This is a genomic window from Actinospica acidithermotolerans (assembly GCF_018139625.1).
Classification (GTDB): Bacteria; Actinomycetota; Actinomycetes; order Streptomycetales; family Catenulisporaceae; genus Actinospica; species Actinospica acidithermotolerans.
The window spans coordinates 1-45,107 of record NZ_JAGSOH010000058.1; the positions used below are offsets into that span (position 1 = coordinate 1).

General features: G+C 71.0%; 39 protein-coding genes and 1 pseudogene. 18 read left to right on the forward strand and 22 right to left on the reverse strand.

Going from position 1 to position 45,107, the window contains the following annotated elements; genetic code table 11:
• The 3 genes and pseudogenes from KDK95_RS38290 to KDK95_RS19415 form a co-directional block, all read right to left on the reverse strand.
• Nucleotides 1–136: pseudogene (locus tag KDK95_RS38290) on the reverse strand (SHOCT domain-containing protein); the annotation flags it as partial.
• Nucleotides 137–194: 58 nt separating this feature from the next.
• A complete protein-coding gene (locus tag KDK95_RS19410; RefSeq protein WP_249161547.1) occupies nt 195–641 on the reverse strand; it encodes a DUF6325 family protein in 447 nt (148 codons plus the stop codon).
• Complete coding sequence (locus KDK95_RS19415) at nt 638–2,485, reverse strand: glycoside hydrolase family 15 protein (RefSeq protein WP_212519627.1); 1,848 nt, start codon at nt 2,483–2,485, stop codon at nt 638–640. Before KDK95_RS19415 ends, KDK95_RS19410 begins: the two co-directional genes overlap by 4 nt.
• 141 nt (nt 2,486–2,626) lie before the next feature.
• Between KDK95_RS19415 and KDK95_RS19420 the strand changes: the two genes are divergently transcribed.
• Together KDK95_RS19420 and KDK95_RS19425 are read left to right on the forward strand one after the other, a co-directional pair.
• The gene (locus KDK95_RS19420) at nt 2,627–4,018 is read left to right on the forward strand and encodes an MFS transporter (RefSeq protein WP_212519628.1); all 1,392 of its coding nucleotides are present in this window, start codon (nt 2,627–2,629) and stop codon (nt 4,016–4,018) included.
• Nucleotides 4,015–4,233 carry a DUF8691 family protein gene (locus KDK95_RS19425; RefSeq protein WP_212519629.1) on the forward strand — a complete coding sequence of 73 codons (219 nt, stop codon included), beginning with the start codon at nt 4,015–4,017 and terminating at the stop codon, nt 4,231–4,233. Before KDK95_RS19420 ends, KDK95_RS19425 begins: the two co-directional genes overlap by 4 nt.
• 99 nt (nt 4,234–4,332) lie before the next feature.
• On the opposite strand, the gene KDK95_RS19430 is transcribed toward KDK95_RS19425, so the two are convergent.
• Both KDK95_RS19430 and KDK95_RS19435 read right to left on the reverse strand, forming a co-directional pair.
• Entirely contained in the window at nt 4,333–6,996 is a 2,664-nt protein-coding gene (locus tag KDK95_RS19430) for a winged helix-turn-helix domain-containing protein (RefSeq protein ID WP_212519630.1), read from the reverse strand.
• Between the two features lie 136 nt (nt 6,997–7,132).
• Nucleotides 7,133–7,657, reverse strand: coding sequence for a MarR family winged helix-turn-helix transcriptional regulator (locus KDK95_RS19435; protein WP_212519631.1), 525 nt, complete (start codon nt 7,655–7,657; stop codon nt 7,133–7,135).
• 82 nt (nt 7,658–7,739) lie between these two features.
• Here KDK95_RS19435 and KDK95_RS19440 point away from each other — a divergent pair, with 82 nt between their 5' ends.
• The gene (locus KDK95_RS19440) at nt 7,740–8,384 is read left to right on the forward strand and encodes an MBL fold metallo-hydrolase (protein WP_212519632.1); all 645 of its coding nucleotides are present in this window, start codon (nt 7,740–7,742) and stop codon (nt 8,382–8,384) included.
• A gap of 34 nt (nt 8,385–8,418) precedes the next feature.
• Here KDK95_RS19440 and KDK95_RS19445 read toward each other — a convergent pair whose 3' ends face one another.
• Entirely contained in the window at nt 8,419–9,396 is a 978-nt protein-coding gene (locus KDK95_RS19445; RefSeq protein ID WP_212519633.1) for a LysR family transcriptional regulator, read from the reverse strand.
• Nucleotides 9,397–9,524: 128 nt separating this feature from the next.
• Between KDK95_RS19445 and KDK95_RS19450 the strand changes: the two genes are divergently transcribed.
• Complete coding sequence (locus tag KDK95_RS19450) at nt 9,525–12,239, forward strand: DEAD/DEAH box helicase family protein (RefSeq protein ID WP_212519634.1); 2,715 nt, start codon at nt 9,525–9,527, stop codon at nt 12,237–12,239.
• 171 nt (nt 12,240–12,410) lie between these two features.
• On the forward strand, nt 12,411–13,613 hold the full coding sequence (locus tag KDK95_RS19455) for a M20 metallopeptidase family protein (RefSeq protein ID WP_212519635.1): 1,203 nt from the start codon (nt 12,411–12,413) through the stop codon (nt 13,611–13,613).
• A 174-nt stretch (nt 13,614–13,787) separates the two neighbouring features.
• Here the strand turns inward: KDK95_RS19455 and KDK95_RS19460 are convergent, their stop codons facing one another.
• On the reverse strand, nt 13,788–14,813 hold the full coding sequence (locus tag KDK95_RS19460; protein ID WP_212519636.1) for an AsnC family transcriptional regulator: 1,026 nt from the start codon (nt 14,811–14,813) through the stop codon (nt 13,788–13,790).
• An 86-nt stretch (nt 14,814–14,899) separates the two neighbouring features.
• Between KDK95_RS19460 and KDK95_RS19465 the strand changes: the two genes are divergently transcribed.
• Both KDK95_RS19465 and KDK95_RS19470 read left to right on the forward strand, forming a co-directional pair.
• Entirely contained in the window at nt 14,900–16,294 is a 1,395-nt protein-coding gene (locus tag KDK95_RS19465; RefSeq protein ID WP_212519637.1) for an MFS transporter, read from the forward strand.
• Nucleotides 16,295–16,312: 18 nt separating this feature from the next.
• Nucleotides 16,313–17,260 (forward strand): methylenetetrahydrofolate reductase, encoded by a 948-nt coding sequence (locus KDK95_RS19470; protein WP_212519638.1) that lies wholly within the window; start codon nt 16,313–16,315, stop codon nt 17,258–17,260.
• Between the two features lie 113 nt (nt 17,261–17,373).
• Here the strand turns inward: KDK95_RS19470 and KDK95_RS19475 are convergent, their stop codons facing one another.
• The 7 genes from KDK95_RS19475 to KDK95_RS19505 form a co-directional block, all read right to left on the reverse strand.
• Nucleotides 17,374–18,867 carry a neutral/alkaline non-lysosomal ceramidase N-terminal domain-containing protein gene (locus tag KDK95_RS19475; RefSeq protein ID WP_212519639.1) on the reverse strand — a complete coding sequence of 498 codons (1,494 nt, stop codon included), beginning with the start codon at nt 18,865–18,867 and terminating at the stop codon, nt 17,374–17,376.
• Between the two features lie 260 nt (nt 18,868–19,127).
• Nucleotides 19,128–20,714, reverse strand: a complete 1,587-nt coding sequence (locus KDK95_RS19480; RefSeq protein ID WP_212519640.1) for a DUF2142 domain-containing protein — start codon at nt 20,712–20,714, stop codon at nt 19,128–19,130.
• A 72-nt stretch (nt 20,715–20,786) separates the two neighbouring features.
• Nucleotides 20,787–22,793, reverse strand: a complete 2,007-nt coding sequence (locus KDK95_RS19485) for a DUF2142 domain-containing protein (protein ID WP_212519641.1) — start codon at nt 22,791–22,793, stop codon at nt 20,787–20,789.
• A 47-nt stretch (nt 22,794–22,840) separates the two neighbouring features.
• A complete protein-coding gene (locus tag KDK95_RS19490; RefSeq protein ID WP_282971478.1) occupies nt 22,841–23,821 on the reverse strand; it encodes a Gfo/Idh/MocA family oxidoreductase in 981 nt (326 codons plus the stop codon).
• 125 nt (nt 23,822–23,946) lie between these two features.
• A complete protein-coding gene (locus KDK95_RS19495) occupies nt 23,947–25,008 on the reverse strand; it encodes a DegT/DnrJ/EryC1/StrS family aminotransferase (RefSeq protein ID WP_212519642.1) in 1,062 nt (353 codons plus the stop codon).
• Nucleotides 25,005–25,643 (reverse strand): acyltransferase, encoded by a 639-nt coding sequence (locus KDK95_RS19500; protein ID WP_307844473.1) that lies wholly within the window; start codon nt 25,641–25,643, stop codon nt 25,005–25,007. Before KDK95_RS19500 ends, KDK95_RS19495 begins: the two co-directional genes overlap by 4 nt.
• 26 nt (nt 25,644–25,669) lie before the next feature.
• Nucleotides 25,670–26,986 (reverse strand): glycosyltransferase family 2 protein, encoded by a 1,317-nt coding sequence (locus KDK95_RS19505; protein WP_212519643.1) that lies wholly within the window; start codon nt 26,984–26,986, stop codon nt 25,670–25,672.
• Between the two features lie 74 nt (nt 26,987–27,060).
• Between KDK95_RS19505 and hglS the strand changes: the two genes are divergently transcribed.
• From hglS to KDK95_RS19525, 4 genes are all read left to right on the forward strand, one after another.
• Nucleotides 27,061–28,476 (forward strand): 2-oxoadipate dioxygenase/decarboxylase, encoded by a 1,416-nt coding sequence (hglS, locus tag KDK95_RS19510; protein WP_212519644.1) that lies wholly within the window; start codon nt 27,061–27,063, stop codon nt 28,474–28,476.
• A 21-nt stretch (nt 28,477–28,497) separates the two neighbouring features.
• Complete coding sequence (locus tag KDK95_RS19515; protein WP_212519645.1) at nt 28,498–28,743, forward strand: hypothetical protein; 246 nt, start codon at nt 28,498–28,500, stop codon at nt 28,741–28,743.
• Nucleotides 28,740–30,089 (forward strand): chloride channel protein, encoded by a 1,350-nt coding sequence (locus KDK95_RS19520; RefSeq protein ID WP_212519646.1) that lies wholly within the window; start codon nt 28,740–28,742, stop codon nt 30,087–30,089. Before KDK95_RS19515 ends, KDK95_RS19520 begins: the two co-directional genes overlap by 4 nt.
• Before the next feature lie 371 nt (nt 30,090–30,460).
• On the forward strand, nt 30,461–30,700 hold the full coding sequence (locus tag KDK95_RS19525) for a hypothetical protein (protein ID WP_212519647.1): 240 nt from the start codon (nt 30,461–30,463) through the stop codon (nt 30,698–30,700).
• 29 nt (nt 30,701–30,729) lie between these two features.
• On the opposite strand, the gene KDK95_RS19530 is transcribed toward KDK95_RS19525, so the two are convergent.
• Nucleotides 30,730–31,659, reverse strand: a complete 930-nt coding sequence (locus tag KDK95_RS19530) for an NADP-dependent oxidoreductase (protein WP_212519648.1) — start codon at nt 31,657–31,659, stop codon at nt 30,730–30,732.
• Between the two features lie 243 nt (nt 31,660–31,902).
• On the opposite strand from KDK95_RS19530, the gene KDK95_RS19535 reads away from it, so the two are divergent.
• From KDK95_RS19535 to KDK95_RS19545, 3 genes are all read left to right on the forward strand, one after another.
• On the forward strand, nt 31,903–33,186 hold the full coding sequence (locus KDK95_RS19535) for an ABC transporter substrate-binding protein (protein WP_212519649.1): 1,284 nt from the start codon (nt 31,903–31,905) through the stop codon (nt 33,184–33,186).
• Nucleotides 33,183–34,073 carry a carbohydrate ABC transporter permease gene (locus KDK95_RS19540; RefSeq protein WP_307844474.1) on the forward strand — a complete coding sequence of 297 codons (891 nt, stop codon included), beginning with the start codon at nt 33,183–33,185 and terminating at the stop codon, nt 34,071–34,073. Before KDK95_RS19535 ends, KDK95_RS19540 begins: the two co-directional genes overlap by 4 nt.
• A gap of 173 nt (nt 34,074–34,246) precedes the next feature.
• Nucleotides 34,247–35,011: a carbohydrate ABC transporter permease gene (locus KDK95_RS19545; RefSeq protein WP_372463355.1), complete on the forward strand. Its 765-nt coding sequence runs from the start codon at nt 34,247–34,249 to the stop codon at nt 35,009–35,011.
• A gap of 92 nt (nt 35,012–35,103) precedes the next feature.
• Here KDK95_RS19545 and gnd read toward each other — a convergent pair whose 3' ends face one another.
• Nucleotides 35,104–36,570 (reverse strand): NADP-dependent phosphogluconate dehydrogenase, encoded by a 1,467-nt coding sequence (gnd, locus tag KDK95_RS19550; RefSeq protein ID WP_212519651.1) that lies wholly within the window; start codon nt 36,568–36,570, stop codon nt 35,104–35,106.
• A 151-nt stretch (nt 36,571–36,721) separates the two neighbouring features.
• Nucleotides 36,722–37,645 (reverse strand): NADP-dependent oxidoreductase, encoded by a 924-nt coding sequence (locus KDK95_RS19555; protein ID WP_212519652.1) that lies wholly within the window; start codon nt 37,643–37,645, stop codon nt 36,722–36,724.
• Nucleotides 37,646–37,732: 87 nt separating this feature from the next.
• On the opposite strand from KDK95_RS19555, the gene KDK95_RS19560 reads away from it, so the two are divergent.
• Complete coding sequence (locus KDK95_RS19560; protein WP_212519653.1) at nt 37,733–38,302, forward strand: TetR/AcrR family transcriptional regulator; 570 nt, start codon at nt 37,733–37,735, stop codon at nt 38,300–38,302.
• A gap of 232 nt (nt 38,303–38,534) precedes the next feature.
• Nucleotides 38,535–39,032: a VanZ family protein gene (locus tag KDK95_RS19565; protein ID WP_212519654.1), complete on the forward strand. Its 498-nt coding sequence runs from the start codon at nt 38,535–38,537 to the stop codon at nt 39,030–39,032.
• 40 nt (nt 39,033–39,072) lie between these two features.
• Here the strand turns inward: KDK95_RS19565 and KDK95_RS19570 are convergent, their stop codons facing one another.
• On the reverse strand, nt 39,073–40,224 hold the full coding sequence (locus KDK95_RS19570; RefSeq protein WP_212519655.1) for a YeiH family protein: 1,152 nt from the start codon (nt 40,222–40,224) through the stop codon (nt 39,073–39,075).
• 105 nt (nt 40,225–40,329) lie between these two features.
• Between KDK95_RS19570 and KDK95_RS19575 the strand changes: the two genes are divergently transcribed.
• Complete coding sequence (locus KDK95_RS19575; RefSeq protein ID WP_212519656.1) at nt 40,330–41,226, forward strand: LysR family transcriptional regulator; 897 nt, start codon at nt 40,330–40,332, stop codon at nt 41,224–41,226.
• Between the two features lie 75 nt (nt 41,227–41,301).
• Here the strand turns inward: KDK95_RS19575 and KDK95_RS35975 are convergent, their stop codons facing one another.
• Together KDK95_RS35975 and KDK95_RS19585 are read right to left on the reverse strand one after the other, a co-directional pair.
• Entirely contained in the window at nt 41,302–41,790 is a 489-nt protein-coding gene (locus KDK95_RS35975) for a DUF1269 domain-containing protein (RefSeq protein WP_212519657.1), read from the reverse strand.
• 2 nt (nt 41,791–41,792) lie between these two features.
• Nucleotides 41,793–42,218 carry a DUF7144 family membrane protein gene (locus tag KDK95_RS19585; RefSeq protein WP_212519658.1) on the reverse strand — a complete coding sequence of 142 codons (426 nt, stop codon included), beginning with the start codon at nt 42,216–42,218 and terminating at the stop codon, nt 41,793–41,795.
• 207 nt (nt 42,219–42,425) lie between these two features.
• Between KDK95_RS19585 and KDK95_RS19590 the strand changes: the two genes are divergently transcribed.
• Nucleotides 42,426–43,382 carry a YhjD/YihY/BrkB family envelope integrity protein gene (locus KDK95_RS19590; protein ID WP_212519659.1) on the forward strand — a complete coding sequence of 319 codons (957 nt, stop codon included), beginning with the start codon at nt 42,426–42,428 and terminating at the stop codon, nt 43,380–43,382.
• Nucleotides 43,383–43,499: 117 nt separating this feature from the next.
• Here the strand turns inward: KDK95_RS19590 and KDK95_RS19595 are convergent, their stop codons facing one another.
• Together KDK95_RS19595 and KDK95_RS19600 are read right to left on the reverse strand one after the other, a co-directional pair.
• Nucleotides 43,500–43,778 carry a hypothetical protein gene (locus KDK95_RS19595; protein WP_212519660.1) on the reverse strand — a complete coding sequence of 93 codons (279 nt, stop codon included), beginning with the start codon at nt 43,776–43,778 and terminating at the stop codon, nt 43,500–43,502.
• Nucleotides 43,779–44,003: 225 nt separating this feature from the next.
• Nucleotides 44,004–44,915: a glutaminase gene (locus KDK95_RS19600; protein WP_307844477.1), complete on the reverse strand. Its 912-nt coding sequence runs from the start codon at nt 44,913–44,915 to the stop codon at nt 44,004–44,006.
• Nucleotides 44,916–45,107 lie beyond the last annotated feature (192 nt).

A 45,107-nucleotide genomic window follows, 5' to 3' on the forward strand; every position in this document is an offset into this window, starting at 1 on the left:
GCTCCTGCGTTCCGTAGCGGCGCTCGTCCTGCGCGGCCCAGCGGCCGGCCTGCCGGCGCGAGACGCGGTTGGAGACCGCGGTCGCCGTGCCGGCGATCGCCGCGGTGCGGGCTACGCCTCTGATCAATCCGGGCATGATGTCCTCCAGACGGGGTCGGGGTTTGCTGTGGCGGCGGACCGAGGTCGGCGGCGGATCAGGGCACGGGGGTGTCCAGCTCGTCGAGCACCCGGAGGAACTCCTGCACCGGGATCCGGCCGCCCGCGACGAGCCGGGCGCCGTTGCGGCGCAGCGTCGTGGCCAGCGGGGCGGCCCAGACGTTCTCGTAGATGAGGATGGCCGCGCAGTCGCCGGGCTCGAGGTCCGCGCCGGCCTCGTCGAGGTCCTCGGTGCCCAGCAGGCCGGAGGAGGCGCCCTCGAACACGGCCAGGTCGAACTCGCCGTCGCCGTCGAGGTCGCCGATCAGCACCTTGACCAGGCTGCCGTCCGCCTGCTTGATCTCGAAGGCCAGGTCGAGGATCCGGATGATGCCCCGGTCCACCAGGTCGACGAGGTGCGCGAAGCCCTCGCCGGTGACCTTGCCGCCGGGAAAGGCGATGACGAGGTAGTCGATGGGGCCCATTTCGTTGAGTTCGGTGATCATGTCGCTCCTCCGGTGAATCGCTGCTCGGAACGGTCCAGCTCCTCGTCCAGGGCGAGGGCGGCGGCGACGAGCGCCAGATGGGTGAACGCCTGCGGGAAGTTGCCCAGCTGCTCGCCGGACGGCCCGATCTCCTCGGCGAACAGTCCGACGTGGTTGGCGTAGGTGAGCATCTTGTCGAAGGCGTAGCGGGCCTGCCGCAGCTGCCCGGCGCGGGCGAGCGCTTCGACGTAGAGGAAGCTGCACAGGTTGAACGTGCCCTCGGAGCCGCGCAGGCCGTCGGGCGAGGCCTCCGGGTCGTACCGGTAGACCAGGCTGTCGCTGACCAGCTCGCCGTCCATGGCCCGCAGCGTGGAGAGCCAGTCCGGGTCGCGCGGCGAGATGAAGCCGACCTTCGGCATCAGCAGCAGCGAGGCGTCGAGCACGTGCGTCTTGTAGTGCTGCACGAACGCCTTGCGCTCGGAGTTCCAGCCGCGCCGCAGGATCTGCTCGAGGATGGCGTCCCGGACACCGGTCCAGCGCTCGAGGTCGGCCGGCCGCGCGAACTGCCGGGCGAGCCGGATGCCGCGGTCGAAGGCGACCCAGGTCATCAGCCTGCTGTAGGTGAAGTCCTGCCGGCCGCCGCGGGTCTCCCAGATGCCCTCGTCCGGCCGGTCCCAGTGGTCGGTGAGCCAGTCGAGCAGCCCGGCGAACACCCGCCAGCCGCGGATGCCGCCGATGTCCCCGGACTGCGCCAGGGCGTAGGCGGCCTCGCCGTAGATGTCGAGCTGGATCTGGTCGGCCGCCGCGTTGCCGGCCCGCACCGGGGCGGACTTCCGGTAGCCCTCGAAGTGCTCGAGGACCTCCTCGGACAGCTGCGGGCTGCCGTCGATCCGGTACATGATCTGCAGCGGCTCGCCCGAGGCGGTGCCGCCGGCCTCCAGCCGGTCGCGCAGCCAGCGGCGGAACGCGAACGCCTCCTCCTCGAATCCGAGGTCGATCAGCGCGCCGACCGAGAGCGAGCCGTCACGCACCCAGGTGAACCGGTAGTCCCAGTTGCGCTCGCCGCCGATCTGCTCGGGCAGGCCCATCGTGGCCGCGGCGATCGGCGCGCCGCTCGGATGGTATGTCAGAAGCTTGAGGGTGATGGCGGACCGGTTGACCGCGTCGTGCCAGCGGCCGCGGTAGCTGGAGCGGCGCAGCCAGGAGTGCCAGAAGTCGTTGCAGGCGTCGAGCGAGGCGACGATCGTCTCCACCGGCGCGGGCGGCTCCGGCGCCTGTCCGGGAGCGTCGCTGGTGAGCACGAGGGCCGCCGTCTGCCCGGCGCCGAGGGTGACCCGCGCGGTGACGTCGTGCCCGTCCGCGCGCAGCATGATCGGGTGGGTGGCCTGCACGTGCAGGTCGATGTCGGGCCCTGAGAAGACCGCGGTGCCGTCGTCGGCGAACCTCAGCGTGTGCGTCGCGCGCCCGTAGTCGAAGCGCGGGCGGCAGACGAACTCGAAGGGCATCGAGCCGCGCACCACGCGCAGGCCGCGGATCAGCCGGTGCCGGCTGGACGGGATCGGGGAGGTGTCCGGCTCCATGAAGTCGATGACCTCGCCGACCCCGGTCGGGCACATGAAGCGGGTGATCAGCACGGCCGTGTCCGGCAGGTAGAGCTGGCGGACGGTGCAGTCCGGCAGGCCGTCCATGTCGGCGGCGAGCTTGCAGTGGCCGCCGCGCTCGCTGTCCAGCAGCGAGGCGAACACGCTCGGCGAGTCGAAGCGCGGCGTGCACCACCAGTCGAGCGTCCCGTCGGCGGCCACGAGTGCGGCGGTCTGCAGATCGCCGACGATCCCGTGGTCCGCGATCATCGGGTAATCGTTCATCTCCACTCCGTTCGCCGTGTGCGGTCTTAGGGCCGAACGTAACCCCGCCGCGTCCGCCCGAGATCACCCTCCGTGGGTGACCCGGCGCCCGGAGCCGGGCGGGAGGGTTGAGGGAGGCGGTCGGAGGAGGGAGCAAGGCCCATGGCGGTTCAGACACCCGCGACCGCGCAGCAGCCAGCGAGGCTCGCGCGCGGCGTCCTCGGCCCCCTCGCGCTCGCGCAGTTCATCTGCAGCTTCGCGGGTTCGAACATGAACGTGATGATCAACGACATGAGTAAGGACCTGAATACCACGGTCCACGGCATCCAGGTCGCGATCACGACCTTCCTGCTCGTGATGGCGGCGCTGATGATCCCGGGCGGCAAGCTGACCGACCGCTACGGCCGCAAGCGCTGCTTCCTGGTCGGCCTCGCCGTGTACGGGGTCGGCGCCGTGCTGAGCGCGGCGGCCCCCGGCCTCGGCGTGCTCATCCTCGGCAACTCGATCCTCGAGGGCGTCGGCACGGCGCTGCTCATCCCGCCCGTCTACATCCTGACGACGATGCTGTTCACCGACCTGACAGCCCGGGCCCGCGCGTTCGGCATCATCATGGCGATGGGCGGCCTGGGCGCGGCGGCCGGTCCGCTGATCGGCGGCCTGATCACCACGGCGATCAGCTGGCGGGCCGCCTTCGGCTTCCAGGCGCTGGTCATCATCGTGATCATCCTGCTGAGCCTGCGGATCAAGGACCCGGTGCCGCCCGACCCGCACCACGCCTTCGACGTCCAGGGCGCCGTGCTCTCGGCGGTCGGCCTGGTGCTGGTCGTCATGGGCATCCTTGCCGCGAGCACCAACCTGTGGCTGACCCTCGGCCTGATCGCCGGCGGCGTGCTCGTGCTGGCCTGGTTCAGGTTCTGGGTGCGCAAGCTGGAACGGACCGGCCGGGAGCCGCTGATCTCCAGCTCGATCTTCCGGGTGCGCGCGTCCAACCTCGGCCTGGTGACGCAGAACTTCCAGTGGCTGGTGCTGATGGGCACCTCCTTCACCGTCGCCACATATCTCCAGGTCGTGCGGCACTACGACGCCATCCAGACCGGCGTCATCTTCACCGCGGCCACGATCGGCCTGCTGGCGTCCTCGCTGCGCTCCGAGCCGCTGTCGAAACACTTCAAGCAGCGCACCCTGATCATGGCCGGGTTCATCGGCACGGCGGCCGGGATCGGCGTGCTGATCGGCATGGTGAAGGGCTATCCCGGTCCGTGGGCGTTCGCGCCGGGGCTGCTGCTGATCGGCCTCGGGATCGGACTGATGCTGACGCCGTCGGTCAACATCGTGCAGTCCGCCTTCCCCGAGGCGCGCCAGGGTGAGATATCCGGCGTCTCCCGCAGCATCTCCAACCTCGGATCATCCTTCGGCACCGCTATCGCCGGCACCATCCTGGTGGCCGACCTCACCCGCAGCGCGTACGGCGCGGCGATGATCGTGCTGGCGGTCATCGCGCTGGCCGGCCTCGTGGTCGCGGCGCGCCTGCCCGAGGGGGACCAGCGCACATGACTCCCTATGAGTTCCGCATCGACGGACTGCTGGCCGAGTCGATCCTCTACGAGGCCTTCCCCGAACTGGACGGCATCTTCGTGGCGAACCAGACCATCCTGTTCGGCGAGATCACCGACGACGCGCATCTCTACGGGCTGCTTGCCCGCTTCCAGGCGCTCGGGCTGCGGGTGACCGAGCTGCGCCGGCTCCCCGACCACCCGCGCGTCAGCTGACGCCCACTCGCATCGGTCGACGCCGACTGAAGCAGTCTTTCAAGCCGACTGAAGCGGGCCTTTAAATCAGTTTCATCTCACTAAATCAGTTTCATCTCACTAAATCAGTTTCATCTCACGCGCCCGCCGGACGGCCTCGCCCCGGCGGCTCGCGCCCAGCTTGCGGTTGATGTTCTTCAGGTGCGTCTTGACCGTGTTGACCGACACGAACAGGTCGGCCGCGATCTCGTCGGTGGACATCAGCTCGGCGGCTCGCTTCAGCACCTCGCACTCGCGCTCGCTCAGCGGCTCGACCAGCGCCGCGGGCCCCGACGCGGAGTCCGGCAGTTCCAGGATGTCGAAGCGCTGACGCAGGTCCGAGGGCAGCCAGCGGTAGGGCCGGGTGAGCGCGGGGTCGGCGCGGAGCATGCTGCGCAGCCAGGGCGAGGCGAGCCGGTAAGGCAACCGCAGCCGCTCGCCGTCCGAGGCGGCCAGCGCACGCTGGACCAGCCGCCGGGCGGCGGCAGACCTGCCGAGCAGATCGACGGCCTGGGCGCGGGTCAGCAACTCCTGCACGTAGACCTCCGAAGCGGGTGCGAGGGGCGGCGACTCGAATCCGTCCAGCGCCTTCAAGGCGATCTCCGGCTCGCCGAGGGCCAGCCGGGCGCGGGCCGAGGCGACGGCCGTCTCCGGAGCGCGGGCGTCCGCGTCATCGAGGACTGCGACCGCCTCCTCCAGGTTGCCGTCCGCGAGGTACGCGGCGGAAGCGGTGGCCGCCAGCCGGTCCGCGAGCCACGGCGAGCGGCGAGCGGGGGACGTCCACTGGGCCTCGCGCAGCGTCTCCAGCGCCGCCTTCGGCTCGCCCCGGGCCAGCAGCAGCCTGGAGCGGGCGACGCGCAGCGCGCGGGCGATCATCGGGTCCTGCTGTTCGTTCATCGTGGCGTCGGCGCGGCGCAGTTCCTCGTCCGCGGCGTCCAGCTCGCCGTGGTCGATGGCCACCTCCGCGAGCACGAGCCGTCCGACGCCGGTGCGCGCTCCGGAGGCCAGCCCCGCGCGTTCGGCCTCTTCCACGGCGGCGCGGGCGTGCTCCTCGGCACGGGTCAGGCGGCCGTCGAGCACGTCGATCAGGCCGAGCTCGCCGAGGGATTCGTGCCGCAGCAGCTCCGCCCCCGGAAGCGCCGGCGACTCGGCCGCGACGGCGAGGGCGCGGCCCGCCTCGGCGAAGCGGCCGTCCCACAGCAGCGCGGCCCCGAGATCGCCCTGCAGGTGGACGGAGAGCTCGGGGTGCCCCTCGACCAGGCTGCGCGGCAGCCGGGCGCGCAGCTCGGCCGCCTCGTCGGCGGCGGCCCGCGCCTGTTCGGCGCTGCCCTGCAGCCGCGCCGCGAGCACGCTGAGCAGCGCGCCGGTGTAGCGCAGCGCGGTGACCTCGACCCCATCGTCCTCGGGCACCGTCTCGCGCGCATCGTGCAGATGGCGTACGGCCCGATCCGGGTCGTTGTCGGCCAGAGCCAGGCACGCGCGCACGAGCTCGGGCGCGGGCCCGGCCGTCTCGGCGGGCATCTCGGCGAACAGCGCGTTCAGCCGCGTGCTCTCGCGTCCGCCGAGCAGCCGCCCGATCGCCAGGCTGCGCACCAGCAGCGTGGCGGCGAACTCCCAGTCGCCGGCCTCGGCCGCGTGCGGCAGCGCCGCGACCACCTGCCCGTGCGAGCCGAGCCAGCGGGCCGCCCGCGCGTGCAGGCTGCGCCCGAGCTCGGGATGGCGCGCGCGCAGCCGGACGCGCAGGATCTCGGCGAGCAGCGGGTGGTAGCGGTACCAGCCGTGCCCGATCGGGCTGACGAAGGCGTTGGCGCGGTGCAGGTCGGCGAGGATCCCCGCGCCGTCCCGGCGCCCGGTGAGCGTGTCCGCGAGGTCCGGGTGGACCTGGTCGAGCAGGCAGGTGCGCAGCAGCAGGTCCCGCGTCTCGCCGGGCTGCACGTCGAAGACCTCGTTGATCAGGAACTCCGCGACGGTCTCGTGTTCGTTCTCGAACTCGCTCAGGCACGCCTCGGCGTCCGGTGCCTGCTGGGCGGCCAGCGCGGCGAGCCGCAGCCCCGCGGCCCAGCCGCCGATCCGCTCGTTGAGCGCGTGCACCGCCTCAGCGCGGATGCCGAGTCCGTGCACGCCGAAGAGCTCGATCGCCTCCTGCGGCGAGAATGCGAGGTCGGCGGCCCGCACCTCGGCCAGATCGCCGGCGGCGCGGTAGCGGTGCAGCGGAAGCAGCGGCTCGCGGCGACCGACGAGCACCAGCCGCAGACCGGGAGTGGCGTGCTTGAGCAGCTCGTGCAGCTCGGCGGCGATCGTCGGGCTGCCGATCCGGTCGAACTCGTCCAGCACGAGCGCGACGGGACGTTCGAGGTCGTGCAGGTGCGCCGCGAGCCGCGCGAGCATCGCGGGGTCGACGTGCGACGCGTCGGCCGGCGCCCGCATGTCCTCGGACAGCGGGACGCCGTGGTGCCGCAGCGCCTCGAGCACGTAGGCCCAGAAGACGCCCGGCGCGTTGTCCGTCGCCTCCACCGTCAGCCAGGCGGCGTCGCCGCTCCCGCGGCTGGTGCGGAACCATTGCGCGACCAGCAGCGTCTTGCCCGCTCCGGCCGGGCCGTTGACCAGGATCAGCGGGCCGCGCGAACCCTCCGTGAGGCGCCGCACGAGGTGCCCGCGCTTCACATAGTTCGCCGGCAGCACAGGTACGGCGAATCGGGCGACCATGATCGGGTCGCCGTTCGGGGTGCCTGCTCTACGAGACATCGTGCCTACCGCGGGGAGTCGGAAGCTAACTCAACGCAACCACGAACAATACAATGCCTGATGAGGCTCCGCAGATCGTAGGGACGTTCGGCCCGGTACCCGGCCGCCGAACGTCCCGCCGTGACCGCCGAACGCATCACCATGCTCCGGCTATAGGCCCGCGATCGTTTCCGGGGGACGGCGCGGCCGGCTCGCCGCCGGAGGTCCGCGCGGCGGCGCCGACGGCGGCGGTCACGCGGTCCAGCAGCGTCAGCGCCCGCGCCAGCAGACGCCGCTCGTCCGCGTCGAGCGTCGCGTCGAGGGCTTCCGCGAGCAGACGGACGCGATCTCCGCGGTCCGCGTCGATCGCGCTCCTGCCCTCCGGCGTCAGATCGAGGAGTTTCTTTCTCGCGTCGGACGGGTCGGGCCGGGTGGCGACCAGGCCCGCGTCGATCAGCTCCTTCACCGTCGCGGCCATGGTCTGGTGACGCACCTGCCGGCCGGCGGCCAGGTCGGCGGTGGTCATCGCGCCGCGCCGGTCGAGCACGTCCAGCACCGACGCCGGGATGGGGCCGAGCCGGTCCGCCACGCGCGCCGCCCGCACCAGATCGCTCACCGAGGAACGGAGGTCCGCGGCGAGGCGGGCGGAGTCCGGCGACGGGCCGGCGGAGGCGGAGTTCATGCCCTGAAGACTAACAGCTACACAGGCCATCCTGTACAGTTTCACCTGTACAGTTGAGCTGTAGGAAAACCGGGAGCCCAGCATGGAGCTGACCAAGCACGCCCACGCGTGCGTGACCCTGGCCAAGGACGGCGCGCGGATCGTGATCGATCCGGGCACGTTCACCCCCGACGCCGCGGACGCGGTGGCCGCGGCGGAGGCCGTCCTGATCACCCACGAGCACTTCGACCACTTCGACGAGGAGCTGATCGCCCGCGCGCTGGAGGCCCGTCCCGGGTTGCGCGTCTTCGGCCCGGAGTCCGTCGTGGGCCGCTGGTCGGGGCGCCCCGGCCAGGTCCGCGCGGTCGCGGCCGGCGAGCGGATCGACGTGGCCGGATTCGACGTCGCCGTCTTCGGCGAGCTGCACGCCTCGATCCACCGCGACATCCCGCGCGTGCCGAACGTCGGCTACCTCGTCGACTCAGACCTCTACCACCCCGGCGACGCCTACCACGTCCCGGACGCCGCGGTCGGCACTCTGCTGCTGCCCACCAGCGGGCCGTGGACGAACCTGGGCCAGGCCGCGGACTACGTGCGCGAGGTCGCGCCGCAGCGGGCGATCCAGATCCACGAGGTCATGCTCAGCGAGATCGGCCAGCAGTCGACCGCCCGGTTCCTGAGCCCCGGCATGCTCACGACCGTCCCGCTGACCATCGTCCCGATCGGCGACACGGTCGCGGTCGGCTGATCCGGCCGCCGCGCCGTCTCCCGCCGACGGCCGCTCACCGGCCGTCGGCGGACCCCGCCTCGGCCACGGTCGCCTCGGCGGCGTTCGCGCCGGCGGCCATCGAGACCGGCGGCAGGGCGCTGGTGACGGCGCGGACGATGCCGCGCAACCACTGCTGCGCGGGATCCGCGTCGAGGCGGGGGTGCCAGCACATCTGGTATCGCAGTGGCTTGATCTCCTCCGGCGCCCGCACGACGCGGAGCCACGGATCCGGCCGCGAGTCGGACAGCAGGCGCGCGGGCAGCGTCGCGATGAGCGGCGTCCCGGCGACCGCCGGCGTGGCCGCGGAGTGGTACGGCACGGTCAGCCCGGCCCGACGAGGCGTGCCGAGCTTTTCGAGCCGGTCCTCGATCACGGTCTGCCGGCCGTCGCGGGTATCGACGATGACGTGCGCGGCCCCGAGGTACTCCTCCAGGGTGAGCCGCTCCCGGTCGGCCAGAGGGTGGTCACGGCTCATGACGCACAGGAACTCGTCGTCGAAGAGGTGCTCGGTCTGCAGCGCGGACAGCGGCCCGACCGGCCCGTAGAAGACCAGGTCGACCCGGCCGCGGTCGAGATCATCGAACACTGAATCATGCCAGCTGCGGAACCGCAGCGTCGAACGGGGCGAGCCGCGGAAGACACGCTGGAACACGGCCGGCGTGAACACCGAGGCGTAGTCGGTCCCGGCCAGCTGGAACGCCTCGGTCGCCTCGGCGGGGTCGAAGGTCTCGGGGGCGAAGAGCGCCTCGAGTTCAGGCAGGATCGCGGCCAGCCGACGCTGCACGCGCTCGCCGCGCGGCGTGAGCTGATAGCCCCCGGGCGTGCGCACGAGCAGCTCGTCGCCCAGTGTGAGGCGCAGGCGTTGCAAGGCCCTGCTCATGGCGGGCTGGCTGAGCCCGGCCAGCTCCGCGGCGTGCGACACGTGCCGTTCCTCGAGCAGCGCGGCCAGCGGCCCGAGCAGGTTCAGGTCGACCCGATCGATATGTGCCATGAGCATAACCTCCACACCAAGCATGCCCCTCGATATTCACGGCAGTCATCGTAGGGACGTCCGATGACGGGAATGACGCTTCACGGCCTTCGGCCGGCCTTCCCGCGCACTGCACATATCCTGCGTGCGTGGATGTGAGCGCTGCGGATCTCGACGACGGCCCGGCGACGGATCTGGCGGCTGTGGGGTGGGCGGAGGGCTTCCGGAATTACCAGGTGGAGGCTCTGTCGGCCATCGAGGCCGTGTTCGCGTCGGGCCGGTCGCGGTGCTGGACGGTGCTGCCGCCGGGAGCCGGGAAGACGTTGGTCGGGCTGGAGTCCGCGCGGCGGCTGGGGCGGGCGATCGTGGTCTTCGTGCCGAACACGGCGATCCAGGGGCAGTGGATGCGTACGTGGGAGCGATTCGCGCCGGAGAAGATCGTGGGCGTGGGGGCCGAGCGTGACCTGCGGCAGCCTGTCACGGTTCTGACCTACCAGTCATTGGCGGTATTCGACGATGAGAATGGGGATGGCAGTGCCAAGGCGGGCGGCGGGTCGCTGCTTGAGCTGCTGCACGAGAACGGGCGCGCGCTGGTGGCCGCGATGCGCGAGGCCGGCCCGCTCACGATCGTGCTCGACGAATGCCATCACCTGCTGGAGGTCTGGGGGCGCCTGGTCGCCGAACTGCTCGACGAGCTGAGCGACGCGACGGTGCTCGGCCTGACCGCGACGCCGCCGGAGACGCTCACCAGCAGACAGGCACAGCTGGTGGAGCGGCTCTTCGGGGCGCCGGTCTACGGCGCGAGTCTGCCGGCCGTCGTCAGGTCGGGGTTTCTCGCGCCGTTCACCGAGCTGGCGTTCCTGACGACCCCGTCGCCGGTCGAGGCCGATTACATTCGCGGGCAGGCGGAGCGGTTCGCCGAATTCCGCGGCGGGCTGCTGGATCCGTCGTTCGCGTCGACCGGGTTCCTGGCGTGGTGCGACAGCCGTTTCGTCGTGCGCGCCGCGGGCGTGGAAGCGGGCGACGGCGGCGCGATTGCGTGGGGCCAGTTGGAGAGGCAGGAGCCGGAGTTGGCCGGCGCCGCGCTACGGCTGCACCACGCGGGACTGCTCGCGCTTCCGCCCGGCGCGCGGGTTCGCGAGGAGCATCGGCAGGCGCCGTCGGCGGAGGACTGGGTCGCGCTGCTCGACGATTATGTCGGCAACTGCCTGAGCGGGTCTGCGGAGTCGCAGGACGCTGCGGCGGTGGCGGCGATCCGGGCCGCACTGCCGTCGATCGGGTACCGGCTCACGGCGCGCGGCATCAAGGCCGCGCAGTCGCCGGTGGACCGCGTACTCGCGCGGAGCGAGGCGAAGACAGACGGTGCCGTCGAGATCGTGGCGGCCGAGAGCGGGCATCTTGGCGACACAGTCAGGGCTCTGCTGTTGTGTGACTACGAGCGGGCCGGCGGGACGGTCTCGGCGGCGTTGGCCGACGTACTCGATCCGCAGGCGGGCGGGGCGCTACTCGCTCTGCGCAGGCTCGTCGAGGACGAGCGGACCGCTGACCTGGAGCCGATGCTCGTGACCGGGCGCACGGTGGCCGCGGCGCCGAGGAGCGCCGCCGCGTTCGTCGAGTGGGCGCACCGCGAGCAGCCGGGGCTGGCGCTCGCGGTCGAGGTCCGCGACGGCATCGGCTACGTGGTCGGCGCGTGGAGTTCGCGCACATGGGTCACGTTGGCGACGCGGTACTTCGAATCCGGCCGGAGCCGGGCCCTTGTGGGCACGCGGGCGCTGCTCGGCGAAGGCTGGGATGCCCGGCGCGTGAACGTGGTCATCGACCTGACGAGCGCGACGACGACCGGCTCCGTCGTGCAGATGCGGGGCCGCGGGCTGCGCCTCGACCCGGCGTGGCAGGCGAAGATCACGAACAACTGGACGGTGGTCTGCGTCGCGGACGGCCATCCCAAGGGCGCGGCGGACTGGCACCGATTCGTCCGCAAGCACGAAGGCCACCTCGCCGTGAACGGCGCGGGCGAGATCGTCTCCGGGATCGGCCACGTCGATTCGGCCTTCTCGCCGTACGGGCCGCCGGAGACCGGCCGCTTCGCTGAGTCGAACGCTGCGATGCTCATCCGGGCCGGGGAGCGCGACGAGACTCGGCGGCGATGGGCGATCGGCACGCCGTACACGGATGAGCTGGTTCATACGATTCGGGTCTCGACGAGTCGGGCGGCACAGGCGACCGTGCCGGTATCGGTCACGTCCGCACAACTCAGGGCTCTCCCGGCCGCCAGCGGCATTGCGATGCGCGCATCGCGGCGGTTCGCGCTGTGGTTCACGCCGGGCAAGGCGGTGCGCATCCTTGCTGAGGCGGCGGGCGAGCCGCCGCTCGGCACGCTCGGCTTCGCGACCGCCGACGCGCTCAAGGCCTGCGGCCTCTCCCCCGTCGGAGCCGAGGCGGTCAGCGCGGTGACGTCGCCGGACGGCACGTACCGACTCCAACTCGGCGGCGTCGACAAGGCGACCTCGCTGCGCTTCACCCAAGCCCTCGATGAGCTGATCGGCCCGATCGCCGAACCACGCTGGCTCATACCCCGCTTCCATCTGGCCGCGCTGCCGGCCGATCGCCGTGCGCAGCGAGCCGTCGCGCGCGCCTGGCTGCTGGGCAAGGCACCGCACAACGCCGTCGTCTACCACGCCGTGCCCGCGCCTTTCGCACGCGGCGTACGCCGTCTGGAGGCATTCGCCGTGGCGTGGAACCGGTACGTCTCGGCGGGCCGGCCGCTCGCGTCGGCGTCCGCGGAGGGCGAGGGGATCATGGTCACGCATCGCGGATCAAGCCCGCTCGACGTGACGACCACGCTCCGCGTCAGCTGGAACTGAGCGCGCCTGCCCCGGGATGGAATGGCGGATCCGTGCGCGGCCGGCGGATGAAGTAGCGGTTTCCTGCGCTTCGGCGCGAGTAAGCGCGCTGGGGCGAGCATGGGCAGGCTCCGCTTGATCCGCTTGATCCGCTTGATCCGCTCGCCGGAAATCCGCTCAGGGAGAGATGCCATGCCGTCCGCCGCACTCGTCGAATCCGCCGCCGCGCTTCAGCCCGGGCTAGCGGCGCTGCGCCGCGCGCTGCATCAGGAGCCTGAGATCGGCCTCGACCTTCCGCTCACGCAGGCGAAGGTGCTGGCGGCGTTGGAGGGGCTGGGACTGGAGGTGGGCACCGGGAAGAAGCTCAGCAGCGTGGTCGCGGTGCTGCGCGGGGGACGGCCGGGCCCGGCGGTTCTGCTGCGGGCCGACATGGACGCGCTGCCGGTGCAGGAGGCGCCGGGGCTGGCGTACGCCTCGAGGATCGCGGGCGCGATGCACGCGTGCGGGCACGACATGCATGTCGCCGCGCTGGTCGGGGCGGCGAAGCTGCTTGTGGAGCGGCGTGACTCGATCGCGGGCTCCGTCGTGTTCATGTTCCAGCCCGGCGAGGAGGGCGACGGCGGCGCGCAGCTGATGATCGACGAAGGCGTGCTCGACGCGGCCGGGGAGCGCGTCGTGGCGGCGTACGCCCTGCACGTCGCGGCTGCGCTGCTGCCGACCGGCTGGGTCGCGTCGCGTCCGGGGCCGATCATGGCGGCGTCCGACACGCTGCGGGTGACGTTCCGCGGCCGCGGCGGTCACGGCTCCACGCCGCACGCCGCGGTGGATCCGGTGCCTGCTCTGTGCGAGGCGGTCCTCGGCCTGCAGACGATGGTGACGCGGCGGATCGACGCGTTCGATCCGGTCGTGCTCACGGTCGGCACCCTGCACGCGGGCAGCGCCGAGAACGTGATCCCGGAGACGGCGGAGTTCGCGGCGACGGTCCGCTCGTTCTCCGTCGCGGCGCGCGAGAAGGTCGCGGAGGAGGCGCTGCGCGTCGTGCGCGGGATCGGCCAGGCGCACGGATTGACCGTCGAGGCGGAGTTCGTGAGCGGTTACCCGGTCACTGTGAACGACCCGACGGAGGCCGCGTTCGCCGCGCGTACGGCGGTGGAGGTGCTGGGCGAAGGCCGCTACGTCGAGATGCCGCACGCCATCGCGGGCTCCGAGGACTTCGGCGTCGTGGACAAGCTAGTGCCTTCGGCGTACGTGATGCTGGGTGCGTGCCCGGCGGACCGGGACGCGTTCTCAGCCCCCTACAACCACGCCCCCGAGGCGGCGTACGACGACGCCGTGCTCGGCGACGGCGCGGCGCTGCTCGCGGCACTCGCCCTCGGTCGGCTCGCACGCGGCTGACTCCACCTCGGCGTCACGGCTGACCCCGCATCAGCGTCACGGCCGACTCCGCATCAGCGTCACCACTGACTCCACCTCGGCGCCACGGGCCGACCCCACATCGGCGCCACTGCCGACCCCACATCGGCGTCCCGGCCGACCCCGCATCGGCGCCACGGGCGACCCCCCTCGGCGTCACGGCGTCGCCCACGGGTCGATCGGGACGTATCCGCGGGCGCGGCCTTCCGCGTCGGTGAGGTGGCCGACGAGCTTGACCGTGCGCAGGACGAGCTGCCGGTCGATCACGCGGGCGTTGCCGCGCGCGCCCAGCTGCGCCTCGATCCGCCGGGCGTCGCCGGTGCCGTGGGTCTGCACGTTCGCCGCCACGTTGGCCGTCGCGCCTGCGAGCACGCCGCACATGCGGATCGGGGCTGCCTGGGCCAGCCACTGCGTGGTCTGCTCCAGCTCGTTCGCGGGCACGTCGAGCAGGAGCCATGTCGCCAGCATCTGCCCGCTCAGCCGCGTGGACGCGTCGCAGCGCAGCACGATTCGACCGGAGCGGCGCAGTTCCTCCATCCTGCGACGCGCCGTCGCCGCGGGCAGTCCCGTGCGTTCCGCGAGCCGTGCGACCGGCATCCGGCCGTCCTCGCCGAGCGCCTGCCACAGCGCGCGGTCGGTCATCGCGCGACGCAGTGCCCTGCCGTGGATCGGGCCCGAGTCGTCGGCGACGGCGCCGAGGCCGGCGGCGATGGCCTGCTGCTGCGCCGGATCCAGCGCGCCCTCGCGCCACCTGCTGCCCTCGCGCAGGGTGCGCTCGACCAATGCCGTGCGGGTGCGCAGCACGCCGGGGACGCGGCCGATCCTGTCGAGCACGTACGCCGTGACCTGCCGCGGTTCGACTGCCGCGACGGTGATCATCAGGTCGGTCGCGCCGCTGACCACCTCGACCGTGGGCGTCTGCGGGTCGCCGGCCAGGGTCTCGGCCACGTCGTACACCGCGTCGGCCCGGCATTCGACGGCGACGAGCGCGGTCAGGCCGACGCCCATCCGCTCGGCTGACGGGTAGCAGGTCACCCAGGCGTCGCCGTCTGCCGCCAGCCGGGCCCAGCGGCGGGAGAGCGTGGCCGCGTCGACGCCCAGCGGTTCGGCCAGTTTCGACCACGGTGCGCGCGGATCGATGCGCAGAGCGTCGACCAGGGCGAAGTCGAGCTCGTCGATCATGGCCGATCCTTGCATGCGGAGGGTCTATTCCGCGGCATCCGTGCGAGGAGGGATGCCGCGCTCCCAGGTTAGCCATTCTTTCCGCCATGCCTCGCCCCTTCGCCCGACCCGGCGCGCTCGTCGGCCTGCTCGTCCTGGTCGAGCTGTTCAGCGGCACGCTGCAGGGCGCCTTCCCGATCCTGCTGCCGCACCTCGCGACCGCGCTGCATTTCAGCGCGGGCGCGCAAGCACTGGTCAGCGGCGTGAACTTCCTGGTCGCCGGCGTGACCGTGCCGCTCGGCTCGCGGCTGGGCGACCTGCTCGGCCACCGGCGGCTGCTGCTGGCGACGCTCGCGATCACCTGCTTCGGCTACGTGCTCTCGGCCGCCGCCCGAAGCCTGCCGCTCCTGCTGGTCGGCCAGGCGTTCGCCGGGGTGCTCAGCTGCTGGCTGCCGCTGGAGTTCGCGCTGCTGCGCGACCGGCTCGGCGAGGAGCGCGGCGGACGCGCGGTCGGCCTGCTGGTCGGCTCGCTGACGCTGGGGACGATCGTCGGCGACGTCGCACGGCCGGGGCTGTGGGTGCTGGCCGTGCTGCCGGCCCTGTCGCTGCTGGCGGTCTGGGCCTTCGCGCCGGAGTCGGCGACCCGCGCGGTCGGCCGCATCGACGTGCCGGGCGCGGCGCTGCTCGTGACCGGGCTCGGGTTGATGTTCGGGTGCTTCAGCAGCGTCGGCAAGTCGACCGGGCCGCTACTGACCGGCGCACTGTTCCTGGGCGCGGTAGCCGTGCTCGCGCTGTTCGTACGGCAGGAGTTGCGCACGCACTCGCCGACCGTGGACGTGCGGATGCTCGCCCGCCGCGCGACCGCGCCCGTGTTCGGGCTCAGCTTCCTGCTCGGCGTCGTACTCTACGGAGCGCAGTCGCCGACGCTCTCCTTCCAAGCGGCCAACCCGCACTCGGTCGGCTATGGCCTGAACGCGGGCTCGCAGCTCCTCGGCCTGCTGTCGCTCCCGGCCGTGCTCGCGGCGATGATCGGGGCGCTCACCGCGCACCGCCTCGCCCTGCGGTTCGGTCCGCGCTCGCTGCTGGCGACCGGATTCGCGATCAGCGCCATCGGCTACGTCGCCATCGCGGCGAACCACGGCAGCGCGGCCTCCTTCATCGCGCCGAGCGCCATCGCCGGGTTCGGCGGCGGCGTAGGGCTCTCCGTGCTGCCGGGACTGCTCATGCGGCGGATGCCCGCCGACCAGACGGGCATCGGCACCGGCGTCTACAACACCTTGAAGACCCTCGCCGGAGCCGCCGCGGGCGCGGTCGGCGCGGCGGCCCTGGACTCTCTCGTGCTGCGACCCGGCGTGCCGGCCGAGAGCGCGTACGTCACGATCTGGGCCGGATGCGCGGTGCTCTGCGCGCTCGGCGTGCCGGTCGCGCTCGCCCTGCGCGCGAGCCATGACGACGCATCGGAAGTCTCACTGCTTGGTTCCCAGCCCTCGCCCGCCGCATGAGCTGCTAGTTTCCATCGCATGGTGGACCACGGCGACACGGCGACCCTCCGGACGCGGCTGACCAACGCCGAGAGCGGCGTGCTGCTGTTCGGCATCACGCCGCCCCGGCTCAGCGCCAGCGACGAGCGGATCCGGGAGATCGCCGCCGCCACGCTGGCGCGGCTGAAGTCGCTCGACGTGGACGGTCTCGCGGTCTACGACATCGACGACGAGAGCGACCGCAACCCGCAGGAGCGGCCGTTCCCGTATCTGCCGACCATGGATCCGGCCGTGTTCCACGCCGACTACCTCGGCGAGTGGAACCGCCCGGCGGTCATCTACCGTTGCGTCGGCAAGTACACCGGCACGGAGCTGCGGACGTGGCTGCGGGAGGCCGATCCGGAGAGTGTGCTGAGCGTCTTCGTCGGCGCCTCTTCGAAGGGCAAGGAGGTGCGGACTCGGCTCCCCGAGGCCCAGGCTCTGCGCCGCGACGTCCGCCCGGAGCTGCTGCTCGGCGGCGTCGCCATCACCGAGCGCACCGACGAGCACCTGCGGCTGATCGCGAAGCAGGAGGCTGGCTGCTCCTACTTCATCTCGCAGGTCGTCTACAGCGCCGACGCCGCGAAGAGCATGGTCTCCGACTACTACTACGCCTGCCGCGAACGCCGGATCGAGCCGAAGCCCGTGCTGTTCACGCTCTCCGTGTGCGGCTCGGAGAAGACCCTCACCTTCCTGAGGTGGCTCGGCGTCGACGTCCCGCGCTGGCTGGCGAACTCGCTGCTGCACGCGGACGACACGCTCGCCGCGTCGTACGAGCACTGCCTGGCCAACGCCCGGGACCTGATCGCGTTCTGCGGCGCGCTCCGCATGCCGTTCGGCTTCCTCGTCGAAAGCGTCTCGATCCGCAAGGCGGAGATCGAGGCCTCCGTCGCGCTGGCGGCCGAGCTGAGCGAGCTGCTCGGCCGCGGCGGCGAGTCGCTCACCTGAGCGGCATATCGGCGAAGCACTCGTGGCCCGGGACGGCCGAGTACCGGCCCGACGCGGCCGAGATCCCGTGAGAGCGCGGGGAGTTCAGGTGCTTCGAACGCGTCGAAGCGAGTTCAGAGCATCTGAGTGAGGTTGTTGATGACGATCTGCTCGACGTCCACCGAGGGGTTGTTGGGCTGCAGCCGGAAGTGGCCGAGCCACCCGAAGATCGTCTGAGCGCCGCCGGCGATGCCCGGGTAGTCGGTGGACCAGCCGCAGGCGTAGTGCAGTGCCCCGCCCGAGGAGAGCAGTTCGTTGGAGGGGATGTAGGCCGGATACTCGTTGGCGTACCCGCAGACCCACATTCCGTTGGAGCCTCCGTATCGGGATCGGAAGTAGACGGCGTAGCCGGAGACCAGCTCGCCGGCGGAGAGGGCGAGATTCAAACGAGGCGAGCCCTGCAACTGCCAGGTTTGCTGCGGTACGTACATGGAGGTCGCGAACGAGCCGTTGTCGATCTGCCCGATCATCATCTCAGCGTGCCGCCGGAAATAGCCGGGAAGCGCGCTGTTCGCCTGGCGAGCGACATAATCGGCACGCACCTGCGCGAGGTTCGCCGGGGTGTTGGTGATGTCGAGCGGAACCGTGACGTCGCGGTAGTCGGTCAAGATCGGGCCGGTGACCCGTCGTCCCCGCTTGGCGAGCGCGTTGACCACTGTCTGCCCGAGATCGGTGCCGTACTGAGTACTCAACTGCCAACTGAAGTCGCCGACCGGGTCCTGGTCTCCGGCCGATCCGGTCAGGAACTGGGCGTGCGCTTTCGTCGCATTCTCGATCAGAGTGCACGCCACGCCCGGGTAGTCCGGGTCGCTGAGCGTCTGACCCCCCGCGGCGACGGGGTGGCAGCCGTAGCTGAAGAGCACGGCTAGCAGACTGCCGTCGGCGCTGCTGCGGGCTGCCAGGATCGGTACATCGCGTTCGACGTACGGCAATCCCTCACGGTTGTAGGAGAAGTCCTCGTCGGCGACTTGGTAGTCGAGGGTGCACGGGGTACGCGGGGCGTTCAGTGTGGTGCTCACCAAGGACACGATCGCGTCCTCGACAGAGGTGGTATAGGCCTGGATCGCGCTGGCCGCCGCGGAACCCGAGGAGATGTTGTAGGTGATGTACTCGACCAGTTCGTTGATCAGCGCGCCGCCGTTGTGCGTGTGAAGCGCGGAGAGGACGAAGTCGGACTGCGCGACGCCGAGTGCGGAGACCCGGTTGCGGATGTTCAGGTTGACCGCTCGGTCGAAGCCGAGCGTATCGGCCGTGACGATGACGTTCGGGTAGCCGCCATCCCACAGGATGATGCATCGCGCGTACAAGGGAGCGTTGTTCCCGGTCGACAGACGCGGCGTGTCCACTCCCCATCCTGCCAGGGGTGTCCCGACCGGCGGTGTGATCTCGGACTTGCCCACACTGATGGAAAGGGACGTCGCCCGCGCCTGCCGGCTCCGCCCGGCGACAGCGGTCGCCGCGGTGGCCGACGCGGCCGGGTTCATCATCTGGAGGAACGTCGCCGAGGTCGCGGCCCCGGCGAGGCTCAGAAACCTTCGGCGGGACGTACCTGCATTCTCGTCACACATGGCTCTCCTCACATCCGTCAGCAGGGGTACGCTCACCTGTTTAACAGGCGGCGACGATGAGGAGCCGTCGGCGCGCCGACGGTTGCGCCGACCGCAGTACCCTGTGACTGGAAGATCCCGGGCGTTCGCCGCCCCGTGGGACGGCGGCGGCGCGGACGAGCGCGCGCCCCCGATCGCGGGTGACCGAGGGCGCCTATCTGCGGGTTAGTGAGGCAGGGTCGTCGTGGGCTTGCCGACGTTGTCGATCATCACGATCCGGATCACGGTGCTCCGGCTGATCGCCGTCTCACCGGCTCACGAAGCAGCGCGCCTACCGCAGTGAGGCGCACTGCGGCGCTGCTCAGGACGGGGCGCCACATGCACACCGCGAACACGATCAGCCCGACCGCCATCAGTGCCAGCGGCACAACGGGTCCGAGCGGCGGCACCCACTTCTCCGTCAAGGGGTTCAGCGGAAGCACGTTGTCGGCCGGAAAGCCCCGCTCGAACCGCAACATGCTGACCCAGAGGGCGACGAACTGGAGCGGGAGCAGGACCGCCGCCATCCAGCGCAGCAGCGTCCTCGCCCGCTCAGCGCCCAGTGCGCCCGAGCGGCCGAGCTCGATCGCTGCGATCATCGGGGCTCCTGCCAGCAGGGGAAGCGCATAGCGTCCCTGGGAGAAGTAGAAGCCCTGCCTGAGCGCGCTGGCGTCCGTGATCATCAACATCGCGAACGCGATGACGATCGTCCCGCCGATCTGGATCTTCGCCCGGACACTGCCCAGCCACAGGCCGCCGACCAGGATGACCCCGAGAAAGGCGAGCCAGATCTGCGAGACGACGCCCGGGATGGGGATGTCGCCGTAGGAGGTGAGTCGCGTCATCCCGTCGATGTAGCCCGGCAGGCGGTTCCACAGCTCTTGGGCGGCGAGCTGCACGGGGGGCGTGTTCGGAGCGGTCGTCGCACCGGCCAGGTCGAAGTTCGGGCCGGCCAACTCGTCCCAGGCCAAGGCGATGGCACACGCGCAGGCCACCCCCGCCAGCGCGAGTCGCATACCCCGCGACCGCCACAGGGCACGAAGCTTCTCGCGGTCGGCGTTGAACACGCAGATGACGGTGATGGCCGCGAGCCAGCCGACGCCGAAGCCCCGAGTGACGGCGAGCAGCGCGCCGGAGCAGCACATGAGCGCGACCACCGGCCTGCGCACCGGACCGTGGGCCGTCAGATCGAGCAGGCTCACCCAGTAGGCGATCGCGGCGCCGATCTCCACTCCCGCCGGATTCACCGCACCCATCAGATTGACCACCGCCGGCGTGACGCCCACGGCGATTCCCGCGATGAACCAGAGCCTCCGCCCGCCGCTCCACGCGACCGCCACCGCACTGGCGAGCAGGGCGCTGATTTCAGCGTCCGTGATCAGCCTCGCGAGAACGATGCCTTTCATCGTCGGCCAGATGTGGATCACGGGCCCGACGAGCAGATAATAGGAGGGGTCGTAGCCTGAGGCACCGCTGATGTACCTCGTGTGCTCGTGCTGCGACTGCACGTTGGCGCCTGGCGTCTGCTGGCATTTCGCGCTGGCCTGCAGATTCCACCGGAAGCAGGCCGTGCCGTGCGGCACCAGGCTCTTCGCGGTGTAGACCTTGGAATCGGCCGGCCCCGCGAAAATCTGGCCGGAGGCGACGCCGTAGGCCCGGGTGACGTGCTGCATCTCGTCGGCCGGACCGTCGTACGGCATCGCGAGCGACCACGCCGCGCCGATCAGGAAGAACGCGGTGAACGCCACCGCCCAGACCAGTCGGGCCGCGCCCATGCGCGCCACGACGCGACGGGCGGCGAAGGATGGAGTCGCACGCGTCGGCGACACGTCGGACAACAATGTATTCCCCGCCTTTGACATGATGAGTAGATCCACTGGGGACGCGCTGTCCGCACGTCTTCAATCTGGCCGTCCGTCGAGACTGACCGCCCGCTCCGACTCCTCGACGGCTCGCCGCCTCATGATGACGCGCCCGATGTAGGGCGATACGGAGGGCGCCGGCTCCGGCGTGTCCGGCACGGGCTCAAAGACCCAACGCCGGTAGGCTACGAAGTTGAACACCGCGTTGAACGCGGTGGCGATGGTCTTCGATGCCAGGTAGTCGCTCCACAGGTGCGAGAGCCCTACGACGATGACGAGAGTGGTGACGTAGTTCACGCCGGACAGGGCCAGCAGCCGGGCTCCCTGACGACCCATCGGGCCGGATACCCGGAAGGTGAAGATCCGATTCAGCCCGAGATTCGCCGCGAAGGCACAGCAGAACGCCAGCGTGGTCGCGAGAGCGAGCGGCAGCCCGGCCTGAGCATGCAGCGCCCAGAGGGCTGCGATGTCGATCGCGTATACCAGGGCTCCGACCACTACGAATCGTAGCATCGTGGCGTCGAAGCGGGACGGGTGCCACATGAAGACGCCGAGCACGATGAGACCGATGATCATCAGAGCGATCGGCGCGACCGGGCCCAGCGGCGGCAGCCACTTTCCGATGAACGGATCGAGCGGAAGCTTTCCGCTGGCCGGATAACCGCTCTGAAATCGCAGCATGCTGCTCCAGAGCACGACGAGCTGGATCGGGAGCATGGCCACCGCCATCAAGCGCAGCAGCGCGGTCGCCCGTTCTGCGCCCACCGCACTCGAGCGGCCGAGTTCCCGCGCCCCGATCAGAGGTGCGCCCACCAGGAGGGGCAGCGCGTACCGTCCCTGGGAGAAGTAGATACCCTGCCGCAGCGCATCGACGTCCGTGATCATCAGGACGGCGAGCGAGACACCGATCGCCGCGGCGATCTGGATCCTCGTGCGACGGCTTCCCAGCCATAGGCCGCCGAGCACGAGAAGTCCCGCGAAGCCGAACCAGATCTGCGAAACCAGCTGCGGGACCTGGATGTCGCCGCCGTAGTAGTAGGTGTTCCGCACCAAGCCGTCCAGGTAGGACGGCAGGCGGTGCCACAACTCCTGGGCGACGACCTGCTGCAGGGTCTTGTGAGGTGTACTGGCGCCGGTCAGGTCGATATTCGGCCCCGCCAAGAAGTCCCAGACGCACGCGGCTGCGCACGCGCACCCCAGCCCTGAAAGGGCGAGCCGTACGCTGCGCATCCGCCACAGCGCGCGCAGCCGCTCCCGCCTGGCGCCGAGCACGCAGATGACGACGGTGGCCCCGAGCCAGCCCACACCGAAGCCGCGTGTGACGGCGAACAGCGCACCGGAGCACAGCAGGAGGGCGACCGACGACCTGCGCACCGGTCCGGCACCGACGAGGTCCAGAAGGCTCACCCAGAACGCGATCGCGGCGCCGATCTCGACTCCCGCCGGGTTCACCGCGCCCATCAGACTGACGACCACAGGTGTGGCGCACACCGCGATCCCCGCGACCAACCATCGGTTCCGTCCGCCGCTCCAGGCGATCGCGACCGCACTGGCGAGCAGGGCACTGATCTCGGCATCGGTGATCAGGCGGGCGAGCACGATGCCTTTCATCGTCGGCCAGATCTTGATCACCGGCCCGACGAGCAGATAGTAGGAGGGGTCGTAGCCGGAGGCGCCGCTCCCGACAGAGACGCGCGTGTGCTGCGCCTTCTGGTTCGCGCCGGGATTCTGCTGGCACTTGGCGCTGACCATGCTGTTCCACCTGAAGCAGCCGGCGCCGCGCGGAACGAGGCTCTCCGCCGTCGTCACGTTGGAATTGGCAGGTCCGGCGTAGATCTGCCCGGACGCGACGCCGTAGGCCCGGGTGACGTGCTGCAACTCATCAGGCGGCCCGTCATACGGCATCGCCAGCGACCAAGCCGCGCCGATGAGGAAGAACGCGGTGAAGACGATGACCCAGACCAGCCGGGCTGCGCCCACCCGCGCTACGACGCGGCGGGCAGCGAAGGATGAAGTCGCCTCCGTAGGCGACACGTCGGACAGCACTTGGGTTCCGCCTTTGACGACTGAGGTGTGGGCTTGGGAGGACGGGTCTAATCGACCGCGACGCGCTGTCCGCAGATGGCGGAGTTCAGCAGCGCCTCCGCGGTGCGGACGGTGCGCACGCCCTCCTCGAAGGTCACGATCTGCGCGCCGAGGCCGCGAACCGCGTCCCGGAACGCCTCGTGCTCGGCGCGCAGCGGTTCGGGCTTGGCGATCGCGTAGCGCACGATGTCGCCCTGGGTGACGCCGCGGAAGTTCTGCAATGCCTCCCATTCGGTGGGCACGCTGGAGTTCGCGTAGAAGGTGAGGTCCGCCGTGAGCGTGTCCGCCACGTAGCAGCCGCGCTCGCCGGTCACCACCGTCACGCGCTCCTTCATCGGCGAGAGCCAGTTGACGAGGTGGCTGGCCACGGTGCCGTCCTCGAGGCCGCCGACGACCGCGACGAGGTCCTCGTGGTCGCGGCCGCTGCGGTGCGCCGTGTGCGCCGCGACGGACGTGTAGGCGCGCCGGGTGACCCACGTGGTCAGGTCGATGTCGTGCGTGGCCAGGTCCATCACGACGCCGACGTCCGCGATGCGGGCCGGGAACGGCCCCTGCCGCCGGGTGACGACCTGGAAGACATCGCCGAGCTGCCCGGCGTCGAGCCGCCGGCGCATCTCCTGCAGCGCCGGGTTGAAGCGCTCGATGTGGCCCACGCCGCCGACCAGGCCGCGGTCGGCGAACAGCTTGCTGAGCCGTTCCGCGGCGGGCGAGTCCGGGGCGAGCGGCTTCTCGATGAGCGCGTGCACGCCGGCTTCGGCGAGCGCGGCGCCGACGGATTCGTGCAGCGCGGTGGGAGCGGCCACGACGCAGTAGTCGAGGCCGAGCCCGATGAGCGTCTCGACGTCGGGGACGAGCGGCGCGGCGTATGTCGTCGTGTCGGCGGAGGGATGCGGATCGGCGATCCCGACCAGGTGCACGCCGTCGAGGGAGGCGAGCACGCGCGCGTGGTTGCGGCCCATCATGCCGAGCCCGACCAGGCCGACGCGCAGCGTCGTGGTTTTCGCGGTGTTCGCGGTCGCAGTGTTCGTCGTTGTCCCGGTGTTCGTCGCGGTCGCGGTGTTCGTCGCTGGCGCGGTGCTCTCGGTGACGGTGCTCGTGGTCGCGGTGTTCGTGCTCACAGCGAGTTCACCGCCTCGATGACCTGGCCGACCTGCTCGTCGTCGAGCAGCGGGTAGACCGGCAGCGACAGGACGGTTTCAGCGGCGCGCTCCGTCACGGGCAGGTCCGCCACGCTGAAGCTGTAGGGCGCGAGGCGGTGGATCGGGGTCGGGTAGTAGACGCCGCTGCCGACACCGAGCTCCGCGAGCCGCTCGCGGAAGCCGTCCCGGTCCTGCTCGATCGTGATCGTGTACTGGTGGTAGACGTGCCACGCGTCCCGCGCCACCTTCGGGGTGCGCACCGAGGTGAGTTCCGCGTCGTAGCGCGCCGCGATCTGGCGCCGTCGCTGCGTCCACGCGTCCAGCTTCGCCAGCTGGACCCGGCCGACCGCCGCGCCGACGTCGGTCATCCGGTTGTTCAGGCCGACGACTTCGTTCTCGTACTGCTTGAGCATTCCCTGGTTGCGCAGCAGCCGCAGCTTGCGCTCGAGGTGCGGGTCGCCGGTGACGATCATGCCGCCCTCGAGGCTGTGCATGTTCTTCGTCGGATAGAAGCTGAAGCAGGCGGTGTCGCCGAACGCGCCGACGGGAGTGTCGCCCAGCCGCGCGGCGACCGCCTGGGCCGCGTCCTCGACGATCGCGAGGCCGTGCCGGCCCGCCAGCGGGACCAGCTCGTCCATCGCGGCCGGGTGGCCAAACAGGTGCACCGGCACGATCGCGACGGTGCGCGGGGTGATCACGGAGGCGACCGACTCGGGGTCGAGGCAGAACGTGTCCGGGTCGATGTCGGCGAAGACCGGGGCGGCCCCGGTGACCGCGACGGCGTTCGCCGTGGCCGCGAAGGAGAACGAGGGCACGACCACCTCGTCTCCCGGGCCGATCCCGAGCGCCAGCATGGACAGGTGCAGGGCCGAGGTCCCGGAGTTGACCGCGACGCAGGCCCGGCCGTCGACCAGCTTGCCGAACTCCTGCTCGAAGTCCGCGACCTCGGGGCCCTGCACCACCCGGCCGGTGCGCAGCACGCGGACCACGGCGTCGATCTCGTCCTGGCCGATCTCCGGCCTGGCAGCGGGAATCATGGGTGAATCTCCTCCAGAACTTCCGGAGCGTCTCCGGTCTTGACGTACCGCACGCCCGTCTGCGGGCACTTGTAGAGATCGCCGCCGAGCGGCACGAGCGGGACCGCGGCCCGGCCCACCCAACCGACGCGCCGCGCGGGATTGCCCGCGACCAGCGCGAAATCGGGCACGTCGCGGGTGACCACGGATCCCGCCGCGACCAGCGCCCACCGCCCGATGGTCACCGGCGCCACGCACACCGCGCCGGCGCCGATCGAGGCGCCGTATTTGACGACCACGCCGACCGGCGTCCAGTCGGCTGCCGATTTCGCGTCGCCCTCCGCGGTGATCGCACGCGGATGCCGGTCGTTCGTGAACACGACGGCGGGCCCGACGAACACGCCGTCCTCCACGAGCGCCGGCTCGTAGACGAGGGCGTAATTCTGGATCTTGACGCGGTCGCCGATGCGCACGCCGGCGCCGACGTACACGCCTCTGCCGATCACGCACTGTTCGCCGATCCGCGCGTCCTCGCGCACCTGGGCGAGGTGCCAGACCGCCGTGTCGCCGCCGACGAAGGCCCGGTCGTGCACGAGGGCCGAGGGGTCGATCCGCGGGGGCGCGCCGGCCTGCGTGGCGTTCGCTGTCCTATTCACGTGTGTCTCCTCCGCTTCGGCCACGGTCAGGACTGCCCCGGCACCCGTGCGGCCGAGACGGGCCCGGCCAGGCTCGCCGCGGACGCAGAGCCGGCGGTCGCGGCCGCCGCAGGCGTCATGCCGGAGGTCGCGGCCGTCATGCTGGCCGCCGCCGCCGTCATGTCGGCGGTCGCGGCCGTCGCGGAGGGAGTCAATGTGCGCTGACGCGCGAGGGCCGCGCCCGAACCCGCGTCCCAGACCGGCCGGTCCGGTGCCTGCTGGATGTCGAGCGTCCAGGCACTGATGATCAGATGGAGGCCGGCCAGCAGCGGCGTGACCGCGAGCAGGACCGTGCCGGCGCTCGGCGCGCTGCCGCCGAAGATGCGGTAGAGCGTCATGCCGAGGCCGAAGGCGGTGCCGAACCCGAACAGTGCCATCCCGGCGAACAGCAGCAGGGCGACGGGCGAGAAGGACTGGAGTACGTATTTGACGAGAATGCGCTTCCAGAATCCGCGGAAGAGCAGCCAGGAGACCGCGGGGATGACCTTGTGCAGGCGCATTCCCGACACCTCGGCGCCGTAGACCGCCGGAACGGGCACGTCACGCGCCCGCACATTCGCGATACTCAATCGGATCAGCAGGTCGTTCTCGAATTCGTATCCCGTCGCCACCCGGTCGAGAGCGATGGCGCGCAGGGCGCGGGCCGAGGTGGCGGTGTAGCCGTTCTGCGGGTCGAAGAGGTGCCAGTAACCCGACGACGCCTTCGTCATAAAAGAGAGAATCACACTGCCGAACACCCGATGCTTCGGCATCCCGGTGAAGGACGTGCGCGAGAAGAAGCGATTCGCCTTGGTGAACTCCGCCTCGCCGTCGGCGATCGGATCGAGCAGCGCGGGCAGGTAGGCGGGGTCCATCTGCGCGTCACCCGCCATGACGACGCTCACGTCCGCCTTGAGGTCGAGTGCGAGCCGGTGCCCGTCCAGGATCGCGCCGCCGACTCCGGTGTTGTGCTGATGCCTGATCAGCTGAACGCGGGGATCTCCGACGGAGAGTGCCTCGTCGGACGTGTTATCAGTGGAACAGTCGTCGATGACGACGATATGGTCGACGAATCCAGGCATCGTGCGGATCGTCTTACCGATCAATCGGACCTCGTTGTACGCCGGCACGACGACGGCGACCGTCAGATCCCTGTACATCGATATCAGACCCACCTTATGAGCTGGTTTCAGGTTTATTTCAAACGAATCGCGGATGCCGAGGCTACTTCGTTCCCGGCGCCGCCACGTGCGATGCACCGATGCAGCGGGGAAATAACACCCGTGAGGGCGACAAGAGTCCACCGATACGGTGATTCCAGGCAACGGTTCGCCCCCGGCGGGGCGTGGCCGGTTGACCGGCGTAGCCTGCACCCCGAGCTCGAAAGGCAGGACCGACGATGGTCGCGACGATCGGCCAGTGGCGGCTGCGGGCGGCGTTCGCCCAGCGGCTCTCGCGGATGTACGGACGGGAGGTTCCGGCGTACACCACGCTCGTGGACGTCTCCCGCGAGGTGAACGAGGACGTCCTGCGCGCGCAGGGCGCCGACGCCGAGCGGCTGGGCTCCATCGGCCGGGTCGGCGCCGAGCGGCACGGCGCGATCCGCGTCGGCACGCCGCGCGAGATGCAGCAGGTCGCGCGGATCTTCGGCGCTCTCGGCATGCGGCCGGTCGGCTTCTACGACCTGCGTGACGCGGCGTCCAGCGCCGTCCCGGTCGTATCCACCGCTTTCCGCCCCGTCGAGGCCGCGGAGCTGGAGCGCAACCCGTTCCGGGTCTTCACGTCTATGCTCACGCCCGCCGACCCGCGGTTCTTCGACGCCGACCTGCGCGCCCGGCTGGAGGCCTTCCTCGCCGACCGCGAGCTGTTCCCCCCGGAACTGCTGGCCCTGGCCGACCGCGCGGAGGCGGAGGGCGAACTGCCCGAGGAGGCCGCCGAGCGGTTCCTCGATCTGGCCGTATCGGCGTTCGAGCTATCGCAGGAGCCGGTGGACAAGGCCTGGTACGAGACCCTGGAGCGCGTCTCCGCGGTGGCCGCGGACATCGGCGGCGTACGCAGCACGCACATCAACCACCTCACCCCGCGCGTGCTCGACATCGACGAGCTCTACCGGCGGATGGGCGCGCACGGCATCGAGATGATCGATTCGATCCAGGGCCCGCCGCGGTGGCACGGCCCCGACGTGCTGCTGCGCCAGACATCGTTCCGGGCGCTGGCCGAGCCGCGCACCCTGCGGCTGGCGGACGGTACCGTGGCCGTCGGGTCGCTGCGCGTGCGCTTCGGGGAGGTCGAGGCGCGCGGCATCGCCCTGACCCGGTCCGGCCGTGAGCTCTACGACAGGCTGCTGACGCTCGTCGACCGGGAAGCGGCGTCCCGTCCCGACGAACCCCGCAGCGACGTGGCGCGCCGGGTGTGGGCCGAGCACCTGCCCGGCACCGAGCGCGACCTCGCCGCGCAGGGCCTCGGGTACTTCACCTACCACCTCTCCCCCGCGCGCCCGCGCGACGGTTCGCGCCCGCCCGGCACCGCCGACGAGCTCGTGCGGCAGGGCTGGGCGACCGCTCGGCCCATCGTCTACGAGGACTTCCTGCCCCGCTCCGCGGCCGGGATCTTCCAGTCCAACCTCAGCGGCGCAGGCTCGAAGGACGAGGGGCACGACGGGATGGCCTACGATGCCCAGCGCATCGCGGCGGACATCGACCGGGACGTCCTGGACCCGTTCGACCTGTATGAACAGCAGCAGAGCGAGTCGCTGGCCCGATTGGCGCAAGAGCTGGGTTCCACCCAATGGCCCAGCCGCGTCGCCGGACCGTGAACCGCGTCGCTCACTGGCTATATGACGACTTCACCTCAGGAACCGACCGCGCCGCACCCCGAGGGCTACATCCTGCGCGGCGGACCACTCGACGGAGCGGTCGCTCGCGCGCGGCGGCCGGCGTACCTGCACCTAGAGCACTACAACGGCGACGGCGACACATACGCGCCCAGCGGGCATCCCGACTCCGAGTACCCCGAGCTGGAGCGCTACGACTTCGGGCCCATGGCGAGCGAGCGCCGGCAGCGACCGCATGGGCAGATGTGACGTCGCACGAGCGGCCCGCCGATCACGCCCCGGCAGCGGGCGCGGCGAGGGCCGAGCCCACCGATCCGCTCGACGCGATCCGCACCCGAGGCTACCTCGCGCTGCTGCTGCTCGCGGGCGTCATCGGCGTGCCGCTCTCCGCCGCGGCCTGGGGTTTCCTGCAGGCCGTCGACCACCTGCAGACGGTGTTCTACACCGACCTGCCGCGCGGCCTGGGCTTTCACGGCGCACCCATGTGGTGGCCGCTGCCGCTGCTCGCGGTCTCCGGAGCGCTGACGGCGGCCGCGATCGTCTTCCTGCCGGGCACCGGCGGCCACGAACCCTCCGAGGGGCTCGAGAGCGGCGCCGTGCCCACGGCGGCGATGCTGCCGGGCATCCTCATCGCCGCGCTCGCCTCGATCAGCCTCGGCGCCGTGGTCGGCCCGGAGGCTCCGCTGATCGCGCTCGGCAGCGGTCTGGCCGCGCTCGTCGTGCGCCGCATGAAACGCGCGGATGAGCGGGCCGTGCGCCTGGTCGGCGCGGCGGGGAGCTTCGCCGCGATCAGCACGCTGTTCGGCTCCCCGCTGCCCGGCGCGTTCCTGCTGATGGAGACGTCCGGGCTCGGCGGCATCGCGCTCGACGTCGCCCTGCTGCCCGGCCTTCTCGCGGCCGGCATCGGCGCGCTCATCTTCATCGGGCTCGATTCGTGGACCGGCCTGTCGACCACCTCGCTGACGATCCCCGACCTCCCGGCCGTCAAGCAGCCCGACGTCGGCCAGTTCGGGTGGGCACTGGCCATCGGCGTGGCGGGCGCGCTGATCGGCGTCCTGATCAGCCGGGCCGCGCGCGCCGCGCAACCGCACGTCGCACCGCGTCGCCTGGTGCTGATGCCGATCATCGGCCTGCTCGTGGCCGGCCTGGCCATCGCGTACGCGGAGGGGACGGGACACTCCTCGTCCGACGTGCTCTTCTCCGGCCAGAGCGGCCTGGGTCCGCTGGTCCAGAACCGTGCGCAGTACACGGTGGCCGCGCTCCTGCTCCTGGTCGTCTACAAGGCGCTGGGGTATGCCCTCTCGCTCTCCGCGTTCCGCGGCGGACCGGTCTTCCCGTCGCTGTACCTGGGCGCGGCAGGCGGCCTGCTCGTCTCGCACCTGCCCGACCTGCCGTTCGTCGCGGCGGTCGCCATGGGCATCGGCGCGATCGGTGTCGCGATGCTGCGGCTGCCGCTCACGGCGGTACTGCTCGCGACGCTGCTACTCGGCAAGGACGGACTGACCGTGATGCCCCTGGTGATCGTGTCGGTCGTCACGGCGTACGTCATCTCGGTCCGCCTCTCCCCGGCGCCGCCGAAGCCGGCGTCCGACTAGCACCCAGGCGGGGACCGGTCCCCGCCTGCGCATGGCACGCTCCTCGCAAAGGTCGACGTTGACGCGGAGGTGCCCACCTTGAGCATCGAACTGCCGAGCGAGCTCACATGGTGTCTGAACATGCTGGGGATCCCTTGGCCGGATATCGACGAGGACGAATTGCGTAACTGGGCGGCCCAGGTCCGGAAGTACGCGAACAACACCTCGGACACCCACGACGCCGCTCACGCGAAGGTCAAGGCGCTGGCCTCGACCACGCACGGCGACTCCTACGAGGCGATGCGCGCCGGCTGGGAGAAGCCGAACGGGGCACCGTCATCGCCTCGGAGCAGGGATCGCCGGAGGAGGGCTCCGCGGCGTCCTGCGGACAGATGCGCGGCGCCGGTGCCGGAGCCGGCTCCGAGGAGGAACGCGGCCGGCGTCCGGACTACCTGAAGTCCGACACCGAGATCGCCGACCGGCACGCCGATCGCACGAAGGCCGCCGTCGCCGCGCACCTCGACGTCTGCGGCGCCTCTCCGCTCCCCCTCGACCAGAACCGGCTGGTCTGCGCGAAGTGCGGCAGCATCCTCAAGATCGACGATGCTCAGGCCCCTGCGTTGCTCGAGTGACGCGCGGTTCGGAACCCTGAACCGAGATATCAGGGCTCGACCTGGATCACGATCTTTCCGCGGGTGTGCCTGCTCGCGACCTGCGCGAGGGCGTCGCGGGCCCGATCCAGCGGCATGACCTCGGCGATGTTCGCGCGCAGGCTGCCGGCCTCGACCAGGGCGCTGAGCGCTTGCAGGCGGGACCGGGTCACGCGGGCGGCGAAGGAGTCGGCGGTGATGCCGCGGGGCAGCTCGGGCTCGGCGTCCTGGATGACGATGAAGCCGGCCCGGCCGCCGTCGCGCACGGCGGTGATCGCCTGATCGCGGGTCTGGCCGCCGGCGCAGTCCAGCAGCAGATCGACTCCGCCGGGCTCGGCGGCGAGGACCTGCTGCGGCCAGCCGGCGTCGTGGTAGTCGAAGACGTAGCTCGCGCCGAGGCTCCGCACGTAATCGTGGTTCCTCGCGCTGGCCACGCCGAGCACCCGGGCGCCGAGGGCCGCCGCGATTTGGACCGCCGCGCCGCCCACACCGCCGGCGGCGGCCGTGACCAGAACCGTCTGACCGGCCTTCAGCCCGCCGCGGTCGACCAGGCCTTCGTGCGCGGTACCCGCCGCGATCACCAGGCCCGCCGCCTCCGGGAAGTCCAGGCGGTCCGGCATCACCGCGAGGCGGGCCGCGTCGACGACGGCCCACTCGGCGAAGCCGCCGCCGCTGGGGAACAAGGTCCCGTAGACGCGGTCGCCGCGTTCGACGTCGACGCCGCTGCCGACGTCGGCGACGACTCCGGCGACCTCCTGGCCCGGGATGAACGGCGTCGCGAGGCCGGGGAAGCCTCCGGCGAGCATGCCGACATCCCACCTGCCGACACCCGCGGCACGCACCCTGACCAGCACCTGCCCGTCCTTGGGGACCGGGGTCGGCGCGTCACCGACCCGGACGCTCTCGATTCCGTTGAACTCAGCCGCGACCGCAGCCCGCATCGTGTCACTCCTCGTGTAGTCCCCCTCCCCACTGCCCGCCTCCGCGGGAGCCACACCCCGCCCCTGCTCCGACCGGGTGAGACGTCCGATCTCGGCAGTGCACTGCTCGAATACATATCGAAGCGCTTCGATCATTCATCCCCATATACGCTGACTGATCTAGCCCCTTGCCGGTCCATCCCAGGCTCATTAACCTGTGACGCGGTTGAAGCGCTTCGACAGATGATGCAAAGGAGCATTCGAATGCGGATCGTCGGGATACGCAGGTCGACCTCGCTCGCGGCCGCCGCCGTTCTGGTGGCCGCCGGGCTCAGCGCATGCAGCAACTCCGCCTCGTCGTCTCCGTCCGTCCTGACCGTCTGGGACTACGAAGCCGCCGACAGCGCCATGGGGGTGGCCTGGGCGCAGGCGGTGAAGGACTTCGAGAAGGCGCACCCGGGGGTGACGGTCAAGGTGCAGCTCAAGACCTTCGACCAGATCCAGAAGGGCGGGGCGATGCTGCTGAACTCGTCGAACGCCCCGGACGTGCTCGAATACAACAAGGGCGACGCCACCGCCGGGCTGCTGTCCAAGGAGGGCCTGCTCACCGACCTCACGCCCGAGGTCGCGAAGTACGGCTGGGACAGGAAGATCACCGGGAACGTCGCGGTCACCAGCCGCTATACCAACGGCGTGATGGGCTCGGGCGACTGGTACGGCATCCCGGACTACGCCGAGTACGCCATGGTCTATTACAACAAGGACATGTTCGAGAAGTACGGCGTCGCCGTGCCGACGACCTTCGATCAATTCGTCGCCGCGCTCCAGACGTTCGCCTCGAAGGGAATCACCCCGCTCGCCAGCGCGGGCAACGACTATCCAGCACAGCAGTACCTTTACGACCTGGCGCTGATGAAGGCTGATTCGTCGTGGGTGACCGCGTATCAGACCGGCGGCAAGGCCGACTTCACCGACGCCGCGTGGACGTGGGCCGCGAACACGTTCCAGCAATGGGTGGACAAGGGCTACATCGCCAAGGACACGGTGAGTTCGACCTCCACCGACATGGGCACCGCGTTCGAGCAGGGCAAGAGTCCGATGATGGTCTCCGGCAGCTGGTGGTACGGCACGTTCGAGTCGGAGGTGAAGTCCTTCTCCTGGGGCTCGTTCCTGTGGCCCGGCGCGCAGCACGTGCCCGGCTCCGGCGGGAACATCTGGGTGGTGCCGGCCAAGGCGCACAACAAGGACCTGGCCTACGACTTCATCAACGACACACTGCAGCCCGACATCCAGAACCTGATCGCCAACAAGGGCGCGGTGCCGGTCGCGGCCGATCCGACGCAGGTCACCGACCCGATGGCCAAGACGCTGATCTCCCAGTACCAGAGCCTCGCGGCCTCGGACAGCCTGGCGTTCTACCCGGACTGGCCGGTGTCCGGGTTCTACAACGACCTGATCTCGCAGACCCAGAACCTGATGAACGGCTCCTCCCCCGGCCAGGTGCTCAGCGCCCTCCAGACCGCGTACCAGCAGGGGCTCAGCCAGTGACCCGCTCCGAACGCGGTTACGCCTGGTTCATCGCGCCGGGGGCGGCGGCCCTGCTCGCCGTGATCGCCGTGCCCTTCGCGATGAACGTCTACATCAGCTTCACCTCCTGGCACGGCATCGGCTCGATGGACTGGATCGGCCTCGCCAACTACCGGCGGCTGCTGTCGGATCCGCAGTTCTGGTCCGGCTTCGGCCACAACGCGCTGCTCGTCGTCGCGATGGCGATCGCCCCGACGTGCCTCGGGCTGGTGATCGCGGCCGCGCTGTTCGACGTCATCGCGGTGCGCTTCGGGCCGCGCACCGCGAGCGTCCTGCGGGCGTGCGTCTACCTGCCGCAGGTGATGCCGCTCGCGGTGATGGGCGTGGTGTGGGGCTGGATCCTCTCGCCGAACAACGGGGCCTTCGACTCGCTGCTGCGCGACATCGGCCTCGGTTCACTCGCGCACGACTGGCTCGGCGATCCGCACACGGCCCTGTACGCCGTCATGTTCGTGATGCTCTGGCTGCAGCTCGGGTTCCCGCTCGTGGTCTTCATGTCCGGGCTCCAGCGGATCGACCCCGCGCTGCACGAGGCGGCCGAACTCGACGGGGCGTCGTGGCCCCGCCGGTTCTGGCACATCACGGTGCCGCACATGCGGCCCGAGTTCATGGTGGTCCTGCTGATCTGCACGATCGCCGCGCTCAAGGCGTTCGCCCCGATCTACGTGCTCACCGGCGGCGGCCCCGGCTACTCCACCACGATCCCGTCGTACTACTCGTACGAGAACTTCTTCGAGACCACGCAGGTCGGCTACGGCGCGGCGGTCGCCACCGTGCTCGCCGCGATCGCGCTCGTCGTGACAGTGGTCTTCCTCGTCGTCCAGCGGCGCACGGCCGAGGAGGGGTGAGGCAGATGGCTCAAGCAACAGCCCTCGAAGACGCCCGCCCCGACAGCCTCCGCAGGCCGCGCCGCCCGCGCCGACCGCGGCGCGTCGGCCGGCAGTCCTCGGGCGGCGGCAGGGCCGGGCGCACGCCGATCTCGTACCTCGCCCTGGTCGTCCTCGGCGCGCTCGCGCTCGCGATGGTCGCGCCGTTCGTGCTCGTCGTGATGAACGGGGTCAAAACCTCCACCGACTACGCGGCGCACGGCCCGCTGAGCGTGCCGCAGAGTCTGAGCCTGGCGAACCTGCAGACGTTCTGGCAGCAGGTGGACTTCGGCCAGGTGCTTGTCAACAGTGTGCTGATCAGCGCGTGCGTGGCGGTGTTCGCCGTGCTGCTGTCGATCCTGAGCGCCTACGCGCTCGGCATCGGCCGTATCAAGGGTCGCACGACGATCCTGGTCCTGTTCCTGCTGGCGAACCTGCTGCCGCAGGAGGCGCTGATCTACCCGCTGTACTACCTCGCGAACCAGTTAGGGCTCTACGACACCCGCCTGGTGGTCATCATCATCTTCACGGTGATCCAGAGCGCGTTCGGCACCTACCTGCTCTCCTCGGTGCTCGGCGCGTTCCCCCGGGAGCTGCTGGAGGCCGCGCGCATCGACGGCGCGGGAGTCTGGCGGATCCTGTGGCGCATCGTCGTGCCGATCAGCCGTCCGACGATCACGGTGATGCTCACGTTCTTCTTCATCTGGACGTGGAACGAGTTCCTCATCCCGCTCGTGCTGCTGCCCTCCAACCAGAACGAGACCGTCCCGGTGGCGCTCGGCCTCGCGCAGGGCGAGCACATGGTCGACGTGACGATGCAGGCGGCCTCGGCGCTGCTCGGCATCTTCCCGGCGATCGTGTTCTTCCTGATCTTCCAGCGCACGCTGTCCCGGGGCATCACCCTCGGCGCGATCAAGTAGCACCGTCGCCGGACGCACGTCGCGGAGCAGTACCCGGTGTGCCCCCGGCCGATCCACGGCCGGGGGCACACTGCGCGTCCGAGCATCCGCCCCTACTTGTCCACCCTCTGCTCGCTCATGTCGCCCGCCCAGAGCGTGTGGAAGGTGCCCTCCCGGTCCACGCGCTGGTAGGTGTGCGCGCCGAAGTCGTCGCGCAGGCACTGGATGAGCGCGGCGGGCAGCCGCGGGCGGCGCAGTGCGTCGAGGTAGGCGAGCGAGGAGGAGAAGGTCGGGGTCGGGATCCCGGCGCGCACCGCGGCGGCGATGACCCGCCGCCAGCTCTCGACGCCTGCCGCGACCGCGTCCGCGAAGTACGGCGCGACGAGCAGGCTCTCCAGGCCCGGAGTCTCCTCGTAGGCGGCTCGGATCCGGTCCAGGAACCGCGCCCGGATGATGCAGCCGCCGCGCCAGATCGTGGCCATCGCGCCGCGGTCGATGTCCCAGCCGTACTCCTCGCTGCCGGCCTGGATGTGGTCGAAGCCCTGCGCGTAGGCGACGATCTTCGAGGCGTACAGCGCGTTGCGCACGTCCTCGACGAACTGCTTGGGGTCCTCGACCACGCCGGCCGGGTCGACGTCGCCGGCCCGGCCCTCGAACGTGCGCTGCGCGGCCTGGCGCTGGTCGACGTGGCCGGAGAGCGAGCGGGCGAAGGTGGCCTCGGCGATACCCGTGATCGGGATGCCCAGGTCCAGGGCGCTCTGCACGGTCCAGCGCCCGGTGCCCTTCTGCTCGGCCCGGTCGGCGACCACGTCGATGAACGGCTTGCCGGTGGACCGGTCCTCGTGCGAGAGCACGTCGGCGGTGATCTCGATCAGGAACGACTCGAGCTCGCCGCGGTTCCACTCGCGGAAGATCGCCGCGATGTGCCCGGGGCTCACGCCGAGCCCGGAGCGCAGCAGGTCGTAGGACTCGGCGATCAGCTGCATGTCGGCGTACTCGATGCCGTTGTGCACCATCTTCACGAAGTGGCCGGCGCCGTCCGGCCCGACGTGCACCGCGCAGGGCACGCCGTCGACCTGCGCCGCGATCTTCTCGAAGATCGGGCCGAGCGTGCGGTAGGCCTCGACCGATCCGCCGGGCATGATGCTCGGGCCGTTCAGGGCACCCTCCTCGCCGCCGGAGACGCCGGTTCCCACGAAGTGCAGGCCCTTCGCCGCCAGGTCCTTCTCCCGCCGGATCGTGTCGGTGTAGTGCGTGTTCCCGCAGTCGATCACGATGTCGCCCGGTTCGAGCAGGCCCGTCAGCTCCTCGATCACCGCGTCGGTGGCCGCGCCCGCCTTGACCATCACGATCACCGCGCGCGGCCGGGTGAGCGAGGCGACGAACTCCTCCATCGACTCGGACGGCACGAAGTCGCCCTCGTCGCCGTGCTCGGCCATCAGGCTGCGGGTGCGCTCCACGCTGCGGTTGTGCAGCGCCACGGTGAACCCGTTGCGGGCGAGGTTGCGCGCGAGGTTGCGGCCCATCACCGAGAGCCCGGTGACGCCGATCTGGGCGCGGGCATCAGCTTGCGTGGTCATCTGCGAAGCCTCCTGGGGTTCTTCTGGATAGCGTTGCCTGCTCGCGGCGGCGACGCCCTCCAGCCTGCGCCCCGGAGCGCCGATCCGCACGTCAGCACGCCGTGCCCCGATCGGGCCGGGTCATGCCCGATCGGGGCCGCGCGGGTTGCGATCAGAGGACGACCACGATCTTTCCGTGCACGTGCCGGCCGGCCTGCAGCCTGACGGCCTCCCGGATCTCCTCGACGGGGAAGGTCGCGGCGATCGGCACGGTGATCGAGCCCGCGGCGACGAGGCCGGCGATCCGCTCGAGCTCCTGCGGCCGCGCGTCGGCGCCGCCGGTCGCGCGCACCGCGCCGGGCGGGCTGGGGCCCGCGGCGATCGTGGAGATGCGCTCCGGGCGGACGCCGAGTTCGAGCGCCGCCTCGGCGGTCTCGGTGCCGAACAGGTCGGTCGCCGCGGTCACCCCGTTCGGCGCCAGCGCGCGCACGCGGTCCGCCAGGCCTGGGCCGTAGGCGACGGGCTCGACGCCGAACTGCCGCAGGAAGTCGAAGGTGCCCTCGGAGGCAGTGCCGATCACTCGGGCGCCGGCCAGCTTGGCGAGCTGGACGGCGAACACGCCGACACCGCCTGCCGCACCGCCGATCAGCACCTCGTCCCCCGCCTCCACGCCGATCGCCGCGAGCGCCGCCGAGGCGGTCGCGGCGGCGATGGTGATCGCGCCGGCGACCTCGTCCCCGATCCCGTCCGGGGTGCGCAGGAGCGTGTCCGGGCCGGCGGGGTCGACCAGGAGGTGGTCGGCGGCGGCCCGGCCGGTCGCGGCGCCGAGGACGCGGTCCCCGACCGCGAAGCCCGAGACGCCCTCGCCGACCTCGTCCACGGTGCCCGCGAAGTCGGTGCCGAAGCCGGCCGGGAGCGTGATGCCGAACTGCTGCGCCATCTGCGGCATCGAGGAGAAGATCCAGTCCATCGGGTTGAGCCCGACCGCGGCCACCCGGACGCGCACCTGGCCGGGGCCGGCGTGCGGTTCGGGCACCTCGCGAAGGTCCAGGACCTCGGGGCCGCCGAACGTCTCGTAGACGACAGCTCTGCTCATGACGCGCCTCCACAGAAGGTGATGGGACTTTGTCCTATCACCCACCGTACCACGGCCGATGGGACCAAGTCCCGTAAGATGGTCCGCATGGCCCGCTGGGAACCCAACGCCTCGCAACGGCTCGCGAGCGCCGCTCTCGAACTGTTCATGGAGCGCGGCTACGAGAACACGACCGTCGTCGACATCGCACAGCGCGCCGGCCTCGCGAAGAGCACCTTCTTCCGGCACTTCCAGGACAAGCGCGGCGTACTGTTCGGTGAAGAGCTGATGACCGAGCAACTGGTCACCGCGATTGCCGCGGCTCCTGACGATGCGACCCCGCTCGAAGCGGTGGCGCGTGGCCTCGGCGCGCTCGGGGAAAGCCTGTTCACGGACGAACGTCGCGCGCTGGTCACCCGAAGGCGCGCGGTGATCGACGCCCATCCGGACCTGATGGAGCGCGAGACCCTCAAGATCGCGAGCCTCACCGCCTCGATCGCCCGGGCGCTGGCCGACCGCGGCGTGGCCGGACCCGTCGCCGAGGCGGCCGCGCAATTGGGAGCACTGGTCCTGAAGTGGGCCTACGAGCGATGGACGGAGGCGGGCAACGAGGACGGGTTCGGCGACCTCGTCCGACGGGCCGCCAGCGACGTACAGGCGGCCGTCCAGGAGGTCTGAGGCGCCGACGGCCGCGGCGTGCGTATTGAATAAGCGCTCTGCATCCGGGTACTCGGCCCTCCAGGAGGAGGACGTGCGACTACATAAACCCACTGAAACACGGACGAAGACGCCGAAGGGTACCGGCGCGAAGGGTCCGGCGAAGAAGAAAACTGCGCCGAAGAAGGCAGCGGCTCCGGCTCCCGGGCCGGTGTTGCACTGGCGGACGCCTACCGGACGTGCGGCTCGGGCGATGGTGCGGAGTCTGGCGCTGATCCTGCTGACGCTGGCTGTCTTCGAGGTGCTGCGGATCACGTTGGTGCCGACGCCTAACTCGGTCGTGTTCAGCCGGCCGAACATGCATCCGTTCGCGACGATCCGGCTCTATCTGCGCGACGGGACCGTCGAGGAGCAGTTCCTGCAGATCGGCGGGAACATCGCCATGGGGTTCGTGCTCGGGTTCCTGCTGCCGCAGATCACGCCGCGGCTGCGCGGGCTGCTGCGCGTCGAGGTGGTGACGGCGGTGCTGATCTCCGCGGTCGAACTGCTGCAGCATCTTGTGATCCGCGGCACGTCGGTCAACATCGACGATCTGATCCTGGCCGGTGCGGGCGCCGCGCTCGGCTACGTTCCGCTCGGGCGGATGTTCGGGATGCGGCTGCATCCGCACCATCTGCACTGGTGGCAGCAGATTCTCGCGCGCTCGGTCGACCGGGGACGGCGCAGGCCGGCCACGCGGCGGAGTGCGTGACCGGCCGGGTTTCGGAGCGCGTGCCCGGGTGCGTCCCCGGTCAGCCGTGGAGCGCCGCCTGGATCCCGAGGCTGGTGACGGAGACCGTGATCCAGAGCACGGCCCCGAGCACCAGCGGGCGCGGCCCGGTGCGGCGCAGCGCGGTGAAGTCGGTGGACAGTCCGATCGCGGCCAGGGCCGTGGTGATCAGGAAGCCGGAGCCCTTGCCGATCAGCGGGTGCAGTTCGGCGGGAACGAGACCGGCGGTGTTGATCGCGGCGGCGACGAGGAAGCCGACGAGGAACCAGGGGATCAGGGCCCGGACTCGGACGCGGCGCGCGGCCGTCGTCGCGGCCCCGGTCGCGGGCGCGGCCTCGGCGCCGCCGGCCTGGCGCTCGGCACGGCGCCGGACGAGGGCGGCGAGGACGAGGCAGATCGGGATGATCAGCAGCGTGCGGGTGAGCTTGACGACGACCGCGTAGTCCGCCGCGTCGTTGCCGTACGCGGTGGCGGCGGCGATGACCGACGAGGTGTCGTTCACGGCCGTGCCGGAGAACAGTCCGAAGGCGTGCTGACTCAGCCCGAGCAGGTGGCCGACGAGCGGGAAGACGAGCACGGCGGCGATGTTGAAGACGAAGATGGTCGAGATCGCGTACGCCACGTCCACACCGACCGCGCCGATGACCGGCGTGACCGCGGCGATCGCCGAGGCCCCGCAGATGCCGGTGCCGACGCCGATCAGCGTCGCGAGGTCCCCCGTCACCTTCAGCTTGCGCCCGACGACGTACGCCGCGCTCAGGCAGACGGCGAGCGTGCCGATCATGACCGGGAGGGACTGCGCGCCCACCTGCACGATCTGGCGCAGGGACAGCTGCGCGCCGAGGACGACCACGGAGACCTGCAGCAGGGTCCTGCTCGCGGTCCCGATGCCCGGGCGCAGCCGGCCGGCGATCCGGCTGCCGAGCCCGCTGCCGCGGCCGCCGTCCCCGAGCTTGAGCACGCTGGCCAGCACCGTGCCGATGACGATGCCGGAGACCGGCCCGCCGACCAGCGGAAGCCGCGTGCCGATGACGGTGGCGACGGCCGCGATGCCGAGGGCGAGGGCCAGTCCGGGCAGCCGCGAGGTCACGCGGTCGCCGAGCTTCGGGCCCGTCGGCGCGGCCGGGGTGTGGCGCGCGACGTCCGAGGTGCGTTCAGGGGTCTCCGTCTTCATGACTCCGACTCTCTCGCCGCGGCGAGCCGGGCTGTAGTCCCCGAGTCATGACCAGGTCATAGCGAGAGGCTATGACAGCGAAATGGAAAGCAGTAGACTCGTGAGGTGACCCGGGCCCCAGATCTCGACTCGCTGAAGCTGCTTGTGCTGGTCGGGCAGCTCGGCAGCGTGGGTGCGGCGGCCGAACGGGTCGGCATCTCGCAGCCGACCGCGAGCCACCGGCTCTCGACCCTGGAACGCAGCCTCGGCCTGGTGCTGCTGGAGCGCTCCCGGCGCGGCTCGAGGCTGACCGAGGCGGGCCATATGGTCGTCGGCTGGTCCCAGCGGGTGCTCGACGACCTCGCCGAGCTGATGACCGGCGCCGAGGCGCTACGCGTGCGCCGCGACGCCGAACTGCACGTCGCGGCGAGCATGACCATCGCGGAGTACCTGGCGCCGAGCTGGATCGGCCAGCTGCGCGGCCAGCGGCCCGATCTCTACGTCGGACTGCAGGTCACCAACAGCGAACGGGTTGCGGCCCTGGTGGGCTCCGGAGCCGCCGACCTCGGGTTCATCGAGTCCCCGCACCCGCCGGCCGGCCTGGCCACCCGCCCGGTCGCCCACGACCGGCTGATCGTGGTGGTCGCCAACGGCCATCCCTGGGCCCGGCGGCGCAAGCCGCTGAGCGTCGAGGAGCTGGCGGCCACCCCGCTCGTGGTGCGCGAGGCCGGCTCCGGAACCAGGGAGACGCTCGACGAGGTTCTGGGCCGGGCCGGCGTCGCCATGGCCAAACCGCTGCTGGAACTCGGCTCCGCCACCGCCGTGCGCAGCGCCGTGATCGCCGCCACCGGCCCGGCCGTCGTCAGCGAGCTCGCCGTCCGCACCGACATCGCGGACGGCAGGCTCGCCGCGGTGAGCGTCGACGGCCTCGACCTCCGCAGGGTCCTGCGGGCGGTCTGGCCGAACGACCGCAAGCTGGTCGGGCCCGCGGCGGAACTGCTGGCCGTCGCGCGGCGGCGCTGACCCCCGCAGCACCGCCGCCGCGCGACGACGACGGAGCGCGACCTCAGTGCTGGGTCGCGCGGTCGTCGGGCACTTTCACTCCTCGGCGAACGCCTCGCGTAGCCGCTGCTCCTGCTCCTCGGAGAGGTTCGAGCGGATGAGCTCGGGGCGCAGCTCGGCGAAGGCCGGCTCGACCTTGTCCAGGACCGCGCCCGAGGTGAGGGCGAACAGCGCCGAGGTGCCGGGCGTGACCTTGTCCCGCACCTCCTTGATGAACTCGTCGTCGATGCCGACGTCGGAGAGCGAGCCGGCCAGCGCGCCGGAGGCCGCGCCGATGGCCGCACCGAGCAGCGGCATCAGGAACAGCAGGCCGAACAGCATGCCCCAGAACGCGCCGCCGAGCGCGCCGACGCCGGTCAGGTTGTGCATCTGGGTGGTGCGCGGCTTCTTCGCCCCTTCGGGCCAGCTCACCACGGCGCCGTCGAGCATCTTGATCAGCTGCTGCTTCTGCAGGTTCTCCGCGGTGACCAGGGCCTTGTGCGCGCCCTCGGCGTCGGGGAACTTCCAGACGGTGAGCGTCGCCACGATCAGGCCCGCTGCTTGCCGCCGTAGATGCACAGGGCGTACAGCGCGACGACGTCGACGGCGATGATCATCAGCGACCAGAAGGGATACGCCGGGATGAAGAACATCTGCCCGATGGCGTTGAGCGAGACGACGGCTATGCCGAACCACCGCGCCACCTGGTTCCGCGCGGCCACCCCGACGGCGGCGACCAGCTGGAGGCCGCCGAGGATGGTCACCGCCCAGCCCCAGGCGCGCAGGTCGCCGACGACGTAGTGCGCGTCGTTGACGAAGATGTGCGAGTTCGCGATCGCGGCGATGCCGTTGAGCAGGTTGAAGAAGCCGAGGACGCCGAGCAGCACCGCCGCGAAGGCGATCATCCCGCCGCCCTCGTCGGTCGCGAGCTCCGGGTGCGTGCCGGTGTACGGCCTCGTGGTGTGCGTCGCCATCTCTCTCTCCTCTGCAAGCGACTGGTCGGAAGATCCGGCTCGTTTCCGCATGGCCCGCCGGTGTCTCCGGCGCTCCTACCAGCAAGCGTGGCCCGGCACCGCGGCCGGTGGATCACCTGCCAGGGGTGATCTGTGGATTGCGCGACACGCCGACCCGCTTGCACCGTCGGGGCCGGACGGCGCCGCGGACCTTAGTGTGGTCGCGAGATGAGCAGGTCGGACGGTAAACCGCGCGGACGCGCACGACTGCGCCGCTCGCTGACCTTCTGGCTGCGCCCGGCGTTCGTGCTCCGCGTCATCAACCGGTTCCAGAAGATCGCCGGCTTCGACCGCTCGATGGCCCTGGCCTCCAGCGCGCTCACCGCGCTGGTCCCGCTCGCGCTGGTCGTCTCCTCGCTGCTCTCCCAGTTCAGCGCGCGCGACCTGGCCGACCGGATCGTGCACCGTTACGACCTGAGCGGGGGCGGCGAGGCGGCGGTGCGGCAGCTGTTCGCGTTCGCCGGCGAGACCGACGCGGGCATCGACGTCCTCGGGACGCTGTTCCTGCTCGTCTCCGCACTCAGCTTCTCCCGCGCCGTCCAGCGCATGGTCGAGCAGGCGTGGGAGCTGGCGCCGCTCAGCGTGCGCAACACGATCAACGGGCTGATCTGGCTGCTCGCCCTGGTCCTCTACACGGTGGTGTCCGGCAGCATCTACGGATACCTGGGCGGCGGCCGGATCGAGGTGGCGGCCTCGCTGGCCGAGATTCCGATCAGCGTCCTGTTCCTCACCTGGAGCGCCTGGGTGCTGTCCGCGAAGCGCGTACCGCTGCGCCGGCTCGTGCCCTTCGGGATCATCGCCGCGATCGCGGCCGCCGTGTACGTCGAAGCCGGGAAGGTCTACCTGCCGACGCTGTTCAACTCAGCCGCGACCCGGTACGGCCCGATCGGGGCGGTGTTCGCCATGATCACGGCGCTGTTCGGCACGATGCTGATCCTGGTCGCCTCCTCGGCGCTCGGCCGCGAGGTCGCCGACGAGCTCGACCGGATCGCCCGCGGGCAGCGCGCCCCGTACGACGAGGTCAGCCAGCAGTGGGCGGCCGTGGTCGAGCAGGCCCGCTCCCGCTGGGACAGCGTCCGCAAGTCCCGGGAGCTACGGCAGCAGGGCCGGCCGGACGCCGAATGAGGGCTCCCGCCCCGGGTGGATTCGATCGGCGCATCGCCCCCCGCGCGGATGCGGAGATCCGCCGAGAACGACGAGCGGCCCGATCGGGGGACCGACCGGGCCGCCGATGCGGTCCCATCAGGCCGGCACGACGGGCACCGGGGGCACCGCGCCCTCGGGGAAGTAGGGCTCGCCGGTCCCCATGACCGCCGCATCCAGATCGCTGACGTGCGCGTACACCCGAGCCCAGCCGAAGCCCTTGAGCCGCTCGAGCCGGTCGCTGCGCAGCCAGACGTGCTCGACACCGTCCGCGGTGGCGACGCGATACTCGACGAGGTTCGGACCGGCGCAGATCTGCCGCCCGCCCTGCGGCTCCGGGCCGCCGACGAGGATCGCATTCGGTTCTATCTCACGCATGACTCCAGGGGACCACCGGGTCCGCGCGGACGCATCCCCCCTGCGTCCGATCGGGGCATGGACGCCAGGAACGCCACCGCCGCCCGGGGACGCCCCCGGCCGCGGCCGGCGGAGCCGGCACCGAATCGACGTGCTCGTGGATCGGCCCGTCGGCCGGATTCGACGGTTCCGGGTGCGCGGGCGGGGTTCCCGGATCACAGCGCTTCGGCCGCTGACGCGGCAGGCCTAGAAGATCGAGAGCCCCGTCGCGGTGGTGAAGTGGTCCAGGGCCGCCATCGCCGCGACGGAGTTGCCCGCCGCGTCGAGTCGCGGGCCCCAGGCGCAGAGCGTGGCCCGCTCCGGAAGGACAGCCAGGATCCCGCCGCCGACGCCGCTCTTGCCGGGGATGCCCACGCGGTACGCGAACTCGCCCGCCGCGTCGTAGGTGCCGCAGATGAGCATGATGGCGTTGACGCGCTTGGCCTGACTGCGCTGCAGCAGCCGGCTGCCGTCCGCGCGTACGCCGTGCCGGGCGAGGAAGCGCCCGGCCAACGCCAGGTCGCCGCAGCCGGCCTCGATCGCGCAGTGCCGGTAGTAGTGGGCGAGCACGGTGTCCACGTCGCCCAGCAGGTTGCCGTGGCTGGCGATGAAGTGCGCGAGCGCGGCGTTGCGGTGGCCGTGTTCGGCCTCTGATGCGGCCACCTCCGGGTCGATGTCCAGGGACGGGTTCCCGGACTCGGTGCGCAGGAAGTCGAGCACGGCGCCGGCGGCGTCGCCGGTCTGTTGCAGCAGCCGGTCGGTGACGACTATCGCGCCGGCGTTGATGAACGGATTGCGCGGGATGCCGTGCTCGGTCTCGAGCTGGATCAGGGAGTTGAAGGGGTTGCCCGACGGCTCGCGGCCGACGCCCCGCCAGAGCTCGTCGCCGCCGTGCGCTATCGCGAGGACGAGCGTGAACAGCTTGGAGACGGACTGGATGGAGAAGCGCCGCTCCCAGTCGCCGACGCCGTACAGTTCCCCGTCCGCGGTGGCCAGCGCCATCCCGAAGGCGTCGGCCGGGGCCTTGGCGAGAGCCGGGATGTAGTCGGCGACCCGCCCCTGGCCGGCCGTGGCCCGCGCGGCCGCTGCCGCCTCCGCCAAGATCTGCTGGTAGTCCACGGCGTCATTGTGCCGCACGCTCCGGGCCGCCAGATGCACGTCGTCCGCCGGTCACCCGGCCTAGGTGTACTGACCACAGAGGTTGGTGACGGGGGTCACGGCCGGTTGATCTTGTAATGGGTGAGGGCCTTCTGGCTTGGTGTGGATTGCGACATCTGCACCGGCTACCGGAAAGGCCCTCATGCCCCACCG

What these genes read in the sequence shown, in the direction of transcription:
- KDK95_RS19410 (WP_249161547.1), bottom strand. Translation starts at nt 641, where the DNA reads ATGATCACCGAACTCAACGAAATGGGCCCCATCGACTACCTCGTCATC.
- KDK95_RS19415 (WP_212519627.1), bottom strand. Translation starts at nt 2,485, where the DNA reads ATGAACGATTACCCGATGATCGCGGACCACGGGATCGTCGGCGATCTG.
- KDK95_RS19420 (WP_212519628.1), top strand. Translation starts at nt 2,627, where the DNA reads ATGGCGGTTCAGACACCCGCGACCGCGCAGCAGCCAGCGAGGCTCGCG.
- KDK95_RS19425 (WP_212519629.1), top strand. Translation starts at nt 4,015, where the DNA reads ATGACTCCCTATGAGTTCCGCATCGACGGACTGCTGGCCGAGTCGATC.
- KDK95_RS19430 (WP_212519630.1), bottom strand. Translation starts at nt 6,996, where the DNA reads ATGTCTCGTAGAGCAGGCACCCCGAACGGCGACCCGATCATGGTCGCC.
- KDK95_RS19435 (WP_212519631.1), bottom strand. Translation starts at nt 7,657, where the DNA reads ATGAACTCCGCCTCCGCCGGCCCGTCGCCGGACTCCGCCCGCCTCGCC.
- KDK95_RS19440 (WP_212519632.1), top strand. Translation starts at nt 7,740, where the DNA reads ATGGAGCTGACCAAGCACGCCCACGCGTGCGTGACCCTGGCCAAGGAC.
- KDK95_RS19445 (WP_212519633.1), bottom strand. Translation starts at nt 9,396, where the DNA reads ATGGCACATATCGATCGGGTCGACCTGAACCTGCTCGGGCCGCTGGCC.
- KDK95_RS19455 (WP_212519635.1), top strand. Translation starts at nt 12,411, where the DNA reads ATGCCGTCCGCCGCACTCGTCGAATCCGCCGCCGCGCTTCAGCCCGGG.
- KDK95_RS19460 (WP_212519636.1), bottom strand. Translation starts at nt 14,813, where the DNA reads ATGATCGACGAGCTCGACTTCGCCCTGGTCGACGCTCTGCGCATCGAT.
- KDK95_RS19465 (WP_212519637.1), top strand. Translation starts at nt 14,900, where the DNA reads ATGCCTCGCCCCTTCGCCCGACCCGGCGCGCTCGTCGGCCTGCTCGTC.
- KDK95_RS19470 (WP_212519638.1), top strand. Translation starts at nt 16,313, where the DNA reads ATGGTGGACCACGGCGACACGGCGACCCTCCGGACGCGGCTGACCAAC.
- KDK95_RS19475 (WP_212519639.1), bottom strand. Translation starts at nt 18,867, where the DNA reads ATGTGTGACGAGAATGCAGGTACGTCCCGCCGAAGGTTTCTGAGCCTC.
- KDK95_RS19495 (WP_212519642.1), bottom strand. Translation starts at nt 25,008, where the DNA reads ATGATTCCCGCTGCCAGGCCGGAGATCGGCCAGGACGAGATCGACGCC.
- hglS (WP_212519644.1), top strand. Translation starts at nt 27,061, where the DNA reads ATGGTCGCGACGATCGGCCAGTGGCGGCTGCGGGCGGCGTTCGCCCAG.
- KDK95_RS19515 (WP_212519645.1), top strand. Translation starts at nt 28,498, where the DNA reads ATGACGACTTCACCTCAGGAACCGACCGCGCCGCACCCCGAGGGCTAC.
- KDK95_RS19525 (WP_212519647.1), top strand. Translation starts at nt 30,461, where the DNA reads ATGCGCGGCGCCGGTGCCGGAGCCGGCTCCGAGGAGGAACGCGGCCGG.
- KDK95_RS19530 (WP_212519648.1), bottom strand. Translation starts at nt 31,659, where the DNA reads ATGCGGGCTGCGGTCGCGGCTGAGTTCAACGGAATCGAGAGCGTCCGG.
- KDK95_RS19535 (WP_212519649.1), top strand. Translation starts at nt 31,903, where the DNA reads ATGCGGATCGTCGGGATACGCAGGTCGACCTCGCTCGCGGCCGCCGCC.
- KDK95_RS19545 (WP_372463355.1), top strand. Translation starts at nt 34,247, where the DNA reads ATGGTCGCGCCGTTCGTGCTCGTCGTGATGAACGGGGTCAAAACCTCC.
- gnd (WP_212519651.1), bottom strand. Translation starts at nt 36,570, where the DNA reads ATGACCACGCAAGCTGATGCCCGCGCCCAGATCGGCGTCACCGGGCTC.
- KDK95_RS19555 (WP_212519652.1), bottom strand. Translation starts at nt 37,645, where the DNA reads ATGAGCAGAGCTGTCGTCTACGAGACGTTCGGCGGCCCCGAGGTCCTG.
- KDK95_RS19560 (WP_212519653.1), top strand. Translation starts at nt 37,733, where the DNA reads ATGGCCCGCTGGGAACCCAACGCCTCGCAACGGCTCGCGAGCGCCGCT.
- KDK95_RS19565 (WP_212519654.1), top strand. Translation starts at nt 38,535, where the DNA reads ATGGTGCGGAGTCTGGCGCTGATCCTGCTGACGCTGGCTGTCTTCGAG.
- KDK95_RS19570 (WP_212519655.1), bottom strand. Translation starts at nt 40,224, where the DNA reads ATGAAGACGGAGACCCCTGAACGCACCTCGGACGTCGCGCGCCACACC.
- KDK95_RS19585 (WP_212519658.1), bottom strand. Translation starts at nt 42,218, where the DNA reads ATGGCGACGCACACCACGAGGCCGTACACCGGCACGCACCCGGAGCTC.
- KDK95_RS19590 (WP_212519659.1), top strand. Translation starts at nt 42,426, where the DNA reads ATGAGCAGGTCGGACGGTAAACCGCGCGGACGCGCACGACTGCGCCGC.
- KDK95_RS19595 (WP_212519660.1), bottom strand. Translation starts at nt 43,778, where the DNA reads ATGCGTGAGATAGAACCGAATGCGATCCTCGTCGGCGGCCCGGAGCCG.